At 41.1% G+C, this 57,671-nt stretch carries 50 protein-coding genes (2 of these 50 running past the window's edge); 24 read left to right on the plus strand and 26 right to left on the minus strand.

Annotated elements, in window-relative coordinates; genetic code table 11:
- The 3 genes from pdsS to QUE86_RS04135 all read left to right on the plus strand — a co-directional run.
- Positions 1 to 1,950, plus strand: partial view of a proteobacterial dedicated sortase system histidine kinase gene (pdsS, locus tag QUE86_RS04125; protein ID WP_178927347.1) — the 3' portion only. 177 nt of this gene lie to the left of the window's left edge; the window shows 1,950 of its 2,127 coding nt (coding positions 178-2,127); its start codon lies off the left edge, out of view; it ends in the stop codon at positions 1,948 to 1,950.
- A 111-nt stretch (positions 1,951 to 2,061) separates the two neighbouring features.
- Positions 2,062 to 2,232, plus strand: coding sequence for a hypothetical protein (locus QUE86_RS04130; protein WP_167658756.1), 171 nt, complete (start codon positions 2,062 to 2,064; stop codon positions 2,230 to 2,232).
- A 50-nt stretch (positions 2,233 to 2,282) separates the two neighbouring features.
- Positions 2,283 to 2,492 (plus strand): hypothetical protein, encoded by a 210-nt coding sequence (locus QUE86_RS04135; protein ID WP_054551195.1) that lies wholly within the window; start codon positions 2,283 to 2,285, stop codon positions 2,490 to 2,492.
- A 42-nt stretch (positions 2,493 to 2,534) separates the two neighbouring features.
- On the opposite strand, the gene QUE86_RS04140 is transcribed toward QUE86_RS04135, so the two are convergent.
- The 4 genes from QUE86_RS04140 to QUE86_RS04155 are packed head-to-tail and all read right to left on the minus strand — an operon-like array spanning position 2,535 to position 6,376.
- Positions 2,535 to 3,035, minus strand: coding sequence for a DUF1543 domain-containing protein (locus tag QUE86_RS04140; RefSeq protein WP_286259371.1), 501 nt, complete (start codon positions 3,033 to 3,035; stop codon positions 2,535 to 2,537).
- 8 nt (positions 3,036 to 3,043) lie between these two features.
- On the minus strand, positions 3,044 to 4,387 hold the full coding sequence (locus QUE86_RS04145) for a sigma 54-interacting transcriptional regulator (RefSeq protein ID WP_167658755.1): 1,344 nt from the start codon (positions 4,385 to 4,387) through the stop codon (positions 3,044 to 3,046).
- Positions 4,388 to 4,389: 2 nt separating this feature from the next.
- Complete coding sequence (locus QUE86_RS04150; protein WP_130050744.1) at positions 4,390 to 4,917, minus strand: hypothetical protein; 528 nt, start codon at positions 4,915 to 4,917, stop codon at positions 4,390 to 4,392.
- A gap of 1 nt (position 4,918) precedes the next feature.
- A complete protein-coding gene (locus QUE86_RS04155; RefSeq protein WP_250661169.1) occupies positions 4,919 to 6,376 on the minus strand; it encodes a HAMP domain-containing sensor histidine kinase in 1,458 nt (485 codons plus the stop codon).
- A 312-nt stretch (positions 6,377 to 6,688) separates the two neighbouring features.
- On the opposite strand from QUE86_RS04155, the gene QUE86_RS04160 reads away from it, so the two are divergent.
- From QUE86_RS04160 to QUE86_RS04180, 5 genes are all read left to right on the plus strand, one after another.
- On the plus strand, positions 6,689 to 6,916 hold the full coding sequence (locus QUE86_RS04160; protein ID WP_130050742.1) for an EF-hand domain-containing protein: 228 nt from the start codon (positions 6,689 to 6,691) through the stop codon (positions 6,914 to 6,916).
- A 9-nt stretch (positions 6,917 to 6,925) separates the two neighbouring features.
- Positions 6,926 to 7,153 (plus strand): PLC family EF-hand domain-containing protein, encoded by a 228-nt coding sequence (locus QUE86_RS04165; protein WP_130050741.1) that lies wholly within the window; start codon positions 6,926 to 6,928, stop codon positions 7,151 to 7,153.
- 103 nt (positions 7,154 to 7,256) lie between these two features.
- Entirely contained in the window at positions 7,257 to 7,490 is a 234-nt protein-coding gene (locus tag QUE86_RS04170; RefSeq protein ID WP_130050740.1) for an EF-hand domain-containing protein, read from the plus strand.
- Between the two features lie 4 nt (positions 7,491 to 7,494).
- Entirely contained in the window at positions 7,495 to 7,728 is a 234-nt protein-coding gene (locus QUE86_RS04175; protein ID WP_130050739.1) for an EF-hand domain-containing protein, read from the plus strand.
- A gap of 93 nt (positions 7,729 to 7,821) precedes the next feature.
- A complete protein-coding gene (locus QUE86_RS04180) occupies positions 7,822 to 9,462 on the plus strand; it encodes an amidohydrolase (protein ID WP_130050738.1) in 1,641 nt (546 codons plus the stop codon).
- A 12-nt stretch (positions 9,463 to 9,474) separates the two neighbouring features.
- Here QUE86_RS04180 and QUE86_RS04185 read toward each other — a convergent pair whose 3' ends face one another.
- The gene (locus QUE86_RS04185; RefSeq protein WP_286259379.1) at positions 9,475 to 9,705 is read right to left on the minus strand and encodes a YgjV family protein; all 231 of its coding nucleotides are present in this window, start codon (positions 9,703 to 9,705) and stop codon (positions 9,475 to 9,477) included.
- Between the two features lie 268 nt (positions 9,706 to 9,973).
- Between QUE86_RS04185 and QUE86_RS04190 the strand changes: the two genes are divergently transcribed.
- The gene (locus QUE86_RS04190) at positions 9,974 to 10,630 is read left to right on the plus strand and encodes a Crp/Fnr family transcriptional regulator (RefSeq protein ID WP_130050736.1); all 657 of its coding nucleotides are present in this window, start codon (positions 9,974 to 9,976) and stop codon (positions 10,628 to 10,630) included.
- A gap of 35 nt (positions 10,631 to 10,665) precedes the next feature.
- Here QUE86_RS04190 and QUE86_RS04195 read toward each other — a convergent pair whose 3' ends face one another.
- Entirely contained in the window at positions 10,666 to 11,232 is a 567-nt protein-coding gene (locus tag QUE86_RS04195; protein ID WP_130050735.1) for a phosphoribosyltransferase, read from the minus strand.
- Between the two features lie 197 nt (positions 11,233 to 11,429).
- Positions 11,430 to 12,725, minus strand: a complete 1,296-nt coding sequence (pepB, locus tag QUE86_RS04200) for an aminopeptidase PepB (protein ID WP_130050734.1) — start codon at positions 12,723 to 12,725, stop codon at positions 11,430 to 11,432.
- A gap of 149 nt (positions 12,726 to 12,874) precedes the next feature.
- Here pepB and sfsA point away from each other — a divergent pair, with 149 nt between their 5' ends.
- From sfsA to mdoH, 10 genes are all read left to right on the plus strand, one after another.
- Complete coding sequence (gene sfsA, locus QUE86_RS04205) at positions 12,875 to 13,594, plus strand: DNA/RNA nuclease SfsA (protein WP_130050733.1); 720 nt, start codon at positions 12,875 to 12,877, stop codon at positions 13,592 to 13,594.
- 254 nt (positions 13,595 to 13,848) lie between these two features.
- Positions 13,849 to 14,292, plus strand: coding sequence for an RNA polymerase-binding protein DksA (dksA, locus tag QUE86_RS04210; protein WP_130050732.1), 444 nt, complete (start codon positions 13,849 to 13,851; stop codon positions 14,290 to 14,292).
- Between the two features lie 17 nt (positions 14,293 to 14,309).
- On the plus strand, positions 14,310 to 15,254 hold the full coding sequence (gluQRS, locus tag QUE86_RS04215) for a tRNA glutamyl-Q(34) synthetase GluQRS (RefSeq protein ID WP_256854194.1): 945 nt from the start codon (positions 14,310 to 14,312) through the stop codon (positions 15,252 to 15,254).
- 292 nt (positions 15,255 to 15,546) lie between these two features.
- Positions 15,547 to 16,833 carry a polynucleotide adenylyltransferase PcnB gene (gene pcnB / locus QUE86_RS04220; RefSeq protein ID WP_233786756.1) on the plus strand — a complete coding sequence of 429 codons (1,287 nt, stop codon included), beginning with the start codon at positions 15,547 to 15,549 and terminating at the stop codon, positions 16,831 to 16,833.
- A gap of 2 nt (positions 16,834 to 16,835) precedes the next feature.
- Positions 16,836 to 17,324: a 2-amino-4-hydroxy-6-hydroxymethyldihydropteridine diphosphokinase gene (gene folK, locus QUE86_RS04225; RefSeq protein WP_130050729.1), complete on the plus strand. Its 489-nt coding sequence runs from the start codon at positions 16,836 to 16,838 to the stop codon at positions 17,322 to 17,324.
- A 29-nt stretch (positions 17,325 to 17,353) separates the two neighbouring features.
- Positions 17,354 to 18,148, plus strand: a complete 795-nt coding sequence (gene panB, locus QUE86_RS04230) for a 3-methyl-2-oxobutanoate hydroxymethyltransferase (RefSeq protein WP_130050728.1) — start codon at positions 17,354 to 17,356, stop codon at positions 18,146 to 18,148.
- Positions 18,149 to 19,000, plus strand: a complete 852-nt coding sequence (gene panC / locus QUE86_RS04235; RefSeq protein ID WP_167658748.1) for a pantoate--beta-alanine ligase — start codon at positions 18,149 to 18,151, stop codon at positions 18,998 to 19,000.
- A gap of 96 nt (positions 19,001 to 19,096) precedes the next feature.
- Positions 19,097 to 19,297 carry a hypothetical protein gene (locus tag QUE86_RS04240; RefSeq protein WP_372799652.1) on the plus strand — a complete coding sequence of 67 codons (201 nt, stop codon included), beginning with the start codon at positions 19,097 to 19,099 and terminating at the stop codon, positions 19,295 to 19,297.
- 359 nt (positions 19,298 to 19,656) lie between these two features.
- A complete protein-coding gene (locus QUE86_RS04245) occupies positions 19,657 to 21,375 on the plus strand; it encodes an OpgD/OpgG family glucan biosynthesis protein (protein WP_286259395.1) in 1,719 nt (572 codons plus the stop codon).
- Positions 21,347 to 23,329, plus strand: coding sequence for a glucans biosynthesis glucosyltransferase MdoH (mdoH, locus tag QUE86_RS04250; RefSeq protein WP_130050725.1), 1,983 nt, complete (start codon positions 21,347 to 21,349; stop codon positions 23,327 to 23,329). Before QUE86_RS04245 ends, mdoH begins: the two co-directional genes overlap by 29 nt.
- 49 nt (positions 23,330 to 23,378) lie before the next feature.
- On the opposite strand, the gene QUE86_RS04255 is transcribed toward mdoH, so the two are convergent.
- The 12 genes from QUE86_RS04255 to QUE86_RS04310 all read right to left on the minus strand — a co-directional run bounded on the left by QUE86_RS04255 (position 23,379) and on the right by QUE86_RS04310 (position 36,942).
- A complete protein-coding gene (locus tag QUE86_RS04255; RefSeq protein ID WP_130050724.1) occupies positions 23,379 to 24,347 on the minus strand; it encodes a PstS family phosphate ABC transporter substrate-binding protein in 969 nt (322 codons plus the stop codon).
- A 91-nt stretch (positions 24,348 to 24,438) separates the two neighbouring features.
- Positions 24,439 to 25,779 carry a phosphate regulon sensor histidine kinase PhoR gene (gene phoR, locus QUE86_RS04260; RefSeq protein WP_167658745.1) on the minus strand — a complete coding sequence of 447 codons (1,341 nt, stop codon included), beginning with the start codon at positions 25,777 to 25,779 and terminating at the stop codon, positions 24,439 to 24,441.
- A 56-nt stretch (positions 25,780 to 25,835) separates the two neighbouring features.
- A complete protein-coding gene (gene phoB, locus QUE86_RS04265) occupies positions 25,836 to 26,525 on the minus strand; it encodes a phosphate regulon transcriptional regulator PhoB (RefSeq protein WP_036970740.1) in 690 nt (229 codons plus the stop codon).
- Between the two features lie 146 nt (positions 26,526 to 26,671).
- Positions 26,672 to 27,622: a porin gene (locus tag QUE86_RS04270; RefSeq protein ID WP_130050722.1), complete on the minus strand. Its 951-nt coding sequence runs from the start codon at positions 27,620 to 27,622 to the stop codon at positions 26,672 to 26,674.
- A gap of 401 nt (positions 27,623 to 28,023) precedes the next feature.
- A complete protein-coding gene (fba, locus tag QUE86_RS04275; protein WP_063703260.1) occupies positions 28,024 to 29,088 on the minus strand; it encodes a class II fructose-bisphosphate aldolase in 1,065 nt (354 codons plus the stop codon).
- 195 nt (positions 29,089 to 29,283) lie between these two features.
- Positions 29,284 to 30,459 carry a phosphoglycerate kinase gene (locus QUE86_RS04280; RefSeq protein WP_130050721.1) on the minus strand — a complete coding sequence of 392 codons (1,176 nt, stop codon included), beginning with the start codon at positions 30,457 to 30,459 and terminating at the stop codon, positions 29,284 to 29,286.
- A 42-nt stretch (positions 30,460 to 30,501) separates the two neighbouring features.
- Complete coding sequence (gene epd, locus QUE86_RS04285; RefSeq protein WP_130050720.1) at positions 30,502 to 31,518, minus strand: erythrose-4-phosphate dehydrogenase; 1,017 nt, start codon at positions 31,516 to 31,518, stop codon at positions 30,502 to 30,504.
- 377 nt (positions 31,519 to 31,895) lie between these two features.
- Entirely contained in the window at positions 31,896 to 32,207 is a 312-nt protein-coding gene (locus QUE86_RS04290) for a methyltransferase family protein (RefSeq protein ID WP_286259414.1), read from the minus strand.
- 146 nt (positions 32,208 to 32,353) lie between these two features.
- Positions 32,354 to 32,977 (minus strand): 3'-5' exonuclease, encoded by a 624-nt coding sequence (locus tag QUE86_RS04295; RefSeq protein ID WP_130050718.1) that lies wholly within the window; start codon positions 32,975 to 32,977, stop codon positions 32,354 to 32,356.
- A gap of 8 nt (positions 32,978 to 32,985) precedes the next feature.
- Positions 32,986 to 34,824: a DUF294 nucleotidyltransferase-like domain-containing protein gene (locus QUE86_RS04300; protein ID WP_167658570.1), complete on the minus strand. Its 1,839-nt coding sequence runs from the start codon at positions 34,822 to 34,824 to the stop codon at positions 32,986 to 32,988.
- Between the two features lie 119 nt (positions 34,825 to 34,943).
- Positions 34,944 to 36,668 (minus strand): sodium:solute symporter family protein, encoded by a 1,725-nt coding sequence (locus tag QUE86_RS04305; RefSeq protein WP_130050716.1) that lies wholly within the window; start codon positions 36,666 to 36,668, stop codon positions 34,944 to 34,946.
- 10 nt (positions 36,669 to 36,678) lie between these two features.
- Positions 36,679 to 36,942: a DUF4212 domain-containing protein gene (locus QUE86_RS04310; protein ID WP_130050715.1), complete on the minus strand. Its 264-nt coding sequence runs from the start codon at positions 36,940 to 36,942 to the stop codon at positions 36,679 to 36,681.
- A gap of 387 nt (positions 36,943 to 37,329) precedes the next feature.
- Between QUE86_RS04310 and QUE86_RS04315 the strand changes: the two genes are divergently transcribed.
- The gene (locus QUE86_RS04315) at positions 37,330 to 40,770 is read left to right on the plus strand and encodes a PAS domain-containing hybrid sensor histidine kinase/response regulator (protein ID WP_167658568.1); all 3,441 of its coding nucleotides are present in this window, start codon (positions 37,330 to 37,332) and stop codon (positions 40,768 to 40,770) included.
- A 23-nt stretch (positions 40,771 to 40,793) separates the two neighbouring features.
- On the opposite strand, the gene QUE86_RS04320 is transcribed toward QUE86_RS04315, so the two are convergent.
- Positions 40,794 to 43,397, minus strand: coding sequence for a DUF2339 domain-containing protein (locus QUE86_RS04320; protein WP_286259422.1), 2,604 nt, complete (start codon positions 43,395 to 43,397; stop codon positions 40,794 to 40,796).
- A 105-nt stretch (positions 43,398 to 43,502) separates the two neighbouring features.
- Positions 43,503 to 44,864, minus strand: coding sequence for a hypothetical protein (locus tag QUE86_RS04325; protein ID WP_239976517.1), 1,362 nt, complete (start codon positions 44,862 to 44,864; stop codon positions 43,503 to 43,505).
- 340 nt (positions 44,865 to 45,204) lie between these two features.
- On the opposite strand from QUE86_RS04325, the gene purU reads away from it, so the two are divergent.
- The gene (purU, locus tag QUE86_RS04330) at positions 45,205 to 46,035 is read left to right on the plus strand and encodes a formyltetrahydrofolate deformylase (RefSeq protein ID WP_130050711.1); all 831 of its coding nucleotides are present in this window, start codon (positions 45,205 to 45,207) and stop codon (positions 46,033 to 46,035) included.
- Between the two features lie 55 nt (positions 46,036 to 46,090).
- Here the strand turns inward: purU and QUE86_RS04335 are convergent, their stop codons facing one another.
- Both QUE86_RS04335 and acs read right to left on the minus strand, forming a co-directional pair.
- Positions 46,091 to 46,741 (minus strand): response regulator transcription factor, encoded by a 651-nt coding sequence (locus tag QUE86_RS04335; RefSeq protein ID WP_130050710.1) that lies wholly within the window; start codon positions 46,739 to 46,741, stop codon positions 46,091 to 46,093.
- A gap of 96 nt (positions 46,742 to 46,837) precedes the next feature.
- Positions 46,838 to 48,778: an acetate--CoA ligase gene (acs, locus tag QUE86_RS04340; RefSeq protein WP_130050709.1), complete on the minus strand. Its 1,941-nt coding sequence runs from the start codon at positions 48,776 to 48,778 to the stop codon at positions 46,838 to 46,840.
- Between the two features lie 282 nt (positions 48,779 to 49,060).
- Here acs and QUE86_RS04345 point away from each other — a divergent pair, with 282 nt between their 5' ends.
- Together QUE86_RS04345 and QUE86_RS04350 are read left to right on the plus strand one after the other, a co-directional pair.
- The gene (locus QUE86_RS04345) at positions 49,061 to 50,227 is read left to right on the plus strand and encodes a DcaP family trimeric outer membrane transporter (RefSeq protein ID WP_130050708.1); all 1,167 of its coding nucleotides are present in this window, start codon (positions 49,061 to 49,063) and stop codon (positions 50,225 to 50,227) included.
- A gap of 191 nt (positions 50,228 to 50,418) precedes the next feature.
- Positions 50,419 to 52,542, plus strand: coding sequence for a TonB-dependent siderophore receptor (locus QUE86_RS04350; RefSeq protein WP_286259433.1), 2,124 nt, complete (start codon positions 50,419 to 50,421; stop codon positions 52,540 to 52,542).
- Between the two features lie 222 nt (positions 52,543 to 52,764).
- Here the strand turns inward: QUE86_RS04350 and recA are convergent, their stop codons facing one another.
- Together recA and QUE86_RS04360 are read right to left on the minus strand one after the other, a co-directional pair.
- Positions 52,765 to 53,811, minus strand: a complete 1,047-nt coding sequence (gene recA, locus QUE86_RS04355) for a recombinase RecA (RefSeq protein WP_130050706.1) — start codon at positions 53,809 to 53,811, stop codon at positions 52,765 to 52,767.
- Positions 53,812 to 53,869: 58 nt separating this feature from the next.
- Positions 53,870 to 54,367, minus strand: a complete 498-nt coding sequence (locus QUE86_RS04360) for a nicotinamide-nucleotide amidohydrolase family protein (protein ID WP_130050705.1) — start codon at positions 54,365 to 54,367, stop codon at positions 53,870 to 53,872.
- 21 nt (positions 54,368 to 54,388) lie between these two features.
- On the opposite strand from QUE86_RS04360, the gene mutS reads away from it, so the two are divergent.
- A complete protein-coding gene (gene mutS / locus QUE86_RS04365; protein WP_286259437.1) occupies positions 54,389 to 56,962 on the plus strand; it encodes a DNA mismatch repair protein MutS in 2,574 nt (857 codons plus the stop codon).
- Between the two features lie 101 nt (positions 56,963 to 57,063).
- On the opposite strand, the gene rpoS is transcribed toward mutS, so the two are convergent.
- On the minus strand, positions 57,064 to 57,671 hold the 3' portion of the coding sequence (gene rpoS, locus QUE86_RS04370) for an RNA polymerase sigma factor RpoS (RefSeq protein ID WP_130050703.1). The gene runs 376 nt beyond the window's last position; only the last 608 of its 984 coding nucleotides appear in the window; its start codon lies beyond the right edge, outside the window — the gene reads right to left on this strand; its stop codon occupies positions 57,064 to 57,066.

The raw sequence follows: 57,671 nt of genomic DNA on the forward strand, positions 1-57,671 counted from the left end.
TTATTTGACTCGCAAACCAATTTTTTAGATCAAGTTGTAAAAGGTCGAGATTTATATGCCTATAACCTAAATAACCCGATTCAACTTGATGGTAAATTGTCGGAGTGGCAACCTTATCAAAGTTTATTTTGGCATTATGACAAGCGCTACTTACAGGGGTTAAGTAACGATCATCAAGATAGTGATCTAAGTTTTGATCACATGGTAGGCAAATACGAAAACTTCCTTTATGCGGCTTTTAAAGTCACAGATAGTTCACTGGTGTATCGTGCTAAAAATGTGCTTAGTTTTACCCGTAATGATCACTTACAGATCATGTTAAAAACACCTGAAGGTAAATTTAATAGTTATGTGGTGGCCGCCCGCCAAGATGGTTGGGTTAATGCCTTTGATGCTACAACACAAGAGCCTGTCACGAAAATTCAAGGCTATTTCAAAAGCACCGACACGGGTTACAATATAGAGCTGCGTTTTCCGCTTGCGATGCTAGGTAATAAGCTTGGTTTTGCGATTGAAGATTGGGATGAAGACAAGGTTGAGCCTCAGCTTATGTCGACCTCAAACCTACAAAACCCCAATGATATCGGCTCTGTTTTAGTGCCTTCGCCAGAAATTAACCGTATTTTGAAAGGCATGGGCCACAGTGGCAGTCGAATTTGGGTGGTCGATAACCATCATCGTGTACTTGCACAATCAGGCTCAATTCACCATGCCGATGGTGTTTGGGCAGACGGCCTAAAAGAGGAGCCCGCAACAACCTGGTGGCAACGTTTTGAGCAAGATTACTTACACCCTCTGTACTATAAGATTCTGACGCGCCCAGAGAATGAATTCATTGATACCTTACATGACGTAGCAGCGATGCAAGGCACACATATTGCGAGTGCCTTAAAAGGAAAACCCGCATCATCATGGCGCTTAACCCCAGATAACAAAGCCGTTATTTTATCGGCGGCCTACCCTATTTGGATCCAAGATAAAGTAATTGGTGCAGTAATCGCAGAAGAAACTACCAACGGCGTGCGTACATTACGTAACAAGTCACTAGAAAAGCTATTTAATGTCATTTTAGCGGTGATGCTTGTTGGCACTGTGACCCTGTTCTTTTTTGCTTCAAGAATTTCCAGCCGTATCCGCCGCTTACGTGATAATGCTGAACAAGCCATTGATGCTCAAGGGCGGATCACTGGCAACATAACCTATGCCGACTCTAATGATGAAATTGGCGACCTTTCTCGCAGCTTTGCCAATATTGTTAGTCGCTTAAGTGGTTATACTGATTATTTAGAAAATATGTCATCACGGCTATCCCATGAGCTGCGTACACCTGTGGCTGTTGTTCGTTCATCTCTTGAAAATTTACAAATGCAGCCACAATCTGAGCTCAGCCAAAAATACTTAGACCGTGCCAGTGAAGGGGTTGAGCGATTAGGGAAAATTATTACCACCATGAGTGAAGCGACGCGTCTAGAACAAAGCATTCAAAACGCCGAAACAGAAGAGTTTGATCTCACCAAGGTGATCACTGGATGTATGCAAGGCTATCAAATAACCTATGGTGAAAGCCTATTTACTCTATCGCTTGATAAAGAACCATTGAATGTCAGTGGAGCACCAGAGTTTATTGCCCAATTACTCGATAAACTTATCAACAATGCACTTGAATTTAAAACCCCACAAAGCACAATTTCAGTTAGCTTAACCAAGCAAGATCAACATGCGCTATTAACGATTAGCAACCAAGGGCCTTTGTTACCCGATGGTTTAGTTGAACACATTTTTGACTCAATGGTATCTGTGAGGAGCCAACAACATCAGCAGCAGCCTCATTTAGGCTTAGGTCTTTACATTGTAAGGCTTATTTGCGATTACCATCACGGTAAGGTATTGGCAGAAAATTTAGATGATGGCACAGGTGTTGTGTTTACTGTGAAGCTGCCTATTAAATAAGCACATTTGCGTTACATATGATTACAGTTTAGAGACGTTATATTCACCAATAATTCAGATTACAGAACGTAATATTTGTATTACAAAAGGAAAATATTTTTGGAGAGCATCATGCGATCTGGATTACAACGTGAAGAGATTGAATTCATTATGGGGCTATTTAACCATAATGAAGTAACAGATAAACAAGCGGCTCCAAAAAAGCAGCCAGTAAAAACTGACACAAAAAAAGTTGATACAGCGCAATATAAAGCAAACTACAAAGCAACTTATTTGACCTGACTAAGCTGACATCATTACAATGGCGCACTTTCTAAAGATGGCATTCTGTAATGAAAAAACACTCACCTAAAAAAGAACTGATTTTACTGCCTGTTTTATTCGTGGCTATTCTGCTTTGTGTTGCAGGGCACTTCCTACTTCAGCCTAACTATCAAGACAGTCATACCGTTGAGTATTTACTTGCTGCACTTCCATTTGCCTTGTTTGGATTAGTAATTATCGCCTTTAAAGTTGCCAGCAAAAACGATAACCAAGAATAGTTAATACCAACTCGCTTAATTAAGTATTATTGAGCATAGATATCACAATACATGATAACCAAACCAGTCGGGCTTCATGGCTTGTGCCTGCCCACTTGGCGTTAATTTGATTGATAAGTTGCTATCAAGCAAATCAATCGCAAAACAATCGTCCACATCGTGTAAATCATCTTTATGAAGATGAGTCATTCCAGCTAATAAAGACTCTTTAGCGCGTTGCTTTGCTTCTTCACTGCTACTCGCAACGTACAAGGCAAAATCATGTTGCTCAGCAAGACTATCTGCTCGGTAGGCACCTAAATTCACAAAATACAGTTTTTCAGCTTGGCTATGTTGAGTATCAACTACTTCAACCTGATAGCCATCGATATGCTGAATTTGCATGTAGCTATCCATATGTACTTTGCTTTTATCACCCACCCACTGTGCTTTAAGCTTTGAATAGGTTTGTTCAATGTTATCGCCTACGACAAATCTAACATCGTGCATTTCAATGTGGCATCCTTGAATACGACCGCCCAAATAGACTAAAAAAAGTGCCATGTTTTTCCTTATATTAAGCTTTCAACATTAATATTGTGCTTTTTAATTAATTTATAAAAATCTGAGCGATTACGTTTCGCAAGCTTAGCGGCTTCGGCAACATTACCCGCTGACATTTTCAGCGTATTAATTAAATAATCTCGCTCAAATTCTTTTTTTGCATCATTTAAAGAAAGCGGCTCAGCAATACTAGCATTGCTGTTTAATGCACTTTCTACGAGCTGAGCTGCAATCACTTTACCGGGTGTTAGGGCTACTACCTGCTCTATCACATTCTGTAATTGACGAATATTACCCGGCCAGTCATAGCGAACCAAGGCATGCATCGCATCATTAGCAAATTGCTTTTGCTCTTGTCCCATACGTTTAGCAATTAAACCTGCAAAATGCTGTGCTAGCAAACTAATATCTTCTCTGCGCTCACAAAGCGGAGGGAGTTTTAAGTTCACCACATTTAATCGGTAATATAAATCTTCACGGAATTGCTGGTTGCTGATTGCCTCAGGGAGGTTCTTGTGAGTCGCTGACACCACCCTCACATCAATTGGGATTTCTTCTTGAAAGCCCACAGGGCGAATGGTTTTCTCTTGTAAAACCCTTAGCAGCTTTACTTGTAAATTTAGCGGCATATCACCTATTTCGTCTAGAAAAAGGGTACCACCTTGGGCTTGTTGAAACAAACCTTGGTGGTCTTTTACCGCGCCTGTAAACGCGCCTTTTTTATGACCAAACAATTCAGACTCTAAAAGCTCCCCCGGCACAGCGCCGCAGTTAATAGCAACAAATGGCCCTTCACTAACATGGCTATGTTGATGTATCGCTTGTGCTAGCAGCTCTTTACCTGTTCCGCTAGCACCGGAAATCAACACATTCACTTGCGTTGGGCCAAGCAATTTAACTTGCTCAAGTAAATGCAACATCGCGCCGCTGCGGGTGACAATATTTGTTTGTGTCGGTGTTTCATCACCATGTACACCATGGATCTCGATAGCTTTAGCAAGGCTGTCGAACAGCTCATCTTTATCAACCGGCTTGGTAATAAACGCAAATATACCTTGTTTAGTTGCTTCAACTGCATCAGGAATCGAACCATGCGCTGTCATCATAATCACCGGCATCGAAGGATAACGACTTTGCAGCTGGCGATGCAGGGCCATGCCGTCCATTTCATCCATTCTTAAGTCAGTGATCACCGCATCATAGGTTTGGCTTTTTAGCGCTTGTAATGCCTCAATGCCACTTTCAACAGTACTTACCAAGTAGCCTTTAGACTCAATTCTAATCGCCAATAACTTTAATAAACTAGCATCGTCATCAACTAATAGAACTCGTGGTTTTGTTACTTCATTCATGGTTACTGCTCCTTGGTTTCTTCACGTAGCAGAAGTTGTTGTTCGATAGTCGCAAGCGACGATAAGGTTTTTTCCATTTCATCACTCAGCGCTTGCTTTGCTTGTTTTGCCGCTAAACTTTGCTGTAAATATTGCTTTTGTAGCCAAAGATACTGCTTAATATCATCTGGCCAATAATAAGCACGGTCGCTTTTATCAAGCAGGTTAAGGGCCTTTTCAGGTTCTGAAGCAGCGAATAAACATATCGACTCAAAAAGACGTTTTAGTTCATTTTCACCAACATAATTTACTTTGTCAGATTTTGCTTTAAAGCCACCACACTTGGCAGCATGCCATGCAATAACGGTACTTGCGGACGGATACAAAGGCTCACTTTTTGGTCGAGGTTTAGGGTTAGGTTGCCCATCAGGTTTAACCTCTGCTTTCGGCTCTACTTGTTCTGGCTCAACATTCTTTTGCGTGAGCGTGCACCCAGTTATAAAAAACGTGCCTATAACAAGCATAAAACTGGCTTTATTAGCTAAGCCCATATCAGTTAACTCCTTGGGTTAATTGAATTGGTAAAATGGCTGTAAATACACACCCTTGAGGGTCATTATCAGTAATAGAGAGCTTACCGTTTAATTGCTCTACGGTTTCTTTGACTATGGTTAACCCCAGTCCGCTGCTCATTTCAGTATGTTGTTTTGCATTCTTGCCTTGGTAAAAAGCCCCGAACACAGCGGCTTTTTCAGTATCATCAATGCCTTCGCCTAAGTCGCTTACACTCAAAATTAATTGCCCCTGCTTTAAGCTTGCCTTGATTATCACTGACTCATGTTCTGGCGAAAACTTTAACGCATTTGAGGTCAGCTGAATAAGCACCATTTCAAGTAGTTCTATTGATATAAACAAGGCTTTATTTGGTAACTCGTTAACCCAAACAATGGATAAGTCACGCGCAGATAATCGGTGCTCAAAATGACGCTCAATTTTATTCATCATCACGTTAAAATTAAGCTCGCTCAGGCTTTGCTTACTAGTGCGGATAGCGTTGTAACTCAATAAGCTTTCAATCATGACTCTAAGTCGCACCATACTTTGTGTTATTAGCTCAAGGACTGCTTGTTGCTCGCTATTGATTGGGCCAACAATTTCATCTGCAAGTAAATCTGTGCCTTCAACCATAGAAGCTAGGGGGGTTTTCAACTCATGTGTCACATGACGCAAAAAAGTATCTTTTTGCTGCTCAAGCATATGTAACTGTGCTTGTACCCATTCAAGTTTATTGCCTAATTCAACTAACTCTGAAGAACCACGGACATGAATTTTTTGCTGCCAGTGCCCTTGCCCTAATTTATCAATAACATTGGTAAGCTCTCGTAGGCGTCCGCTGATCCGCCATAGAAATCCACCACCTACCAATAGCGTGAGTGGAATTAATGCTATTAACCAATTAATAAATGAAGCTTGTAATGCTTTTAATTGCTGTTGGTTTTTTGTGATCCGTAATTCATTTTGCTCTTTAAGCCAGTTTGTTTGTTCACTGATAAGCTTGCTAGCAGGAGCAAACAGCTCACCATCTTGCTTTTGTTCAACTAGCAAATGCTGCTCTGCAAATTGTAATACCTCAGCAAGCTGACGCCACTGCGACACATAATCAGCTGTAGGGCTCAAAAAAATAAGCTCATCAACACTTTGCAAAGAAGATTGCCACTTGTTAGCAATCAGGCTATCGAGAGATTCACTCTTAAGCACCCAATTTTGTCGAGTCGCCCTTTCTAAACTATTTAAGTCTTGTTTAAGGTTATTGAATGCTTTGGTAAGTTCGTAATTGTCACCGACGATTTCTTGGGTCAGCGCAAGCTGCTTATTAAGGGCATTTAAAAACAAAATCACCACTAAAGATAACGGCAGTAAAGACAGCAAAATACTACAAACGAACTGACCAATGAGACTAGGCCGCCAGTTGACTAACTGTTTCATTTTTATCGCTACTTTATTTTGCATATTCACTCTCAACATAATTGCTGATGCTGATTATTAGTGAATAAACTTAGACACTCGCTGAATCCGACCTTAAAAAGTACTGACTTTTACCCAAAAACTGATACATAGTTGCTATTTAGCAACACGCTAACTCATTGAAACAAGGTGAATAAAGCTTAGTCGCCTAAAAAGCGTTGCAAAAAAGACACAATACTCTGTAACTATTTCGCATTAAAAACCTCACAAAAGATATAACCCACTGATAATTAACACATTTAAAAACTGGCACCAATTTTGATAACTACAAAGTAAATTAGTCATTTAGGACACAAAATGAAGATTACGGCCATTTCAGCCGCAGTGTTGATAAACCTAGTTACGGTAGACTGTTATGCATTCGATCTGCAAACGACTTTTAACGAGCTAGATAAAGACAGTAACGGCTTTTTGAGTGAAGCAGAGGCATCTGAAGATGCATTATTACATAGCAACTTTACTCAAATAGATAGTAACCAAGATGGTCAAATTTCATTTTCTGAGTTTCAGTCGTTTATTCAATAGGAGATTGTAATGAAACAACTTTTAGCAGCGTTTTCACTCATGTTTTTGGTTATCAGCGCTACCGTTTTAGCATCACAAATGGATGTTCGATTTGCTAAATTTGATACAAACGCCGACGGTGAGATTTCTTTAGCTGAAGCGACTAAGCACGATAACTTACTTAAGCAATTTGCCGACCTAGATGAAAACGGCGATCAAGTTTTGTCTGAACAAGAGTTTGAAAAATTCAAACCTTAACGGCTTAAAGTGCTTGCCATAATCCCAGAGGGAATGTGTAAACGGATTTAAATTATGGGAGTTAAATTATGGCAAGCACTTTTATTTATAAAGGAGTGTAATTATGAGAATTTTCTGGCTTGCTTCATGTACCTTAATTACAATAAGCTTCAATAGCTTAGCATTGGATGTAAAACAAAGATTTGATCACCTAGATAAAGACAAAAATGGCTTTTTGTCTTTGCAAGAACTGTCATCCCAACCACACTTGCAAAAACGCATGGCAGAGTGGGATACAGATAAGGATCAACAAATTTCGCTCCTAGAATTTAAACACTATTTAACAAACAAGAGTTAAAGTAATGTCAAAATTAACCTTTGCCAGCCTAATTTTATGTTGTGGATTTAGCACATTGGGTTTTGCTGCAGATAGTATTGGTGAAAAATTTAAACAACTTGACCGTAATGACGATGGCTACCTTACTCGCTCAGAGTCTGCAAGAGATCCTGCTCTATGGTCACGTTTTAAAAATTACGACAGCGATAAAGATAATAAATTATCGCTGAGTGAATTTAAGGTCTACGCAAGTAAATAAAAATGTCTATTTGATTATTTAATTGCTGCTGAGTTGCAGTTTACTGCAACTCTGATAATGTTTTCATAATTCAATAAAAACTATTAGAAGATTATGAAACTCATCATCAGCTTACTGGCAACAGCTTCGATAAGTTGTTTTGCCAATACCACAGTAATTTACAATGTAAATGGTTACACACCAACCTACAAAGGTGAAACTCAACACTTTTCAACACTGGTTTTTAAAGACGGTAAAGTTGTAAAAACCGGTAATGATTCAATCAAAAAAAGCTTTCCTGATGCCACCACGATTGATGGCCAACAAGCCACGTTATTGCCTGGTTTGATTGATGCCCATGGCCATGTGATTGGTTTAGGTAATAACCTTTCACAACTTGATGTTAGAAGTACTCGCTCGGCAGATGAAGTTGGCAAAATGCTAGCTGAGTTTGCTAAAGATAAACAAGGCTGGATCATTGGTCGAGGTTGGAACCAAGAGCAGTGGCCTGGTGGACAGTTCCCAAATGCTGCTGATTTAGACAAGTATTTAAAAGATAAACCCGTAGTGCTTTCTCGAGTTGATGGCCATGCTGTGTGGGTAAATTCAAAAGCAATGGAGCTTGCAGGTATCACCAAAGAAACTCGCTCTCCTGCCGGTGGTGAAATTATAAAACTGGATTCTGGTTTACCTTCAGGGGTATTCATTGATAAAGCCGAAACGCTTATTACTCAGCATGTACCAAAAGCAAGCCATGCCAGCATTAATACTGCATTAGATAATGCAGGTAAACATCTACTTAGTTTAGGGATTACATCAACCCATGATGCCGGTATCGATTATGATACCTGGCAAGTGTATAAGCAGCGCTCTGAACAAAGCACCCTTCCCGTTAGAATAGTAGCCATGCTAAGTGCTGCTGATCCTCAGCTAGAAACAATGCTTAAAGCGGGCCGATATAAAGATATGAATGACATGCTGTCGATTCGTAGTGTCAAAGTGTATGCTGATGGTGCGCTAGGAAGTCGTGGTGCAGCCCTAATAGAGGAATACGCAGATCGAAAAAATCACCATGGCTTAATGCTTGAAACCCAAGAAAAGCTTGAGCAACTATTCAACTTAAGCTTTACCCATGGCTTTAGTGCTAACACCCATGCAATTGGTGATAAAGCCAATCACGTAGTGCTAGATGCCTATGAAAATGTGTTTAAAAAAACCGGTGGAATTTTACTTCGTAACCGAATTGAACATGCACAAATTGTTACTCCTGAAGACATTCCTCGTTTTAAAACGTTAAAAATCATTCCATCAATGCAGCCTGTTCATGCAACATCTGATATGCATATGGCAGAGCAACGTCTAACTGAAAAACAACTTGAAGGGGCTTACGCTTGGAAAACCTTTTTAGCGCAAGGCTCAGTGATTGCGGCGGGTTCTGATTTTCCAGTAGAGCTTGCTGATCCGTTTGACGGCTTATATTCAGCCATTACTCGCATGGATCATAATCAGCTGCCAGAAGGCGGCTGGCGACCACAAGAGCTACTATCGCGTGATGAAGCTTTACGTGCTTTTACTTTAGGTGGTGCATATGCTGCACATCAAGAGTTTAAACTTGGCAGTTTAGAGCAAGGAAAGTGGGCTGACTTTATCTTGATTGATAAAGACTATTACAAAGCGCCAGTCTCAGAGATCCACGATATAAACGTGACACAAACTTGGATTGCGGGCCAGCTTAAGTATAAAAAAGAAGATTAGTATTACTGAGTGTTACTTAGCGTCAGCTTTTTGCTGACGCTTTAATTTTATGATGTGGTAAATATTCACAAATGCTAGTAAAGCATTGGTAAAGGCCACAGGAACAGCACCAATTGCCAGCCCGTAGAAGGTAAATGCAATACATCCTGCTAGGTTAAGCCAACGTAGCTTAACAACATCGCTCATTGTCAAAGAAGCAACCAAAAGTGCTGACGCTAAATAGCCTAAATATTCCCAACTCAATTGTTCTCTCCTAGGCTTTAGGTTAGCATTGGAGCTTGTCATTTTTTTTGACGCACTCAGTGCTACTTTGACAATAAAATAAAAAAGCTAACTTACTAAAAACCTTGTAAAGCTGCAGAAAAATCTTGGCTTTAAAATCATTACACGGGAAATGAAGGTATCAGTAACGTGAAACACCTTACTAGCAAGTTAGCGTAAATTCTTAGAATCTTAATGCTAACGTCATTAAGATGTAATAAATAGGACAATTGTCCGAAGAGCGGCGTTAATGTTTCAATATCATTTTTCAAGCTATCTTGTTGACCAATTACTGACATTTGCTGGCAGCAGTTTTCAACAAGCTAAAAAAGAAGTGCTGATCCATCAGGATCAACCTTTATCAAAACTCGTATTAGTTAGAAGCGGCACGGTGTCATTCAGCTATGACGTGGGTAACGGCCGACGCCTTCTTTTAGGTCAACTTGACTGTAATAACACCCTGATTGGTGAGATTGAAGCACTGAATAATTATCCCTGTATTTACACAGTAACGTGCTTTAGTGATGTAAGTTATAACCTAATTGAGCTTAAACATTGGCGTGCACTACTATTAGAAAAACCAGAGCTAAGCTTATACACAGCGCAAACAATCGCTGCTAAATTCCAAGAAAACCAAAAAATAAATTTAGATAAGCTGCTATTACCACTTAGCTACAACATAGCTAAAGATTGCTTATTAAGAGCTGAGAATAATAACCCAACATTACTGCGTGCCTACCCTACCGTAAATGCAGAAGCTGAGCGCTTTGCCACCACCGAAAGAGCTTATAGACGCGTTGTAACAGAATTAGTTGAAAAAGGCTTAGTAAAGAGAAGTACTCAAGGCTTACAAGTGGTAGATATCGACAAGCTTAGTGACTACGTCGAAAGTTTTGCGCAGTTATGAGTGTAAGAACACTCATAACTTTGTAAAAATGATGCTTATTTTTCTAAAAGTATGTCGTGAATATTAGCTAAATCAGACTTTCCTTCGATGATTTCGTCTGGCGTTAAGCCTGAAAGCTCATGAGGGAATACTAACCACTCTTCAGACTCATGAATATAATAATCTGGCACCATGTCTACTTTTGAGTTCTTTGGCTTGTAGTATGGACATGCAACACGAATATCACGTGGTAAGTTCAAACGCATTAATTCAGAAAGCTTTTCTTTCAATGCAAAAATACTACGGCCAGAATCGAACACGTCATCAACGATTAATAATGAGTTATCTGCATTCGCATTTTCAATGATGTAATGCAAACCGTGAACTTTGATCTCTTTTGACTGCTGGTTAATACCGTAATACGATGAAGTACGCACTGCAATATGGTCAGTTTCGATACCTTTATAATCGTAATATTCTTGAACTGCGATACCAATTGGAGCACCACCACGCCAAATACCAATGATGAAATCAGGACGGAAACCATCTTCATAAACTTGTGCCGCAACACGAAATGAATCTTCAAGAAGCTGCTGCGCAGTGATATAGCACTTATCTGACATAAATAGAGACCCCAGTGTGAATGATCATTCAAGTGTAGCTAATTTAATAATAACTAACCACAGGATGAGAAAATGTGGGGCGGGATTTTATACTAATTTACTCAAAAAAGCTTGTATCAGTTTGTGAATTTACAAAAAAAGCGCCTTAACTTCATCTAAGTTAGGCGCTTTTTATTAATCACAGAAAAGTAAATTACTTATGCTTTTTCTAGTAAGGTTCTTGCAACTGTACGCATACCTTGTGTTGTCGCACCAGCAGCCCACTCACTTGTACTACCCATATTAAATGCTGCTGCCAGGTCAATGTGTACCCAGCCTTTACCTTCATTTGGCACAAAGCGAGATAAGAAACCAGCCGCATTAGATGCACCACCATAGCCACCGCCCTTTTGAGGACGGCTATTTGCGGTATCTGCATATGGTGATGGACAGTTTTGTTGATGCCATTTTTCAAGTGGTAATGGCCAAGCAGCTTCCATTTCCTGCTCTGCAAAGTCTTGTACGTCACGTACAAGCTCTTTATCAAGACCAAATAATGCGTTGTACTCTTGACCAACAGCTACCAGTGCAGCGCCTGTTAGTGTTGCCGCATCAATAATTAATGGCGCACCCGACTCACCTGCAGCCATTAAACCATCAGCAAGTACTAAACGGCCTTCAGCATCAGTATTAACGATTTCAACCGTTGTACCATTCTTATAGGTCAGGATATCGCCAAGTTTATATGCATGGCCTGAAATAAGGTTTTCTGCACAACATAAGAATAATTTAATGCGTTTGTTGATACCACGGTTAATAGCAAGTGCTAAGCCTGCAGTTACTGTAGCAGCACCACCCATATCGCACTTCATGCCTAGCATGCCTTCACTTGCTTTGATTGAGTAACCACCTGAATCAAAGGTAATGCCTTTACCAACCAAAGCGGCAGCAACAGGGGCATTTTCGTCACCAGTTGGGTTGTAATCTAATGCTAATAATACCGGTGGGCGTTCACTACCACGACCTACCGCATGGATACCAATCCATTGTTGCTCTAATAAAGCATCACCTTTAATGATTTGATAGCTTACGTGTTCAGGCGCTAATGACTGAATGAATTCTGCCGCTTTACCAGCTAGGCTCTCAGGGAAAATATCATCAGCTGTGCCATTGATCATTTGACGAGCCCAAGTCGCAGCTTGCTTTAAAGAAGCCAGTTCTTTGCCGTCTGTTTTTGCATTTTCAACAAACTCAATTGCATCTAAATTTTTTGGTGAAACAAAGCCTTGATAAAAAGCCCATTGTGTTTCTGTACACCAAACATCGCCCACTAAAGCAATATTTTTTAAGCCTTGATTAGCTAACGTACGTGCTGCTTTTTGTACGTTTTTAAGTGTATCTTGCTCAGTTAAATGAACAGTTGCGCCTTGTTCAGTAAAAGAAAGAGCGGCTTTTTCGCCCCAATGTGCGGCAGCGCCCTGCTCGCTAAGTTGAACTAAAAATTTTTCTGACATGTTAGAATACTCTTTGCGCTAAAAATGTTGCCTGAGTTTACTACAGCCAACGTAAGTTCCCAACAGCTTGCGATAAATAGCATTATGTTGAGTGGTTCAATCCTCGTAATGAATGACATACAATAAAGAAAAACGAAATTATTAGAGCCATGAAGTTCACTCCCGCATTACAATCAGCCACCTTAATAAAACGCTACAAACGCTTTTTAGCCGACTTAAAAACGGCTGAAGGCGAAGAGTTTACAGCGCATTGCGCCAATACAGGAAAGATGACGGGCTGTGCTGAGCCAGGGTTTAACGCTTTTTATTCAACCAGTGATAACACCAAACGCAAATACCCCCATTCACTACAACTAACAGAGAATCAATTTAATCATTTAATTTGTGTCAATACCGCTATTGCAAACAGAATTGTGCAAGAGGCTCTCAATGCTGGCACTATTGCTGAACTAACTGATTACCAAACAATTACAGCAGAAGTAAAATACGGCCAAGAAAATAGCCGTATCGATTTTTTATTAACAGATGAAAACAAGCCCCATTGTTATATTGAAGTAAAATCAGTAACTTTACTCTCGCAATTAGAGCCGCAGTCTGGGCAAGGTTATTTTCCAGATGCAAAAACTGAACGAGGTCAAAAGCACCTAAGGGAACTAGTAGAAATGGTGCAACAAGGGCATCGTGCAGTCTTACTGTTTGCAGTTTTACATGAAGGTATTAATCAAGTAAGTGCTGCAGCTCATATCGATCCCAAATATGCGCAACTTTTAGCTCATGCAATAGAGCAAGGAGTTGAAGTAATTGCTTATAAAGCAAAAATTTCAGCCAACGAGATTCAATTGCAGGAAAAGTGTAGTTTTCAGCCTTAAACAACTCTTTTCTTAAAACAGCAGTAAATAACACGATTTAAGTTGTATTATTTTTTTTCGCCCATATAACTATGCAAATTTTAAAAAATTAACGGATAGTTAAGGGCTTACAAAACCGCCCATAATTATTTGAGCAATCATCAGCTCGAGGCCTATAGGATTAATTAAAAATAAATTTGCCTCAACCTAATGATTCTGCTATTTATAGCCGCCGGCTAATGCTGGGCAAAATATTAAGGATTTAGGAGAAAGTTATGCCAGACCAAAAAAGACTAGGGTTATTGGCTCAAGCCGGGTTGGATCCATATCAAGAAAAACCAGGTGAAGAGTATATGAATGAAGCACAACGTGCTCATTTCAAAACAATTTTAGAAGCTTGGCGTAACGATTTACGTAACGAAGTAGACCGTACTAAATCGCATATGCAAGACGAAGCAGCTAACTTTCCAGATCCAGTAGACCGTGCAGCACAAGAAGAAGAATTCTCATTAGAACTTCGTACTCGTGACCGCGAGCGTAAACTGATCAAGAAAATAGAAAAAACGATTCAATTAATCAAAGAAGACGATTTTGGTTTCTGTGAATCATGTGGTATTGAAATTGGTATCCGCCGTTTAGAAGCGCGTCCTACAGCTGATTTATGTGTAGACTGCAAAACGCTTGCGGAAATTAAAGAAAAGCAATCTGGACGCGGTTAATATCCTTTAATTAGCCCATGTCTACCACAGCCGTTAACACGCCAATGCGTGAATATCGTGGCCGCTTTGCGCCATCCCCTTCAGGGCCATTACATTTTGGCTCACTTATAGCGGCTGTGGGTAGCTTCCTTGATGCAAAAGCCAATCAAGGAAAATGGTTAGTACGCATTGAAGATATCGACACAACGCGTGTTGTAAGCGGTGCTAGCGACGATATATTACATACCCTAGAGGCTTACGGCCTATACTGGGACGAGCCCGTCATTTACCAAACCCAGCGTCATGAGCAATACCAAGCAATTGTTGATGAGCTAATTTCACAAAACCTTGTTTATGCATGTCATTGCACCCGTAAAGAAATTAAAGCTATCGGGGGAATTTACCAAGGCCATTGCCGAGATAAAAACTACTCTTTAGCTGATTCAGCACTGCGTTTAACCCAGCAATATGCAACAAGTCACTATCATGATTTAATTCAAGGTGAGGTTAGTGTAAATAGCCAACTTGCCAAAGAAGACTACTTAATAAAGCGAAGTGATGGTTTATTTGCTTACCAACTGGTCGTGGTCGTTGATGATATTGCACAAGATATAACACGAGTAGTTCGTGGCGCTGATTTAATTGAGCCAACTGCACGACAACTCAGTTTGTTTAAGCAACTCAATAAACCTGCTCCACAATATGCACATCTACCGTTAGCGGTTGCTAAACCTGGTTTTAAGCTATCGAAACAGAATTACGCGCCAGCAATAGCGAAATCAGATCCAAAACCGGCCTTGTTCGATGCCTTTCGCTTTTTAGGTTTAAAGCCAGAAGTCTCTCTACTGTCATTAGATATAGAACAAATGCTAGCATGGGCAGTCGAAACTTACCGTCTTGAATACATTCCAAAGGTACAAGAAATACAAGTTAACGAGGATTCGAACTCTACTTTTTGTGACTTTGTTCCTATTGAAAAATAAATTGCCAATTTTAAAGGCCGAGTAACTTAATTTTTCAGCCCTGCTGGTATATGATAGCGACCCAAAGTGTGCGAATCATCAACACCTTAATTTAGCGTCATTTAAAACACATTGATTACACGTCAATCTCACATCGGCGAAGTAACAAACAAACGCTATACTTGATGAGTCGCAAAGTCCGCGTCGTAGGAGACAGATTATTATTTCCAAGCTTTTTCAATTTTGTCGGCAAATTATTGGCCCAAATGCCACGACATCAAGTGATGCTTTATCAACGAGCGAATTACCTTTGGTGATCGAGCGCAGTGAACATGGTATTTCACGCAAACAATTTAGCCCAAATGCAATCAAAGTATTATACCGCCTTAAAGAAGGTGGTTTTGATGCCTACCTTGTTGGTGGTTGTATTCGAGATATATTGTTAGGTCAACAACCTAAAGACTTCGATGTTGTAACAAACGCAACGCCTGAACAGATCAAAAAGCTATTTCGCAACTGTCGCCTAATCGGTCGTCGTTTTCGTTTAGCCCATATTGTATTTGGCCGAGAAGTGATTGAAGTGGCGACCATGCGAGGTCACCATGAAGCTGACGAAAGTAAAAATCAAATTAGCCAATCAAGCGAACACGGACAACTACTTCGCGATAATGTCTATGGCAGCATCGAAGAAGATGCCGAGCGACGCGATTTTTCTATTAATGCACTTTATTACTCAATTAACGATTTTTGTATCTATGACTATGCCAACGGTATTAGTGCTATAAAAGCAAAACAAATTGAGCTTATTGGCGACCCTGAAACACGCTACAGGGAAGACCCTGTGCGCATGCTGCGTGCTGTTCGTTTTGCAACAAAACTGGGCATGAGCATTGCACCAGGCACCGAAAAGCCAATTAAAGGCCTTGCTAATTTACTTGACCATATTCCGCCTGCTCGTTTATTTGAAGAATCACTTAAGTTGTTCTTAAACGGCAAAGCTGAAGAAAACTACTTAATGCTGCGCCAGTATGGGTTATTCAAAGCATTATTCCCAGCGCTTGATAAAATCTTAGATGCAAACCCTGATGGCCTAGAACATGCGTTTATCCTGCAAATGTTTAAAAACACCGATAAACGTATTAACGCAGATAAAAAAGTCACCCCAGCATTTATTTTTGCAGCCTTGTTGTGGTTCCCATTACTGAGTATTGCTAAGAAGTTACAACTACGTGATCAACTTTCAGAGTACGATGCATTTGCACAAGCGATGAATAAAGTACTGAGTGAAAACGCACAACATGTCGCAGTACCCAAACGCTTCACACTTGGTGCACGCGATATTTGGCATATTCAACAACGCCTTGATAAACGAGGTGGTCAGCGCGCTTACAGGCTCACTCAACAGCCTCGCTTCAAAGCCGCCTATGACTTCTTACTACTTCGTGTGCAGGCAGGTGAAGAACAGCTGAAAGAGCTAGCAGATTGGTGGACAGCCTACCTAAGCCAAGACATCAATGGCCAAAAAGAGATGGTTAAAAATTTAGGGCACCAAGGCGGTCCTAAACGCCGCCGTCGTCCGCGCAAGAAAAAAGTAGACTAAGCATGCATACCGTTTATTTAGGTTTAGGCGCTAATTTAAACGCGCCACGTAAACAAATTCATGCTGCTGTCGCTGCCCTAAAAGCATTAAAAGATGTTGAGTTTGTTTGTGTATCGCATGACTACGCAAGCAAACCTATGGGGCCTCAAGATCAACCCGATTATGTAAATGCGGTCGCTTGTGTTAAAACTGCACTTGAGCCAGAACAATTGCTTGATTTAACTCAAGCTATCGAACTTGAACATGGCCGTGTTAGAAAAGAAGAACGCTGGGGTCCTCGCACCCTTGATATAGATATTCTATTGTTTGGTAATGACGTGATAGACACCCCTCGCTTGACCGTGCCTCATTATGGCCTAACACAGCGAGAATTTGTTGTTTATCCATTGTTGGAAATTGCGCCAACTCTTGTCCTACCGAGTAATCAATCACTTGCTGATATAACAAAAACGTTACCTTTAAACGGTTTACAACAACTCCCTCAGCAGTAATCAACCAAGGCTAAGCCTTAGAGGAAATTATGTCTAAAATCACCGTTTCAACACTTAATAAAATGAAACATGAACAACAAAAAATCACCGCATTAACGGCCTACGATGCCAGTTTTGCTAAATTGTTTCATGATAATGGCGTCGAAGTGATTTTAGTGGGTGACTCGTTAGGTATGGTTTTGCAAGGTGCTGATGATACATTAGCGGTAACCAACACAGATATTGCTTATCATACGCGATGCGTACGAGCAGGTAGCCGTGAGTTATTTGTTATTGCAGACTTACCATTTATGACTTATGCCAACCCAACTGATGCTTGTAAAAATGCTGCTGAGCTTATGCGTGCAGGGGCAAACATGGTCAAGCTTGAAGGTGGTGAATGGCTTCACGACAGCATCCGTGCGATGACCCAGCAAGGTATTCCTGTTTGTGGTCACTTAGGCCTAACACCACAATCAGTACACGTATTTGGCGGTTTTAAAATTCAAGGCCGAGAGCAATCTCAAGCAGACAAAATGGTTAGCGATGCTAAAGCACTTGAGGCTGCTGGTGCACAATTACTTGTTTTAGAGTGTATTCCTAGTGAGCTTGCTAAGCGTATTACAGATGAGCTGAGCATTCCTACGATCGGTATTGGGGCAGGTAATCAGACCGATGGTCAAATCTTAGTAATGCACGACCTAGTAGGTATTTCTGCAGGCTATATTCCAAAGTTTTCAAAGAACTTTTTGTTAGAAACCGGCAATATGCCAGCTGCAGTGCAAAAGTATTGTGAAGATGTAAAAAGTGGTGCTTTCCCAAGTGCCGAACACGAGTTTAAATAAATGCAATCAATCACTGAAATAAAATCCTTACGCAGTCAAATCAAGGCTTGGCGTCAAGCAGGCTTAAGCATTGCGCTAGTGCCTACTATGGGCAATTTACATCAAGGCCACTTTTCACTTGTTGAAAAAGCCAAGACACTCGCTGATAAAGTAGTCGTGAGTATATTTGTTAACCCGATGCAGTTTGGGAAAAATGAAGATCTTGATAGCTATCCGCGTACATTAAACGAAGATAAACAAGGTTTAGCTGATCTTGGTACTGATATTGTATTTACACCATCCGTTGAGACCATTTATCCAAATGGTTTAGGCGAGCAAAGTTTTGTCGATGTACCAGGTGTCTCTATGGGTTACTGTGGTGGCTCACGTCCTGGTCACTTCAAAGGTGTCGCAACGGTTGTCACTAAGTTATTCAACCTAGTTCAACCTGATTTTGCCTGTTTTGGTGAAAAAGATTTTCAGCAGCTGCAAGTCATTAAAACCATGACGCGCGACTTATCTATCCCTGTTGAAATTGTTGGCGTTCCAACTTGCCGTGAAATATCAGGCCTAGCGATGAGCTCTCGTAATGGTTACTTATCTGACGAGCAAAAAGACACAGCAAAAGTTCTGTTTGCCACTCTAAACAATACTGCAGCGGCACTTAAAAAAGGTAACGATGACATTGCTGCACTCGAAGCTGCTGCAAAAGCACAGCTTGAAGCTGCAGGGCTAAAGCCTGACTACTACGCTATAGCAGATCGTTCAACACTAAAAGCTGCCACTGCGGCTGACAAACAACTTGTTATTTTAGCTGCCGCCTATTTAGGCTCAGTGCGTTTAATTGACAATTTACAAGTTGAGCTGGATTAAATAGCTGTAATCTGGGTAAGATGGATTGCAAAGAAAAGACATAAACTAGGGATAAGCATGAAAAAACTACCAGCAATTGCAGCTACATTGTTTGCAATGACATTACTGTCTGCCTGCTCAAACAAAATTGACAATCCAGAAATGCAGCAATGTGCTCAACAAAACTATCAATGTGAAGCAAGTTGTGAACAACAAAGTACCGCTGATGGCTTAGTTCATAAAGTCTGTAGCAATAAGTGCATTGAAGCTTACAATCAATGTAAAGCAAATGCAGAAAAATTAGGCGAAGTTAAATAATACCATTGATTCGTTTAGATTAATTTTGAGGCACTGAAAGCCTGTTCAGTGCCTATACTCCCCCCTTCCTCGATTACAATTTCGCTTTCATAATTAAGCCTCTGGTAATTTTGTTCATATTTTTATTTACCCATTAAGCCATTCATATTAGGGCAAGCTTTCGTTCATTAAACTTCTCCATATTGGTGACGAATAAACAACTGCAACCATGTAATTGTTTCTCACTAATTTCAAAATTTTACTCTTCGCATTTAGCTGTACCAACTCAAAGTCATTGAGAATATTATTTTTTATTTGGGTTCAGGAATTGCTAAGGGGTATGAATGAATTAACGTGATTTACGGCTAAAGGAAAATTGAATGAGACCAGAAACCCGAACTAAGCTCTTCAGCGCTGTCAAAAAGAAGACCTTCTTGGGCGTATTATTAGCCATGAGTGCAGGTCATAGTTACGCTGTTGAAGAACCAGACCAGCCAAAAGCGACTAAAACAGAACAAACAGCCGCAGAGGTTCAAGCTACCGAAAATGAAAAACAGCAAGTAAAGGATAATGCTGCTGTTGAGCTTAAGCCTGCAATGATCACTATACCTCAAGAAAAGTTATTTGAAGTTATCACCGCGCGTGCGAAAAAATTAGCATCTGAGCCGTATGTTGCGCCTAAAGAATTAGAACTTGAAGCATTAACTAGCATTGGTTATCAGGACTATCGTGCAATCCGTTTTCGTACTGAGCAAGCAATTTGGAAAGATCAAAGCCTTTATGAAGTGCAGTTATTCCACCCAGGTTTTTTATATCGCTCACCAGTTGCAATAAATACCCTTGAGCAAAATGCTGAAGTAAAAAGTTTACCGTTTAAAACCGATTACTATCGTTACGATGCAACCGCAGCCCCGTTAGAGCAAGAGATCAATACTGCCATTGCTAATACGCAACTGGGCCACGCGGGTTTTCGTTTGCATTTTCCACTGAATAACAACGAATATAAAGATGAAGTAGCTGTATTCCAAGGTGCTTCGTATTTTCGCTTAGTTGGCCCGCATCAAGTATATGGTCTGTCAGCTCGTGGTCTTGCAGTTGATACAGCACTCAGCTCAGGTGAAGAGTTTCCCGTTTTCAAAGAGTTCTGGTTAGTAAAACCGGCACCAGAAGACACAACTATCGTGCTCTATGCACTACTCGATAGCCCATCAGTTTCAGGCGCATATCGTTTTGAGTTAACACCTTCAACGAATACTGAAGTGAAAACACAGATGCAAATTTTTGCACGCAAAGACATCAAAAAGCTCGGTATTGCCCCGTTAACAAGCATGTTCTATCACGGCGAAAACAGTACCAAGTTCTTTGATGATTACCGTCCTGAAGTACATGACTCTGATGGCCTTTTAATGCAATCAGAACAAGGCCAATGGGTTTGGCGTGCATTGAATAATCCGAAGAAATTGAGCGTTACTTCGTTTAGCTACGACAACCCGAAAGGGTTTGGTCTAGCACAGCGAGATCGTGACTTTAATAACTACCTTGATACCGAAGCGCATTATCACAACCGTCCAAGCATGTGGATTGAGCCAGTGGGTAATTGGGGTAAAGGTCGTGTTGAGCTAGTAGAAATCCCTACAGATACAGAAACCAACGACAATATTGTTAGCTACTGGGTGCCAGATCAGCCAATGAAAGCTGGTGACAGCTTAAGTTTTAGTTACAATCTTTCGACTTTCAATGCCACGCTTGCAGCTCAAGATAAAGCGAGTGTTTTAAGAACCCGAATTGGCAGTGCAGCACTTCCGGGTGAGAAGAACCCACCACCTAAAAGCCATCGCCAATTTACCGTCGACTTTAGTGGGGAAACTATTAACAAATTATCTGCTAATTTCGCCATGCAAGCGGATCTTACACTCTCTGCAGGGCAAATAAGTGATAAAACGGTACAACAGTTACCAAACAAACAAGGATGGCGCGTAGCCTTTAAAGTGGCGCCAGAGGGAGATAAGCCTGTTGATATGCGCTTATCGTTAAAACTACGTGATAAAGAAATCAGCGAGGTATGGAGCTATGTCTGGTATCCAAACGACGTCCAATAGTAAAGAATTAAAGGCAACAGCAATGCCATTTAAGAAAACCCGCGCTTGGCTTTTTTCGAGCCTAGCGCTCACCATTACCGCTTACGGCGTGTGGATCATGTTCGATATTTTAAATTCTAACGGCATGACACCGCTTGAGTACGCTTTACTAGCATTATTTACAGTTACCTTCGCGTGGATCGTTACAGCTTTTTGTAGTGGCTGCATGGGCTTCATCCTGCAATTATTTCGTATTGACCCTTTAACCTTAAAACGTCAAAAGCCAATCGAAATTAATCAGCATGCCTTGAGCCAAACTAAAACAGCCATTGTTATGCCTATCTACAACGAGGATACAGAGCGTGTAATCGCAGGTTTTGAGGTAAGTTTACGCTCGCTGGCTAAAACAGGGCAAATGCCACATTATGATTTTTACTTGCTCAGTGACACCCAAAACCCTGAAATTGCACGTAATGAACTTAAAGCGTGGAATGCACTCACTGAGCGCTTAGGTGATTTAGCTAAACACACTTTTTATCGTCGCCGTGAAGACAATAAACACCGTAAAGTAGGTAATTTAACTGACTTTTGCGAACGTTGGGGCAGCCAATACGATCACATGATTGTACTTGATGCCGATAGCATTATGACGGGTCAATGTATGCTTGAGCTGACTTCTAGCATGATCAGTAATCCAAAATCAGGTTTGATCCAAACTATTCCCATCCCAGTTCGCCAAGACACTTTTTTTGGTCGCTTTTTACAGTTTGCATCAATTTTATATAGCCCAATGTTGGCAACAGGGTCTGCTTTTTGGCAAACAAACCAAGCAAATTACTGGGGCCACAATGCGATTATTCGCGTTGAAGCATTCACTAAATGCTGCGGTTTGCCTGTTCTAAAAGGCAATGCCCCATTTGGTGGTGAAATCTTAAGCCATGACTTCGTAGAAGCTTCACTTCTACATCGTAGTGGTTGGGATGTGTTACTGCTTAGTGATATTGAAGGTAGCTACGAAGAAGTACCAAGTAACATTCTCGATTACGCAATCCGTGATAGACGTTGGGTGCAAGGTAATATCCAGCATTTAGGTTTATTGCCTAAATCGGGTCTTAAGCTAATGAGTAAAATGCATTTTTTATTTGGTGCCACAGCATATATCTCATCGTTAATTTGGTTATCTATGCTGGCATTAAGCACATTAGATGCGGTGACTCGTGCACTTAATAGCGACGTGTACTTTAACCATGCTTATCAGCTTTTCCCAACTTGGCAAATTGCCAAAACTGACTTAATTGATTCGTTGTTATTTATTACTGCAGTGCTGTTATTACTACCTAAATTAATGGGTGTTATTGTGACTTTAGTTCACCGTAATAAGGCCTTTGGTGGCACTATGAAGCTAATTGCAGGTTCACTAATCGAAACGATTTTTGCGATAGTGATTGCACCGCTAATGATGGTATTTCATAGCTATTTTGTAGTGTGCGTATTTTTAGGTAAAAAAGTAAGTTGGGATGCACAGCCTCGGGAAGGCAGAATGGTGCCGTGGAAAGAAGCGATTGGTTATACATTATTTTCGACTATTACGGCGATTATTTGGGGCTCGGTTGCTTACTATTACACACCGACTTTCTTTTGGTGGTTATCACCGATTTTAGTGGGCCTTATTTTGGCAGCACCAATTGTGCGCTACTCAAGCAGCATCGGCTTAGGTGTTAAAATGCGTAAAATGGGTTTATTTTTATGCCCAAGCGAAGTTGAAAACGATGATACCTTAGCGGCACTTCGTGTACACCAACAAGAAATTGCTTTGCCTAAAGATGAACACGCTAACTTTAGTGTGCCTACATTACCCAATGAATACCCAACGGTAATGCCAATTCAAAGCTTTAAGGCACCATCAGGTAAAAAGCGTAAACAAGTACGCCTCGCTCAAAAGCGAATAAAAGCCAAGCTATTTGCCAAAAGCTAAACGAAAAAAACCGCTCAATGAGCGGTTTTCATCTATGTCTGTATGGTTGTTACAGAAGGCCTAGCTTTTTAAGTTCAGCCATTGCCATTTTGCCTGAAAGTGGCACATAACCATCTTTCTCAACAATTTTTTGACCGTCTACAGAAAGAACCATTTTTAAGAACTCTGCATCGATTGGTGAAAGCGGCTTGTTAGGGTGCTTGTTCACGTAAACGTATAAGAAACGAGATAGTGGGTATTTACCTTTTGCAACGTTTTCTAATGTTGCATCAACAAAGTTGTCGCCTTTCTTAGAAAGTGGAACTGTACGTACACCTGATGTTTTATAACCGATACCTGAGTAACCAATCGCATTTACTGAAGAAGAGATTGACTGTACTACAGATGCAGAACCTGGTTGTTCGTTTACGTTGTTACGGAAGTCACCTTTACACAGTGCTTTCTTCTTGAAGTAACCGTAAGTACCCGATACTGAGTTACGACCGTAAAGCTGGATATCTTTTGCAGCCCAATCACCCTCAAGACCTACTTCGCTCCAACGATTAACTTGTGCATCAGCACCACATTTACGTGTAGAAGAGAAAATCGCATCAACTTGGTCAATACGTAAACCTTTGATTGGGTTATCTTTGTGTACGAATACAGCTAGAGCATCGATTGCAACGCGTACTTCAGTTGGCTTGTAGCCGTAACGCTTTTCGAATGCTTCGATTTCTTTTGACTTCATACGACGGCTCATTGGGCCGAAGTTTGCTGTACCTTCAGTTAATGCTGGAGGAGCAGTTGAAGAACCCGCTGCTTGGATTTGAATGTTTACGTTTGGATAGAAGCGCTTGTACTCTTCTGCCCAGAACGTCATCATGTTAGCAAGAGTGTCAGAACCTACAGATGAGAAGTTACCAGAGATACCACTTGTTTTAGTGTACTCAGGCATATCTTTATCAACTGCAGCTGCTTGTGCTGATACAAATGTTGTTACAGCCACACCCATTGCGGCAACGAGATTTTTGAATTTCATAGGGGTTACTCCGATTTGTTCGTCCCATTTCCTAACTGCGGTCTACTCTAATGACACTAGATGACAGTTAGATTACCCTTAAATGACATTTTTATGACTTTGCTGTTTTTTCGGTTTTTTCCGTTTTATTAGCAATACGCACGACTTTATCGCTACCGAATGCGAACGCAAAGGTCGAGCCTTGTCCCAACTTACTGCTGATATCTAAGCGACTGTCATGTCTTGTAAGTACATGTTTAGTAATAGCTAAACCTAAACCAGAACCACCTGTAGTGCGGCTACGAGCCTTATCAACACGATAAAAGCGCTCGGTTAAACGATTAATATGCTCAGCGGCAATACCATCACCATTATCGGTCACACTAAACGCGGCTTGGTTATTTTTAAACTGCCAATCAACCACAATCTTGCCACCTGGCTTTGTGTAATGAATGGCATTAAATACTAAGTTAGAAAAGGCACTCCTTAATTCGTCTTCGGCCCCTTTAATATCTAAACTTGCATCAACATTAAAAATAAGCTCATGGCCTTTCTCTTGGTTTAATGACTTTGCTTCGGTTTGAATATAAGTAAGTAGCTGAGGCACATTTACTGGCTTGTCGTTATCTTGCCGACGCGCTCCTTCAATTCGCGATAACGACAGTAATTGATTAACCAAGCTATCCATACGCTGACATTGCTCAAGCATGGTTGTTTGTGCTTTTTGCCACATAGCAGGGGGAGGTAAGCTGTCTGAATCAAGCATTTCTAAGTAGCCTGTCACCACAGTAAGCGGTGTTCTCAGCTCATGAGAAACATTGGCCACAAAGTCTTTTCGCATCTGCTCAAGTTGCTTTAAACGTGTAACATCACGTACCACCATCATCAATTGTGAACTTGCATAGGGCATAACACGAAACTCTAACGTTTGATCGTAGCTATGGCCGCCATCAAGCTCAAGTGGTTCATCAAAACATGCTTTATGCATATACTTTGCAAATTTAGGATCGCGAATGAGATTATCTAAGCGTTGTCCATGATCAGTTGGCCACTGTAAACCTAAAACTTTTAAAGCCAGTTGGTTACACCAAATGATGCTTAGATCTTTTTGTAGTACTACAACCGCATCAGGTACGGCTTCTGCACCATCTCGAAAGCGGCGAATTAAATCTGCCAGCTCATTGCGCTTTTTACGGTTACGATGTTGTAAATGATAAATTCCTTCAAAGACCTGCTCCCAAGCCCCCTCCCCTTCAGGTGGGTTAAAGCTACGTTGATTTAGAAGCCAATCACTAAGGCGATATAATTGATGATAATGCCAAATTAAAAGTGCAAAAGAACCTAAAAATAAAAGCAAAAAAGGCGCACCTACAAGTACGCCAACTAATAACAAAGGTAAGAAATACATAAACAGACGTTTTGCTAACGCCTGTTTATTCACTACTCGATACATACACTCACTTTACCTTAAGTATGTAAATTAGCTTGTTAAGGTCATTCCTATGACACTTATAATTTACTTGAAAAACGATAGCCTGCACCGCGAACGGTTTGCACTAAACGGTCATGCCCCAATGGTGCAATAGCTTTACGTAGACGACGAATATGCACATCAACAGTACGGTCTTCTACGTATACATTTGTACCCCATACATGATCAAGTAATTGTTCACGGCTGTAAACACGTTCAGGATGAGTCATGAAAAAATGCAGTAGTCTAAATTCAGTAGGCCCCATATCTAATTCACTACCTTCTGATGTTACACGGTGTGAAATAGGGTCAAGACGTAAACCATGTACTTCAATGGCTTCTTCTAATGAGGTTGGTGAAACGCGTCGAATAACCGCTTTAATACGCGCCATTAATTCTTTTGGAGAAAATGGTTTTGTTACGTAGTCATCAGCGCCAACTTCAAGACCGCGTACTTTGTCTTCTTCTTCGCCGCGTGCTGTCAGCATAATGATAGGAATTTGACGAGTATATTCGCTTTGCTTAAATTTTTTCGCAATTTGAATACCGCTACCACCTGGTAACATCCAATCTAATAAAACCATATCTGGGTATGGCTCTACCATTGCTTCAATTGCAGAGTCATAATCTTCTGCTTCAATTGCTTGAAAACCATTTTGCTCTAAAACAAAAACCAGCATCTCTCTGATAGGTGCTTCGTCATCGACGACTAGTACTTTACGTGACATTCCAATTTATCTCTTTCGTTAGCGAACTGGTTTCATTATTATGACTAAGTATGACATTTTTATGAAAGTCTAACGAGTAATTGAAAAAGCGCAAAAGAATCAATGCAAAAATAGCCATTTTTTACGCTTAAAAGATGAATTCGAGATTAAAAGTCATACCTTAAAGTGACCGCCACATGATCTTCATCAGCATTATTATCTAGTGAGAATTGCGTATACCACATATACATACGTGCTTGTTTTGACAGGCTTCGTTCAACACCTACAGAGGTACCGCTACCCGAGTCTTTCAACTTTCCAAAGCTGCCATCAGTATCTTGATACTGCGCTAGTAACTTATATTTATCGATTTTGTAAGATGCGCTCACTAAAAAACCATCTTCTTTGTCAGAACCTGTTACTTTTTCACTTTGTTGATACATACCGCCTAAGGTTAAATCGCCTAATTTACCTTGCGCCGTAAACCGTGTTGTATCGTAGCCGGCTACTTTACTATCGTGGGCAACACTTACGAAGTAAGGCGCTTTTTTAAATTTACTATCGCCATACATAAATGCCGCAGAAACGCCGGTTTCTTCATCTTGTTTGGAATTATCTTCAGCAATATAAGTGACCACAAATTGCATATTGCCGACAACGGGCGAACTATAATGAACCACGTCGCCAAGACGATTTTCACCATTAAACAAGGCTTTAACATCTCCATTAAAGTCGTTCATTAAATCAATTTTACCCTGCGATACCTTTAACGCGGTATCGTGACGACCAAGCACTACCTGCCCATAACTGCCTTGAAGGCCAACATATTGATTACGAGCGGTAATATTCTCTTCAGTTTTACCATCACTATCTTGATCAGCCGCATTTACTGCAAATTCAAACTTATATACAGCTTTTAAACCATCACTTATTTCACCGCTACCCTTGATCCCCATACGTGAGTTATAGCTCTCAATGGAAGTTTCACTGCCATCGCCAGTATCGCTATTAGCAACCCCTAAATGGGCCCGACCATACACATCTACGGCTTCAGCAGCACTATGAAATGAAATAAAGCACATTGCAAAGCTCGACAACATCATGGCAGGTTTATTCATGGTAGCGATCCTTAATTTAAGCAGTAACTTAAAAATCGAACATAAAGGGCTTTTGGTCAAGGCAAGGGGGAAATATTTCGCCTAAAAATTACGGATCACTGATCTACTAACTTAACCAGATCAGGATCAGGTTTTTACTAAGTTGATCAATCTCAGATCAGTTTTTTACTTAGAGAATAAGATAACTTGTTGATTTAATGTTAAGGTGATCTGTAATTCGTTTAAAAGGTGAACAATAAAAAGTCATTGATCAGTATCCAACTAGTAAAATAATGATCTGTGAAAGCCAAGGTTAGTAAAACATTGATCCTGAAATGTACGAGTAAGTATATCGTTGATCCGGCTTGAGCAAGGCATAAAAAAACCGGCATCTGAAGCCGGTTTTTTCAATTTACTATCAATTATTTGATTTGTGGATCAAGTTCACCCGATAAGTATTTAAGGTGCATATCATCTAAAGAGATAGGCTTGATCTTAGCTGCTTGACCAGCAGTACCAAAGGCTTCGTAACGAGCAACACAGATCTCTGTCATTGCTTTCGTTGCTTCAGCTAGGTATTTACGTGGATCGAAGTTAGCTGGATTTAAAGCCAAGTGACGACGAATAGCACCTGTTGACGCTAAACGAAGATCAGTATCGATATTTACTTTACGAACACCGTATTTAATACCTTCGATGATCTGCTCTACTGGCACACCATAGGTCTCAGGGATTTCACCACCGTATTGGTTGATCACTTCTAACCACTCTTGTGGTACTGAAGACGACCCATGCATTACTAGGTGAGTGTTAGGGATACGTGCGTGGATCTCTTTGATGCGATCAATTGCTAAGATATCGTCTGTTGGTGGACGAGTGAATTTATACGCACCATGTGAAGTACCACAAGCGATAGCAAGTGCATCAACTTTAGTTTTACGAACAAAATCAGCTGCTTCTTCAGGATCTGTTAGCATTTGATCAGTAGAAAGTTTACCTTCTGCACCAACACCGTCTTCTTCACCTGCTTCTCCTGTTTCAAGTGAACCTAGAACACCTAGCTCGCCTTCAACAGATACACCACACGCATGGGCCATTTCAACGGTTTGACGAGTCACATCAACATTGTATTCGTAGCTTGAAGGGGTTTTACCATCAGACATTAATGAGCCATCCATCATAACTGATGAAAAGCCTAACTGGATTGAGCGCTGACATACACCTGGTGAAGTACCGTGGTCTTGGTGCATTACAACTGGAATATGAGGCCATTCTTCAACGGCTGCTAAAATCATATGACGAATAAAAGGGGCACCAGCATAGGCACGTGCGCCTGCTGAGCCTTGTACAATTACAGGGCTGTTTGTTTTATCAGCCGCTTCCATAATTGCACGCATTTGCTCTTGGTTATTAACGTTAAAAGCAGGTACGCCGTAACCATTTTCAGCTGCATGATCAAGAAGTTGTCGCATACTGATTAAAGCCATTTGGTATTCTCCAAATTGTATCGACAGTAGTTCCCTACTATCTAGTTTGAACGGATAAGTTATTTTTGATGCATCACTGCATCACGAAAAGCTTGCGCTAACCGTAACAGCTGTAAATAAAACGAGGGTGAGAGGTATTTTATAAACAGCTAAACCAGCGTAATTACTTAATAATTACGCTGGTTTACGCACTAATTACTTAGCGCGTTCTTCAAGCATAGCAACTGCTGGTAATTTTTTCCCTTCTAAAAATTCAAGGAAAGCACCACCACCGGTTGAAATGTAAGAAACTTTATCGGCAATGCCGTATTTATCAATCGCTGCAAGCGTATCACCGCCACCAGCAATCGAGAATGCATTTGAGTTAGCAATGGCATCAGCAATAGCACGAGTGCCGTTACCAAATTGATCAAATTCAAATACACCTACTGGACCATTCCATACAACGGTACCTGCATTAGCAATGATTTTTGCTAATTGGTTTGCTGTATCTGGACCAATATCGAAGATCATATCTTCGTCTGTTACTTCATTCACATCTTTTAATGTTGCCACTGCAGATTCAGAGAACTCATTACCTACGACAACATCAGTTGGTACCGGGATTTCACCGTTATTGGCTTTTGCCGCCGCACTTAATTTGTTTGCTTCATCAATTAAATCAGCTTCAAATAAAGACTTACCTACCGGGTGACCTGCCGCTGCAATGAAGGTATTAGCAATACCACCACCGGTTACAAGTTGATCAACCACTTTAGAAAGTGAATCAAGTACAGTTAACTTAGTCGATACTTTAGAGCCACCAACGATAGCGACTAAAGGACGAGCTGGTTTATCAAGTGCTTTACCTAGTGCGTCTAGCTCTGCTGCAAGTAGTGGGCCTGCACACGCAACGTCAGCAAATAAACCCACACCGTGAGTAGATGCTTGTGCACGGTGAGCCGTACCAAATGCGTCCATTACGTAAACATCACATAATGCAGCTAGTTTTTTAGACAAAGCTTCGTCGTTTTTCTTTTCGCCAGCGTTAAAACGGACGTTTTCGAAAACAACTACTTCGTTATCAGCAACGTCTACGCCCTCTAGGTAGTCTTTTTCAAGACGAACAGTTTGCTCAAGTGCGTCATTTAAATAATTAACTACAGGGGCAAGTGAAAAGGCTTCATCATATTCCCCTTCCGTAGGGCGGCCAAGGTGTGACATTACCATTACTTTAGCGCCTTTTTCTAACGCTAATTTGATTGTAGGTAATGCTGCACGAATACGTGCGTCAGAGGTCACTTTACCTTCTTTTACAGGCACATTTAAATCTTCACGAATTAACACGCGTTTGCCGTTTAAATCTAAATCTGCCATTTTAATGACCGACATGGACTTCTCCTTTGTTAACGATACTAATATTATATTTATAAATTATTGACTTACAGCCATCATCGCACGCGCGGTATCGAGCATACGATTCGCAAAGCCCCACTCATTATCACACCATACTAACAACTTTATCAGTCGTTTATGACTAACACGTGTCTGAGTGCCATCTATGATACAAGAATGTGGGTCATGATTAAAATCTACTGATACCAATGGCTCTTCTGTGTAGCTTAATATACCCTCAAGACGATCTTTGGCTGCTAACTTAAGTGCTTGATTGACAGTCGCTAAATTGACATCTGTATTCACTGTTACACTTAAATCCATCGCCGTAACATTGATAGTTGGTACACGAACAGCGATAGCTTCAAAGCGGCTATGAAACTTAGGTAAAATACGCTCAATACCTCGAGCAAGCTTAGTATCTACCGGAATGATAGACTGGCTTGCAGCACGAGTACGACGTAAATCATGATGATAGGCATCAATCACTTGCTGATCATGCATCGAGGCATGAATCGTCGTAATTGCTCCAGATTCAATCGAAAATGCGTCATCTAACACTTTAATCACTGGCACAATACAATTCGTGGTGCATGAGCCATTAGAAACAATGGTATGTTCTGCTTTTAATTCATCATCGTTAATACCATACACAATCGTGGCATCAACATCAGCATCTGCAGGCTGTGAAAACAATACTTTTTTTGCACCAGCAGTTATGTGTAGCTCTGCATGTTCACGAGAGTGATACACCCCAGTGCATTCAAGAACCACGTCAACATCAAGTGTTTCCCAAGGCAGTTCTACAGGGTTTTCTTCTGCAAACAAAGCAATAGAATCATTAGCAACCGTTAAAGTATCTTCACCAAGATTAACAGGGAAAGAAAAGCGGCCGTGAGATGTATCGTATTTAAGGAGATGGGCAATGCCCTTAGGGTCGGCTAATTCGTTAATAGCGACAATTTTGATTTGATCTTCAAGCCCAGATTCATACAGAGCACGGACGATATTGCGCCCGATTCGACCAAAACCATTAATTGCAAGTTTGATTGCCATGAAGAAGAAAATCCACTCTATTTGCTTGCAGATAAAGGCAGCTGCCTTTTAGATGGCGGTATTGTAATCGACCTTTGAAGTTTTTATAAGAGGTCAGGTGAAATAAAAGTTGCTTAGCATGTTTTAGATGGCGCAGTTTTGGTAATCGACCTTTGAAGTTTTTATAAGAGGTCAGGTGAAATAAAAGTTGCTTAGCATGTTTTAGATGGCGCAGTTTTGGTAATCGACCTTAGACATTTTTATAAGAGGTCAGGTGAAATAAAAGTTGCTTAGCATGTTTTAGATGGCGCAGTTTTGGTAATCGACCTTTGAAGTTTTTATAAGAGGTCAAGATAAGTCAAACTGCTTCAGCGACCTCATTCTCTTACTTTTTTCCTTTATAGCCAACGACGAACAGATTTTATGTATTGCTGATAAGCTAATCCAAACCTCTCTGCCATAAACGTTTCTTCTGGCATAATTTGAAATCGATTCATATAGAGAATAAATACCGGCAGCATTAAAAAACTCGCAATATTGCCAAGATAAATACCCCAACCAACTAGCATTAATAACATACCAACATACATTGGGTTACGGCTAAACTGATAAACACCACTTGTAACAAGACTCGCTGACTGTTCTGGAATTCGAGGATCAACGGTCGTGCCTTGCATGCGAAATTGATAAACACCTAATAAAGCAAACACCACACCTAAAAATGCAATGAGTAGTGCTACAAAAGATGATGCGAAAAACGAGAAGCTAAAACTTATAACCTAGTCTGCTATGCCCCACATCATCAACGCAATGATCAGCAGCAGCGCGACAGGAGGAATTTTTAATTCTAACTGATTCACACTAGCTCCCCTACTTTCAATGCCTTACCACGACTAATTTGATGACACTGGGCTAAGAATAACTCGGCCGTTGCCATGGCATCAGTGAGGGCGTGGTGCGAACTATAATGCGGTAAGCTGTATCGCTTGCGGCATTCACTAAGAGTTAAATCATCGTGGCCTATTTCGTGCCCTTGCTGGTGCAGGCGTTTTTTTTCTATAACAAAGGTATCAAGAATTAAACGCGCTTTAGCATCTAAGCCAAGCGTTCTGCATGCCTGTTTTAAAAATCCCCAGTCTAGCGCCGCGTTATGAAACACTAAAATACACTCATCAAAATGCTCATGCAGCTTGCCAAGGATCATTGCTAAGCTTTCGCCTGTATCTATGTCTTGTTTTGCAATACCGTGATAAATCGGGCTTTGCTCTAAACTTTGCACATCTTTATTTATTAAATGCTTTGCGCCGCTGAGCTTAATGCACTGATCTTCTATCATCACCCACGCCACCGAGACAATTTCGTGCTGGCGAGGGTCAAGGCCTGTTAATTCCATGTCTATCACTACATAGCGCTCTTTATAAGCATCGGCTGCCAAAAGTTGCTTGCGCGCTAAATACCGACTTAACCAGCGTTTAACCATAACGCCTCCTATAAACTACCGCGAGCAAACTTAAATGCGGCGGCTTGCTGCGCCTGTTTAACCAAATAAAATGCTTCTTTTAATTGATGTCGTTCCAATGAATTCAAAGCATTTGGGTTAATGCAGTTGCTAGGCAACCCCTCTTCGTTAATTTGTGTACCTAAACGCAACTGAGTTAAAAAGCGCCAACAATCTTTTAAGTTATAAAGGTCATCTTTATTAAGTAGTGAAAACTTCATTAATGCATCAATACGCTCTTGGGTATTAGCGCGCTGAATACCTGCTTTGAGAGAATATAAACGTACTATGTCGTTGATTATCACCACACCGCGTTTTTTTAAGTCGAGATACTTATGCTGCTTTTCGTCTTTCTCTAATTTAAATTGATTAAACAAACCAATAGGCACAGGGGTATTTTTAATGTCGCTCGCCATGGCCGCATAGAATAAGTCATTTTTAGAAATGCGCTTTAACTGCTCACAAAAGCGCTCATACAAAGTAGTTGAGCCTTCAATAAAACGTAAGTCAAAAAATATCTTACAATTAAGCATCGCCTCTGGAGTCGGTGAGGTGATCCACTTATAAAATTTATTGCTCCACGCGCTTATTCCCATTCGACACTCAGAGTTGCTCGCCATAATATTGCCAGGACAACGCTTTATACCGCACTCGATTAAATGCTCACAAACATATTCGCCCATGCGTTTAAAGTACGCTTGTTGCTCTTCAGTTAAATCATCTGGTAGCAACAGACCATTATCTTGGTCTGAATGGAGTGTCTGCTCTTCTCGTGCTTGAGAGCCAAAACAGATAAAGCTAAAGCTGGTTGGTGCAGCACCATTATCTTCTTGAAACAAACGAATCAAGCGCGAAGTCAGCGCATCGGTTAAGCCACTTAATAACTTACCAATTAAGGAGATGTCATCAATATTGTTCGAAAAGCCTTTTAATAAACCGGGTATCTCTTGCGAATAACGTTTTAAATCAACCACACTATGTGCTTTATAAATTCGCCCAATCAATTGCACTGGGTCGCTTTTTTGCTGCCGCAGCAAATCGGTACTGGTGAGCATACCAAGTGGTTTGTGATATTCATCAAGCACTGGTAGATGGTGAATATTGTGTTTAAGCATTAAGTGTAAAGCAGAAAACACGCGATTATTTTCAAAAATAAACTTGGGCTTACAAGTCATGATACTGCTAACAGGCTCTTGTGGGTCAACCTCATCTGCCAATACGCGGTTACGTAAGTCTCTGTCGGTGACAACCCCAACGAGGCGATCATGTTCAGTTAACATAATCGACGAAACCCCCTGTTGTTTCATTTTTTTAGCAGTTTGACGAATACTTGCATCTGGCGCCAAGGTAACGGCCTTACGATTCATCAATTCGCAGATTTTTTTCTCGGACCAACTTTCGTTTTGACTCTTATAATGGGACGACAATAAACGGTTTTTATGGGCGCGAACAAAGTACTGCTCAAATACCTTGTACTCACGGCGTAAATAATCAAATGCCGCTTGGTTTAACATGTAAACAATGCCTTCCTTTTGCACTGAAATGCTATTTTGAATCGCTTCGCCAGTTAACAGTGAAGGAAAACCAAAGTAATCGCCACTCGATAACTTAGTGATCACATCTCCTTTTGGGTCAACTAAATCGTAATCGCCAGAACGAATTAAAAATAATCTTAAGTTATCTGAACTTAACCACTGGTTTTGATTTTCTCGGGTCAGATAAATAATATCGAGATGGTTAACAAAGTACTCGCATGCAGCGCTATCAAGCTGATTAAATGGCGTTTGTTGCATCACAAATTGGGCGACTTCCTGTTGCTCGGTATTCATGGTCATTCTCGCTATAGAATAGAGACAATATCTACACTACCCCTGTTTGAAATAAATAAAAAGCCCGACTTAAGTCGGGCTTTTGAACTTCAAGAGTGTGTTCTCATAAAATGGTTTTATTAGTGCGCGTGTGCTGCGCTCGAACCTTTAGGGTTACGGATACCTTCGACCATTTCTTGGATTTCAACCGGTGTTTCAGCTGTTAGTTTAAGTACGATACCTGCAACTACAAAGTTAACAATCATACCAACTAGACCGATACCCTCAGGTGAGATACCAAATAACCAGTGTGCCGGTGCATTCAATTCAGGGCTTACGAACTTGAAGTAGATAATATAAGCCGCTGTGAATGTAATACCTGTCACCATACCCGCAATCGCACCTTCTTTATTCATCTTCTTAGAGAAGATACCCATAATGATTGCAGGGAAGAAGCTCGCCGCTGCTAAGCCGAAGGCAAAGGCAACAACCGAGGCCACGAACCCTGGCGGGTTAATACCAAAGTAAGCTGAAATAACAATCGCTATCATCGCTGCTAAGCGCGCAGCAAGTAGCTCTTGTTTGTCGCTAATATCTGGTTTTAAGGTACGTTTTAATAAATCGTGTGATACCGAGGTCGAGATTACCAATAGTAAGCCTGCGGTTGTTGATAGCGCTGCTGCGATACCGCCTGCTGCTACTAATGCAATCACCCATGCTGGTAAGTCTGCAATCTCAGGGTTTGCAAGTACCATGATGTCGCGGTCAACTTTAACTTCGTTTGCGCTGTTTGGATCCTCAATCTTACCTGCTGAGTAGAACATTTTGCCGTCACCATTTTTATCGTTAAAGGTGATTAAGCCTGTTCTTTCCCAATTTTTAACCCATGCTGGTGCTTCTGCGTACTCTGTACCGCTACCGTCTTTACCGTTAATTGTATCAATCATGTTTACACGAGCGAATGACGCTACAGCAGGTGCTGTTGTATAAACGATTGCAATGAAAACAAGTGTCCATGCAGCTGAGATACGCGTGTCTTTAACACGAGGAACAGTGAAGAAACGAACGATTACATGCGGTAAACCTGCAGTACCCACCATTAACGCGCCAGTGATTGCGAATACATCAATCATGCTCTTCGAGCCTTCAGTGTATTGCGCAAAGCCGAGCTCGGTACTGAGTCCATCTAGTTTATCGAGTACAAACTGTCCTGAGCCATCGCTAAGCGTTGCACCAAAACCTGTTTGTGGGAAGAAGTGACCTGTCATCATCATTGAAATGAAGATTGCTGGGACAAGGTAAGCAAATACTAATACACAGTACTGAGCTACTTGCGTATAAGTAATCCCCTTCATACCGCCTAATACAGCGTAGAAGAATACAATCACCATACCAATGTAAACACCGGTCTCAATATCTACTTCTAAGAAGCGAGAGAAAACCACACCTACACCACGCATTTGACCTGCGATGTATGTGAAACAAATAAAGATGGCACATAAAATTGCAACAACACGTGCAGCTTGTGAGTAGTAACGGTCACCAATGAAATCTGGTACCGTGAACTTACCAAACTTACGTAGGTAAGGAGCTAAACAAAGTGCAAGTAGTACATAACCACCTGTCCAACCCATTAGATATACACCACCGTCATAACCCGCAAACGAGATAATACCCGCCATTGAGATAAACGATGCCGCACTCATCCAGTCAGCAGCGGTTGCCATACCATTTGCCAGCGGCGGTACACCACCCCCTGCAACATAGAATTCATTTGTTGACCCAGCACGAGCCCAGATTGCGATGCCGATATAAAGCGCGAAGCTTAAACCGACGATAATAAACGTGAGTGTTTGAACATCCATTGCTTAGCTCCTATTCGTCTACGCCGTATTTTTTATCTAACGTATTCATTTTGAAAACGTAAACAAAAATCAAAGCAACAAAGGTGTAAATAGCGCCTTGCTGGGAGAACCAGAAGCCGAGTTTAAACCCAAAGAAACGTACCTCGTTAAGTACGTCTACCAGTAAAATGCCGAAGCCAAATGACACGACAAACCAAATTGCTAATAATTTAAATAGCAGTGCGAGGTTTTCCGCCCAATAAGCTTTTGCTTGTTCTTCATCTTTAAAAGCCATTTTTTATCCCCTTATGCATTACAAAAAAGTAATGAGTGGTATTAGTTGTCATTAACTAAGTTAGCAAGGGTTCTGATTTATGGAATTGAGACCATAGTCGTAACAGCTAGTTTACGTTTACGTAAACTGCAGAACACCATTTGTTAACAAACAGTAAAAAACAATATTTAACAATGACTTAACCTACAAAGATAAATTTACGAAATAGCGAAAATAGTAAAAACGAATGATCTGCGACATTAGTCTAATAACAACACAAAAAACAACACTATTTATTAAATATCAATAACTTGTATTTTATTAATAATTATTGCAAAAAATCTTGCCATCGAAATCGCTCATAATTCTGGTAAGGTAGTGTTATTACAATAATTACTGAATTTAAACATGACAGCTGCGCTTTTATTTGTTGCACTCGCCTATATTGGCGTGTTGTTTTGGTTGGCAAATTGGGGAGACAAAACCACTCCTCTTGCAAAAAGAATTAGTCACCACCCATTTGTTTATTCTTTTTCATTAGGAATTTACTGTACATCTTGGACTTATTACGGTTCGGTCGGAACAGCAGCCACCAGCAGTTGGAATTACTTACCTATATTAATTGGCCCTGCGCTGTTATTTTTCTTCGGCCAAGGATTTTTACGCAAATTAGTATTAGTAAGTAAAAAGCAAAATATCACCACCATCGCCGACTTTATTTCAGCTCGCTATGGTAAGCGGCAAACCACCGCCATTATGGTGACGATTATCGCTTTATTAGCGACGATTCCGTATATCGCACTCCAATTAAAAGCACTTAGCAGCAGCTTCTTGCTGTTACAAAACGACAATCGTATCTCCGGCTCTATGCTGGCACTTTCAGCAACACTCATCATGGCAATGTTTGCGATATTCTTTGGCACTCGTAAGGTGGATGTAACCGAATATCGCTCAGGGCTGATGCTTGCTGTTGCCTTTGAATCTATGATTAAACTACTGGCTTTAGTGGCCGTTGCTGGGCTTGCCTTATACACATTATTTAATTTAAGTACGGTGCAAACCGAGCAGCTAACGGGCTCTATTTGGCAGCACTGGCAGAACTTCGACTTTTTTAGTTTTAACTTTATTGGCCAATCACTAATGGCGGCAGCAGCGATTATCTGTTTACCAAGGCAATTCCACGTTACGGTGGTCGATAACCAAGATAAACGCCACCTTTATACTGCCCGCTGGGCATTCCCACTTTATTTGTTGCTTACAGCAGCAATGATTTTTCCTATTGCCACTGCAGCTATACACCCAGGCATTGGCAGTGGTTTTTCACCTGATAGCTTTGTGTTAGCACTGCCGCTAATGCACGAGAACGCTTTTTTAACGACCTTTGTATTTATTGGTGGTCTATCTGCGGCGACGGCGATGATTGTAGTAGCCACACTCACACTCAGCACCATGATCTCAAATGATGTGGTGTTGCCGTTAATGCTGCGTCGTAAGTTTAAACGTAACCTCATCACCAGCAGCTATAAGTCACAAATTCTCTTAGTAAGACGCTTCACAATTGCTGGTATTTTGATTTTGTCGTATTTCTACCAGCAATGGTTTGGCCATGGTAAAGCACTCGCTAGTATGGGTTTAGTCGCCTTTTCTTTGGTATCACAATTACTCCCAGCCATTGTTGGTGGCTTATATTGGCGAAAAGGTCATGCTTATGGAGTTTATGCCGGATTATTAGCAGGCTTCATTTGTTGGGTCTTGTTCTTAATGCTGCCTATTTTAGATGCGGGTAATAGCCTAAACGCAGAGCTGCAACAAACACTTATTACTCGTGGCACCCTAATCGCTTTATTTGCAAATATAGGTTGTTACATTAGTTTTTCGCTCGGAGCGGATGAACGTTTAATTGATAAAATTCAAGCAGCTGCTTTTGTTAATCCTAAAGAGCAAGCAGTATTCGCAAGACGCTTAAATAAAAACGTTAAAGCCACTGTTTATGACTTTAAAGTGCTGCTACAAACCTTCTTAGGTGTGCAGCGCTCACAACAAGTATTGGCTCACTTTGCGTTATCCAATAACTTAGATGATAACAACGCACACCCAGAGCCTGAGTTTATCGCTTATTGTGAACGTGCCTTAACCGGTGTGCTTGGTGCATCTTCAGCACAAGCGCTGATCCACACGGTTGCTTCTGGTAAACGCATGGCCTTTGAAGAAGTCGTTAACTTTTTTGATGAAACCACGCAAGCTCTGCAATTTAACCAAAACTTACTATTTACCTCTCTTGAAAACCTCAGTCATGGTATTTCGGTTGTTGATAAAGAACTGAATTTGGTGGCATGGAATAAACGCTACGCAGAGATGTTTGCCTACCCAGATGACTTTCTCGAAGTCGGCCAACCTATTGAAGACGTGCTCAGATACAATGCCGAGCGCGGCGAATGTGGCCCAGGTGAAGTTGAGCGTCATGTAGAAAAACGTGTACAGCACCTTAAAAATGGCACGCCCCATCACTTTATTCGCCATCGCCGCAATGGCCAAGTGTTCGAAATGATAGGTAACCCACTGCCAGATGGCGGCTTTGTAACAAGTTTCTCTGATATCACCACGCATATCGAAACACAAAATGCACTTGAAGAAGTAAACATGGATCTTGAAAACCGCATTGAAGCGCGTACTCAAGAAATTCGTACTATCAATAAAGATTTACAAGCACAAATCGATAGCCGGGTACAAACTGAGCAAGCACTTACTTTAGCTAAAAAAGAGGCAGAGCAAGCCAATGATAGTAAAACGCGCTTTCTGGCCTTAGCTAGCCACGATATTTTACAACCGCTGAATGCGGCGCGCCTGTACCTTGCCGCTATAGATGATAAAACCCTTTCGAGTAACAACCTAAACAACTTTGAAAAGCTTGGTGCTAGTTTAGATTCGACGGTGCATTTAATGTCGGCACTTTTAGAAATCGCTAAGCTAGAGCAAGGGGCAATGACCCCTACCCCGCGTCACTTTAGTATTGATGACATACTTGCCCCGCTGAAAAATGAATACGCTATTATGTCGAGCGAAAAAGGTTTAAAACTGACAATACGTTCACAGGGGATTATCGTTCACAGTGATATCACTTACCTACGCCGAATTATTCAAAACTTGGTTTCAAATGCAGTTAAATACACCGAGAGTGGTCGAGTTTTAATTGCTTGTCGCAAACGTAAACATCATTTACGCATTGAAGTATGGGATACAGGTCCTGGTATTAGTGAGGTAGAGCAAGCAAAAATCTTCAATGACTTTTATCGTATTGAAGCCGGTGATAACAAAGGAGTTGGTCTTGGCTTAGGGGTAGTAAAACGAATGGCTGACTTACTCTCTTTACGTTTAGATGTAAGCTCAACACCAGGAAAAGGTAGCCGCTTTAGTATTGAAGTGCCTTATGGTGAAAGCCAATTTATCCAACAAAAAGATACTCCTAAGAAAGGTGTTGAGAATCGCAGCGCAATGAACATTATTGCGGTTGATGATGACCCGGAAAACCTTAATGCTATGGCAAGCCTATTACAAAAATGGCAGGCAAATTATCAACTATTTGATCAAGTTGAGACCGTGATGGCCTATGCCAAAGAGCACCGTGCGCCAGATGTGATTTTAATGGATTATCAGCTTGGCCATGATTGCGATGGTATTACGCTTATTAAAACTCTAAGAGAAATCTGGCAAAGCCCAGTACCGGCAATTTTAATCACAGCAGTACGTGATGAAGCGCTAAAGCAGCAAACCAAAAAAGAGCAAATTCATTACCTTAGTAAGCCTGTTAAGCCCGCTAAACTAAAGGCACTGCTTAACCACAGTGCTTAACCAAAGTTTTTAACAACATCGATTTAAGGCAAAGCTGAGGGCTTTGCCTTAAATTTTTGGAACAACCAACTAAGTGCAACTAGCGATAAGCCTAAACCGATAAACGAAATAGCACGCAGTAACCCGGTTAAGTTTGCCATATCAACCAAGAACACTTTTAATACCACCAGCGCCAATATCCCTAGGCCGAACTTTTGTAATACCGTAATGGTTTTTAACTGCCCTACCACGACTACCAAAGCACCGATGATAAGCCAAGCTAAAGAATAACTGTAAAGCTCTGCATCTGAGGTCGGCAAAGCAAGATTTATAAATTCTCCTTGCCAGTTGTGGCGAATTTCCGCATTGATGTATAACACACTCAACACACCTGAAAATACTGTAAACAGCTTATGCAAATAGCGCTGAGATTTTGTCAGTTGGCTTGCCCAAATTGCAATACTAGCAGGAACTAACCAGAGTAAGAGTAACCAGTTAACAATCGGCCAACTGCCTATATTTATCGGCTCAAAAAACGGATTTACAGCGGTAAAGCTTTTCAGTACGAGCAAGCCACTCAATGTTAATAAAGCAAAACCTGCAACTTCATAAAGTTTACCTAATTGCTCAGTAAATCGTGAACGCATTAGGTAGACACATCCCAATATTCCCCAGTTACAAGTCAGCAAAATATATTCATACACAGACAATTCCGCAAAGTCAGGATAGTGCCCTACCAACTGATAGCTCGTCTCTGTGGTAATAAATAAAGCGATACAATGAAGCATGGCACCTTCTAGCCAAACGCGAACAGTTTGCTGCTGCCAGTGCCTTGCTGCCATGTAAAATAAGCCTGCACATACAGGGTACACAACTAAACTCCAATGCATCCCGAGCAACAGCGCATCACTGTAGTCAGCTGACCAAGGAGCAAAGCTTAACCTAACAAGTAAAGCGCCAACTAAGCCTTTAAGGGGCCAAGTAGGAATACTGAGTTTATGTTTATTGACATAAAAACTGACTAACAACACTTGCGCAGCAAGCGCTAAGCTTAAGCTGCTACCCTCTAATAGCATGGTTAACGCTAAACTAATGTTGGCATTACCACCAAGCCAGTAACTAAATACCTGCATTGGATTTGTACTATTGATTGATAACTTAAATAGCCAAGCAGATAGTGCCAATAATACAAAGCACCAAACCGGATACGCCGTCATCAAGGCATGATCGGGAGTAATGACATATAAGCAACTAATAATCACAAAGCCTGAAAGTGAAGCGAGTAAAGCAAAACCTAAGCGTTTAGGGTATTTTCGACCAAACAAAAACCCATAACCAGCAAACAAAGCAATAAAAAATAGCCCTGCTCCATAATTTTTTCTAAAAACAAAAAGCTGCTCAGAATAATCTACTGCATTGTATTGCCCTGTAAGCAAGCACACCACACTCACTACAGCTATTATCAGCCAGTGATCCCATACACTGTTTTTTAATACCAAAAACAACAGTAAAGCCACTAACGACAACATACTAAGCTGCCAGGTTAGTAGCTGGTTACTGCTTATGAGTAAAAGATAAAGTGGCATGACAACAGCTAATAACAGAAGGTTATCGGGCAGTTGTTTCAGTAGCGTTTTAAAGCGGTGTGGGCGGTATTCAACTTGTTTAATAGTCAGCCCTAAGCGTGGAATCGCAATTAACAATACAATGCTAAACAGCGCATAAAGATTAATAAACCAGTGCAGGTTTTTCGCTGCACTCATTGCAACCAAGCAATACCAGCCTAAATGCCCCGCCCATAACAGATACCACAACCAATGCCGTTTTACGTAATGTGCGACTAGCGAAGCTGATACACTGACAAAAGCAACATAAGTAAGGAGTGCAACAAAGTCATTACTCCCAGTATCTACCCATACAGGCACACTGTAAGCGCCAATAATACCAATTACAGCCAGCACGGGGCCAAAACGTAATGCCATCCAGCTTGCAGCCAAAGAGACCAAGGTTAAAATGCTAAATGCTGGTAAGGCTTGTAGTAAGCCATAATGGCTGTAGGCTAGTAAGGTCAATGCAAAACAACTAATAAAGCCGCCACTTGCCAGCGCCGCGGGAATATAGTTGCTAAACCCATCTAAGATAATACCTTTACGATGTAAAACCTCAGCCGCGACAATTAAGCTCAAACCAAAAATAGCGCCAAGTATGAGTCGCATGGTTTCGGATAATAAACCGGCTTCAAGTGAATAGCGGGCCAAAAAGATACCACCAAAGGCAAGAGCAACCGCTCCTACCCAAGTTAGCCAATTGGCTTTAATTTGTGTAACGAGTTGGCTAACTAGCGGATTAAAAGTTGCAGGCTTGGGTTTCGTTTGCTGTGGCTTTTTAGCCATTGCCTCACTTGGCTTATTAATGGCTTCAGGCTTTGGTTCTAGTTTTGAAGTGTCGGTCAGATCTTCGTTTAAACTATCAAACGAATTTACAGTATTTGCTTGTGAATTATGAATATATGGCGCGTTAAGTTTTATTCGAAGAGCAGCCACTTCTCGCTTCAAACTAGACAGTTGAAAAAAGGCAATAATGCCAGCAATTGAGCCACCTACAACAACTAATGCTAGTAATATTAGTAACGCAATACCGTCGTCCATACTCACTCCATGTGTACGCTTTAAACAAAAAAGCAAAAACCTTAATTGTTTATATAATAAACACTTAGCAAGAGTAAAGAAACAACGATATTGCGTTCAAGCCGGTTAAGACTGTTCAGTCACCGTACGCTCTAAGGTCATTTTATAACCTGAATAAGTAGTTTCATCGTGTTCAATCACCAAGATATAGTTACCTTCTTCAGTAAAATCCATATCGCTCTGTTGTAATAGCACAATCTGTTGGCCGTTATCTTCAAACACCACATAGGTTGTATAAACTTCGTTATCAACCACCTGCTCTTTTTGGTCGTATTGATCTAAACCTTCAACGACATTACTAGTATCATCAACGGTTTCACCATTGAGAGTGAAGTACACATCGACTTCATCAATCTGTTGCCCTACATAGTTATCAATTAAATTAACCACAGTAACTGTGTGGCTATAGCTGCTAGGTGTTAGGTTTTCTTCAATGGTCATCATACGAGGGCCGTAATCTTTGTCATTGTAGAATAGACCAACCGCACTTTGCTCACGCTCTAATGTCATTAAGAAGTTATCAACAATCTTGTCGCCAGCCTCATCTAACATGGCTACGCTATAACTATTTGGTGACATACTCATGTATTCAGAGTAATTATCGTTGCTTACAACTTCGGTATTGGTAGACGTTGTTCCTCTTGTTACTTTAAATTGGGTTTGTGTGTAATCATCAATAGTATTAATAAATCGCAACTGGCCTTGTGCGTCTTGGTGGTTTAGTTGTGTCACCGAGCTACTTGCCGTCACTACATCAAGGGTAATGCCGTCTTCTTCTGTTGCATAACTTGGGCGGATCATCGCCATGTAAGTTGCTTCATCATTAAAGTACAATTTTGGTGATTCAAAAATCACATCAGTGCTACCACTGGCAGTGACATAAATAGTGTAATAACCTTCCTCAAGCGTGGATAGTTCTGGCTCTACCAGGTACTGCGAAGTCATCAGTAACTCTGCGGTATCAAATAAACCGTCATCAGTGGCAATGTAAACATCGTAAATCTTGTCTTCGCCGACGATATTAAAAAAGCCAACATTAAACTCATCCTCTTCGCTTGAAGATGGCACACTGAGCTCAGTAAACGTTGGCTCAGCAAAATCACCATTCATTACTAGCAACTGGGTTTGATCGTCTTTAATTTTAATGGCTTCTTCATCAATAGTGATATAGCTATCGTTGACATCAACATACTTAAAACTTAGCTCATACTCACCCGAGCTGTAATTATGGCGGGTTGATACATCACCAAAATCTGCGCCCGAACGTTCAGTGTCATCAACAAATAAACGTGTATAGGGGCTATTATAAGAGCCATTGTACAGTTGCACATAGCCGCTGTTGCTATTGCTGCTGTCGTCACTAGAACAGGCAGCCAGCACCGAAAGCAAACTTGTGGCAACAATTGTTTTAAGCAGAGTACTTTTCATGGAGTTTATTCCTTATTGTTTGTAATAATCTACTTTGACTCAACTAAAGCAATAAAATTCTATATTTTACAAACGATTACCTTCACTTACAGTTACTTACGTTAAGGTTAAAAAGTGTAGAAAATGATGTAGAAAAGCACTTAATTAATCATAATTATGGACAAAAAATCACATTTATAATGAAAGAAGCCTACTTTTACACAAAAAGTAAATAATGGTTACATTTTAGGCGCCTAAGCAATCAAATAAGATAAATTATTAGATAGTTCAATTTGCGCTATGCAGCGCTAAAAAATTAGCAAATAATGAGGCTCACACAAACGGGATTAGAATGAGGACTATGAACACGATTTTAACCACACAATGCGATGATGATGTTGGTCTAATTGCCAAGATCACCGGTCTTTGTCATCAGCATAATTTAAACATTACACGTAATAACGAATTTGTAGATAAAGACGCTAAACGCTTTTTTATGCGTACAGAGTTAAGCGGCGTTATTTCAGATGATTTTTTACCAAGCCTTGCTGAGCTACTGCCTGATGGCGCAGAGCTTGCCCTGCATAGCAACGAAAAAACCAAAGTAGTATTGCTTGCCACCAAAGAAGCCCATTGTTTAGGCGGTGTATTACTTAAGCAATTCGAAAAAGCATTAAATATCGAAGTACTGGCTGTGATTGCCAACTATGCAGATTTAGCTCCGCTAGCTGCAGGCTTTGGCGTACCATTTCATGTGGTGTCGCACGAAGGTTTAAGCCGTGCAGAGCATGATCAACAAGTAGGTGATTTAATTGCCAGCTATCAGCCAGATATTATTGGCCTAGCTAAATATATGCGTATTTTAAGCCCCGAATTTGTGGCGCGCTTTGAAGGTAAAATTATTAATATCCACCATTCATTTTTACCCGCCTTTATTGGTGCAAAGCCTTACCATCAAGCATTTGAACGCGGCGTGAAAATTATCGGTGCGACCGCTCACTTTGTTAATAATGAGCTTGATGAAGGGCCTATTATTTTACAAGATGTGACGCATGTCAGTCATGCTGATACCGCAGAGATGATGGCAAAAATGGGTAAAGATGTAGAGAAAACGGTGTTCTGTAAAGCACTGCAACTAGCATCTGAGCATAAACTGTTTATTAATGGTAATCGAACAGTGGTGTTCGCTTAAGCTATAAAATGAAGAGGCTGTATGGCCTCTTTATTATTTTTGTTATCAGTAGTTTTTATGCCGACTCAATAGGCTCTAATTGTAATTTAGAAGCAATTAATACCGCTTGAGTACGATTATACACACCTAGCTTTCTAAAAATTGCTGTAATGTGTGCTTTAACTGTTGCTTCAGAAATATGTAATTCGTAAGCAATTTGTTTGTTTAACAAGCCTTCATGTAAGTATTGTAAAACCTTATATTGTTGTGGCGTAAGTGAGGCCACTTGCGCTGCAATTTCTTTGTCTTCGCCATCAACAGCAGCCACTTTGTCTTTAAGTTCAAGTGGAAGCCAAACATCGCCTTCAAGAATGTGGTTGATTGCCAATGCAATATCATCTGATGAAGATGACTTAGGAATAAATCCCATCGCACCATACCCCATTACTTTAGAAACTACATTGATGTCTTCGCTGCCAGAAACAACAGCTATTGGTAAGCTTGGATAGTCTTCGCGAATGCGAATAAGGCCGTATAAATCGCCATTGCCTGGCATGTGAAGGTCTAGTAGTAAGATATCAAGATCTTCTTGTTCGCTTAGCACCTGCAAAGTGGTCTCAAAGTTTTCCGATTCAAACACTTCTAAATCAGCGAACTTAGCACTCAATGCCCCTTTCAGCGCTTCACGAAATAACGGATGATCGTCCGCTATTAAAAACTGACTCATGGTTCACTCCTAATAAATTCGGCTGACACCTATTTCTAAGTGACAGCCGATATACTACGTTTAGAATCAACTTCTAATCAAGTTTTTAACGCGATTTTAACGATTTAATCGGTTTTCGATTAGCTCATCAACAACACTTGGATCGGCTAGTGTAGACGTATCACCAAGCTGTTGGTGCTCGTTTGCCGCAATTTTACGTAAAATTCGACGCATGATCTTACCAGAACGTGTTTTTGGTAGACCCGGAGACCATTGGATCATATCTGGTGAAGCGATTGGGCTTAATTCTTTACGAACCCAGTTACGTACCTCTTTCGTTAGTTCATCGCTCACTACAACACCTTCATTTGGTGTGATGTAAACATAGATGCCCTGACCTTTAATATCATGCGGGTAACCGACTACTGCAGCTTCTGCTACTGCTTCGTGAGCAACCAATGCACTTTCGATTTCTGCAGTACCTAGGCGGTGACCTGATACGTTAAGTACGTCATCTACACGGCCTGTGATCCAGTAGTAGCCATCTTCATCACGACGACAACCATCACCTGTGAAGTACACGCCTGGGTATGCTGAGAAATAGGTTTGTTCAAAGCGTTCATGGTCGCCATAAACTGTACGTGCTTGTGATGGCCAGCTATCTAAAATAACAAGGTTGCCGTCAACCGCGCCTTCTAGTGTATTCCCTTCAGCATCAAATAGTGCAGGGGCAATACCAAAGAACGGACGTGTTGCTGAGCCTGGTTTCATATCTGTCGCACCTGGTAATGGTGTGATCATGATGCCACCAGTCTCTGTTTGCCACCAAGTATCTACGATTGGGCAATTTTCGTTACCAATATGCTCGTAATACCACGCCCAAGCTTCTGGGTTAATTGGCTCACCCACTGACCCCATTACGCGCAAGCTTTTGCGTGTTGAGGTAGCTGTTGGTTCATCACCTTTTGCCATTAGAGCACGAATAGCCGTTGGTGCTGTATATAGGATAGTCACGTTGTGCTTATCAATCACTTCACCCATACGGCCCGCTGTTGGGTAGGTTGGTACACCTTCAAATACCACTTGCGTGCAGCCATTCACTAATGGGCCATAAGCAATGTAGCTGTGACCTGTGATCCAGCCCACATCAGCACTACACCAGAAAATATCATCTTCTTTTAGATCAAACACGTATTCATGTGTCATCGATGCATAAACGAGATAACCCCCGGTTGTATGAACTACACCTTTTGGTTGACCCGTTGAGCCTGAGGTATAAAGAATGAAAAGCGGATCTTCTGCATTCATTGGCTCTGGTTCACACTCAGCAGGTAAGTCAGCGACAAGTTCATGCCACCAAATATCATGGCTATTCCACTCAACTTCACCACCGGTTAACTGATGCACAATAACGTGCTCAACCGTGGTAACTGAATCTTGTGATACCGCTTCATCAACATTTGCCTTAAGTGGTACGCAATTGCCAGCACGACGACCTTCGTCTGAAGTAATTACCACTTTAGCGCCTGAATCATTAATTCGGTCAGCAATCGCTGATGGAGAGAAACCACCAAATACCACAGAGTGAATCGCACCAATACGTGCACAAGCTTGCATAGCGTAAATAGCCTGTGGTGTCATTGGCATGTAAATAGCGACACGGTCACCTTTTGATACGCCTAATTTTTTAAGGCCATTGGCTAGTTTAGCTACTTCGTCATGAAGCTGTTGGTAGCTAATATTTTCGTTGTGTTCAGGGTTGTCGCCTTCCCAAATGAGGGCTGTTTTATCGGCTTTAGTGGCAAGGTGGCGGTCAATACAGTTATAAGATGCGTTAAGTTGGCCGTCTTCATACCAGCGAATGCTGATGTGGCCTTTGTCGAATGAGGTGTTCTTTACTTTATTATAAGGAGTTGACCAATCAAGACGTTTACCGTGCTCTCGCCAAAATCCTTCAGGGTCATCAATAGATTGCTTGTACAGTGTATTATATTTATCGTTATCAACTAGTGCTGCATTCTTGATATGCGCTGGTACTGGATAGATACTTTCTGACATTGTTGTCGTCTCCATTTTAATTACTTGCCTACGGCCTGCTTCAAGGATCACTCAGCAAAGCCCCTGAAAGTATTAGACCTTAGTTGTATATCTTGCCATTTAACAAAAAACTTCGAAATTGCCTTCTATAATCTAGTCCAATGTTAGGTTGGATGCGATTTAACGACCCATTCCACCTTAGTCTAATAGACCAATAGATAATTGAGAGAAGTCATTTCTTAAACAACAGTGATACAACAACATTAATGCAATCAACAAGTAGCTTCGACAGGAATACACATTATGACAACAACAAAAGTAACCGCATTAAAAACACTCACAGCTTCAGCTGTTTTATGTGCACTTGCAGGTACCGCTAACGCCGCAACCATTGGCAACACTGACGTTTCTTATGGTGGCTATGTAAAACTTGATGCCATGTGGAGTGATTACTCTGCAGGCGTACCAGCTGGCGGCAGTATTGGCCGTGACTTTTACGTACCGGGTACAACACCGGTAGGCGCAGACAGCGACAGCGATGCTGTGTTTGACATGCATGCACGCCAATCTCGCTTTAACCTAGGCACAGCAACAAAGTTAGACGATGGTAAAACCATTAAAACTAAAATTGAAATCGACTTTATTGCTTCAGCGCCAGGCGGTAATGAACGTGTTAGTAACTCTTACGCGCCTCGTATTCGTCAAGCATTTGTGACTTATGATGGTTGGTTATTTGGTCAAGCTTGGTCAAACTTCCAAAACGTAGGCGCATTACCTGAAACGCTCGACTTCGTTGGTCCTGCTGAAGGTACTGTGTTCGTCCGTCAAGCACAGGCACGCTACACCACAGGTAATTGGTCATTCTCTATCGAAAACCCAGAGAGTACAGTCACTGTTGGCGGAGCACGCGTAGCTACCGATGATGCATCAATGCCAGACTTTACAGCACGTTACGCACATAAAGCTGATTGGGGTGAATTAGTATTTACCGGTCTTGCTCGCCAGTTAACTTATAAACAAAATGGTATTGATGCTGATACATCATCGTTTGGTATCAGTGCCTCAGGTAAAGTTAATTTTGGCCAAAATAACCTTAAATTTATGCTTACTCAGGGTTCAGGTTTAGGCCGCTACATTGGTCTAAATGTAGCTAATGGTGCTGTTCTTGACGGTGATGATCTAGATGCAATTGATTCAACATCAGGCTTTATTGCCTACCAACAACACTGGAACAGCCAATGGCGCTCAACTTTCCTTTACTCATTCTTCTCAGCAGATAACAACACAGATTTACTTGCTGTGACTGGCGATCCTACAGAAATGAGCCAAAGCTATAGTGCCAACCTTTTATATTCGCCTGTTAAAAAGCTTACATTTGGTGTTGAATTTAAACATGCTGAGCGTGAGTTAGAAAGCGGTGCAGACGGCGATATGGATCGTCTGCAATTCTCTGCAAAATATGTGTTTTAAGATTTAAACTCGTTTTACTTCCTGAAGCGGCTTCGGCCGCTTTTTTTATATCTCCTTTCTATATTTCTATGCCCTTTAAACTTTTTTACAAACAATTATTCACTAAAACAAAAACCCTAATTGCAAATTATTTTCATTTAGATTAAATTACGCATTAATTTCACTATTCATTGAACTAATTGGAACTTTGCATGTCATCAACAAAATTTTTGCGCTTATCTCAATTAAGCCTTGTGACCTCAGCACTTTTAAGTGGCCACGCTTTTGCAGAACAACAAAAAGAAGAACAAGCAATTGAAAAAATTGCCGTTTATGGCCAGCATCATAAAAACTACATCACTGAAGAAGCACAGTCGGCAACCAAATTAGGGCTAACAATTAAAGAAACACCGCAGTCAATCTCTGTTGTTTCACGTGCTTTAATGGATGACTTCTCACTTGATAACATCAATGCAGTGTTAGAAAGTACGCCAGGTGTGACTGTTGAGCAAATCGAAACTGACCGTACTTATTTTAAAGCCCGCGGTTTTGAGATCACCAACTTCCAAGTTAATGGCATGGGTATGCCACAAGACAACGGTTCAATCCAAGGTACTCTTGATACTTCTATTTTCGATAGTGTTGAAATTGTCCGTGGTGCCAATGGTTTAATGACAGGTGCTGGTAACCCATCGGCAACTGTGAACATGGTTCTAAAGCGCCCTACTTACCAAACACAAGTCAATGCGTCTGTATCCTATGGCTCTTGGGACAACAAACGTTTAGAGCTTGACGCCTCTACAGCTATCAACGAAAACCACGCTGTACGTGCAGTATTCACTAAGCATAAAACCGAGTCATACCTTGACCGTTACGAGCAAGATAAAACAATTTACTACCTAGCCTACGAAGGCCAGCTAACTGATAGCACAGTAGTAACTGCAAACTATGTAAATCAAAAGAAAGATGCCGACAGCCCACTGTGGGGAGCCTTACCGCTTTATTACAGCGATGGTTCAGCTACAAACTTTGATGCTTCAACCAGCACAGCGTCTGATTGGTCTTATTGGAATAATACAACTGAGCAGCTGTTCTTATCAATTGAGCAAGCAATCACCAATACTTGGTTCTTAAAAGCAAGCTACGCGCACTTAGAAAATGAGCAAGACTCGGAGCTTTTCTATGTTTACGGCACACCAGACAGAGAAACAGGTCTTGGCTTAACGGGTTATGCCAGTGAATATGACCACAAAGATAAGCACGACATTTTAGATATCTACGCAACAGGTAAATTTGATTTATTTGGTATGGAACATGATCTGTCGTTTGGTGTAAACCAAGCAGATATGGATAACAAAGATAAATCATTGTATGACTACACTACAGGCAATGGTTTCCCTGCAATGCCTGAGCTAGGTGGTTGGGATGGTGTTGCGCCAGTACCAACACTTACTGATGGTTTAACAGGTGCTGATATCACTAGCCGTCAACGCTCTGCATATATTTCAACACGCATTCGTGCCACTGACGCATTCAGCATTTTAGCAGGTGTGAGCCAAGTAAATTGGGAAACTGAAGGTGCCTCTTACGGCGTTGCAAAAGACAAAGATAGCGACCAAACTGTGCCTTACTTCGGTGCTGTGTATGATATCAACGAAAGCTTCTCAACTTATGCAAGCTACACAGAAACCTTCGTACCGCAAACAGAGCGTGACATCAATGGCGATTACTTAGATCCAATCACAGGTAAAAGCAGCGAAATAGGTGTAAAAGCTCAGCTACTTGATGACGACTTATTTGTAACAGTTGCTTACTTTGACGCTAAACAAGTTGGCCTTGCTGTTGCTATCCCTGATTCATTACCTGATGACACTCGCTACTATGGCGCAGATGGTATTAACAGCGATGGTATTGAAGTAGAACTTAGTGGTCAAATCAACGAAACACTAAGTGCAAGCTTTAGCTACAGCAACCTAAACATTGATGGTGATGAGTTAGTCAAAGACTACACACCTGAAAACCAATTCAAACTTGCTGTAACTCATAAAGTGCCTGAAGTTGATGGTTTAACCTTTGGCCTAAACTATCGCTGGCAAGACGATACAAAGCGCGTACAAGTGCGTGATGCGGCTACGAATGCTGCACTTATCACCACAACGCAAGATGCGTACGGCCTATTAAACCTAATGGCAACGTACGATATTAACGACAATATGAGTGTTAACTTGAACGTTAATAACGTGACCAACGAAAAGTACATCCACAGTCTTTTCTGGGCGCAAGGCTATTACGGTGCACCGCGTAACTACTCAGTGTCTTTCAACTGGCAGCTATAATTTTATAAAGCGACAAGTTTTAAGCTTTAAGTACATTAAAAGCCGCATCATATGCGGCTTTTCATGAAAGAGTTACAAGAGTAAAGTTAGAAAGGAGAAAGTGATTAAACGCGATATAAAATCGCTGCTACAAGCAACCATAAAAAAACCGCTAACAATGTAGCGGTCTTTTTGTGTTAAGTGCGGGTCAAATCACGCTTAATTGTACTTTTTTAGCGGTACTTATAGCTCGTCTTCAGCTATTAGGCCTGCATCTTCACCATCTTCAGGTTGCACAGTTGCTTGAAGTAATAGCATCTCACGTAACTTACCTTCGATCTCATCTGCGATCTCAGGGTTGTCTTTTAAGAACTTAATTGAGTTTGCTTTACCTTGACCAACTTTGTTGCCATTGTAGCTATACCAAGCACCTGATTTTTCAACAATCTTATGCTTAACACCTAGGTCTATTAACTCGCCTTGTTTAGAAATACCTTCACCATACATAATGATGAACTCAGCTTGTTTAAACGGCGGAGCAACCTTATTCTTAACTACTTTAACGCGGGTTTCATTACCTACAACCTCATCGCCTTCTTTCACTGAACCAATACGACGAATATCGATACGTACTGAAGCGTAGAACTTAAGTGCGTTACCACCCGTTGTTGTTTCAGGGTTACCAAACATAACACCAATTTTCATACGGATTTGGTTGATGAAAATACATAGCGTGTTTGAACGCTTGATGTTACCTGTAAGCTTACGTAATGCTTGTGACATTAAGCGAGCTTGAAGACCCATATGTGAGTCACCCATGTCGCCTTCGATTTCAGCTTTAGGTGTTAAAGCTGCTACCGAGTCAACAATCACAACATCAACAGCACTTGAACGAACTAACATGTCACAGATTTCTAATGCTTGCTCACCAGTATCTGGCTGAGAAACAAGTAAGTCATCGATGTTTACACCCAATTTTTGTGCGTATACAGGATCTAGAGCGTGCTCAGCATCTACGAATGCACAGGTTTTACCTTGCTTTTGAGCTTCAGCGATAACTTGTAAAGTAAGCGTTGTTTTACCTGATGATTCAGGACCATACACTTCAACAATACGACCCGTAGGTAAACCACCAATACCTAATGCGATATCGATACCCAGTGAACCTGTTGAGATTGCTTCAATATCTAGGGCTTTGTTGTCGCCCAGTTTCATAATTGAGCCTTTACCAAATTGACGCTCAATTTGTGATAAAGCAGCGTCTAAGGCTTTTTGTTTGTTATCGTTCATTCTGTTCTCCAAATCCGGCTAATGCAGACAGTATACTGTATGAAATCACAGTATCAAGCTAATTTTCAGATTTTATCAGTTCAATTATACTTTTTAGTGAATAAACAATAGCTTGCAGCCTAACTTCAGCTCTATCGCCAGAAAAAACCTGCTGGCTTGGGTAGTTTTTACCTGAAAAATGAATACAAAACCATACTAAGCCCACAGGCTTATCCAGTGTTCCACCACCGGGGCCTGCAATACCAGAAATAGCTATTGCGATATCTGCGTTTGCAGCTTTAGCAGCACCCGATGCCATTTCAACAACTGTTTGTTCACTAACTGCACCGAAACTGTTTAAAGTTTGCTCATTTACGCCAATTAGCTCTTGTTTTGCTTGATTACTATAAGTGACAAACGCTCGATCAATATAGTTAGAACTACCAGGGGTATCAGTTAAGGCATAACTAACGCCACCACCGGTGCATGATTCTGCGGTAGTGATCCATAAGCGTTTATCCGTTAAAATAGATCCTAATTTCGCAGCAAGTGTTTTAATCTCTTGATGTAATTTCATATTCAGCCTTTGGGTAAATACATGTCGTTTGATCTTTATGCACCGCACACTATAAAACAACAAACCCCTATGATGCAGCAGTATCTAAAAATAAAAGCCGAGCATCGGGACATTTTATTGTTTTATCGTATGGGCGACTTTTACGAACTTTTCTTTGATGATGCCAAGCGTGCAGCACAACTTCTTGATATTTCTCAAACACATCGTGGTAAAGCCGGTGGTGATCCAATACCAATGGCAGGCGTACCCTATCACGCAGTCGAAAACTACTTAGCTCGCCTTGTACAAATGGGTGAATCAGTGGCTATTTGTGAACAAGTTGGTGATCCTGCTACCAGCAAAGGCCCAGTTGAACGTAAAGTAGTACGTATTGTTACGCCGGGCACGATTTCTGACGAAGCGCTGTTACAAGAACGCCAAGACAACCTGCTAACCAGTGTTTGGCAAAATAAACAAGGCGCTTATGGTATTGCTTATTTAGATATTAACTCTGGCCGATTCAATGTATTAGAAGTTAATACGGATGAAGCGTTTAGTTCAACATTACAGCGTTTAGCCCCTGCTGAACTGCTTTATAGTGAAACATTTGCAAATGTTCACCTAATTGAGCATATCAAAGGGGCGCGTCGCCGCCCAGAATGGGAGTTTGATTTAGATACTGCTCAGCATTTACTATGCGACCAATTTGGCACCAAAGATTTAGTAGGTTTTGGTGTAGAAAAAGCACACGCGGCTTTAGTTGCTGCAGGCTGCTTAATGCAATACGTAAAAGATACTCAGCGCATTGCCTTACCGCATATTCGTGCTATTACCCTTGAGCAAAATGAACACGCGGTGATCTTAGATGCAGCGACCCGTAAAAACCTTGAACTAACAGTTAATTTATCGGGTGGTTACGAGAATACACTTGCACAAGTACTTGATAAAACAGCGACTGCAATGGGTTCTCGCTTATTAAAACGCCGTATTCATACCCCAGTGCGCAGCAAAACAGAGCTCAATTCGCGACTAAACGCTATCAGCGCAATTATCGATGCTCAATTATGTGGTGAGCTACAAGAATCGTTAAAGCAAATTGGCGATATTGAACGTGTTATTGCACGTTTAGCGCTTTGCACAGCAAGGCCGCGTGATTTAACGCGCCTTCGAAGTGCACTGCAGGCTCTAGCGCCACTACACGAATTACTTATGGATGCTAACGATCCGCGTATTAGCCAAATTATTGCAAAGTCGCAACAGTTACCTGAGCTACAAGATTTACTAGAACGTGCTGTAATCGAAACCCCACCGGTGCTTATCCGTGATGGCGGTGTAATTGCACCAGGTTATAACAGCGAACTTGATGAGTGGCGTGCGCTAAGCCAAGGTGCAACCGATATTCTTGAAAAGCTTGAAGAACGTGAGCGTGAGCGTACAGGCATTAGCACCTTAAAAATTGGCTATAACAAGGTCCACGGCTTTTTTATTGAAGTAAGCCGCGCTAATTCACATTTAGTTCCTGCGGATTATATTCGCCGCCAAACGCTAAAAAATAATGAGCGCTATATCATCCCTGAGCTTAAAGAGCACGAAGATAAAGTACTTGGTAGCCAATCAAAAGCCCTCGCGCTTGAAAAACAGCTATATGAGCAATTATTTGAGCTTATTGCTCCGCACATTGAGCAGCTACAAACAATGGCAGCAGTACTGGCAGACTTAGATGTACTGAACAATTTAGCAGAACGAGCGCAGGCGCTTAATTATGCTAAGCCAATACTGTGCGATAACGATAACATCAGTATTAAACAAGGTCGCCACCCGGTGGTAGAGCAGGTTATGAAAGACCCGTTTATTGCCAATCCAGTAGAGCTTAATAACGACCGTAAAATGTTGATTATCACAGGTCCAAATATGGGTGGTAAATCAACCTACATGCGTCAAACTGCGCTTATTGTTCTGATGGCCCACATTGGCTGTTACGTTCCTGCTGATAGTGCAGAAATCGGTAATATTGACCGTATCTTTACGCGTATTGGCGCAAGTGATGACTTAGCATCAGGGCGCTCAACCTTCATGGTTGAAATGACAGAAACTGCAACGATTTTAAATAATGCTACAGCACAATCACTGGTGCTGATGGATGAAATTGGTCGCGGCACCTCAACCTATGATGGGTTATCGCTTGCCTATGCAACAGCTGACTATTTAGCATCAAAAATTGCCGCCAAAACCTTATTTGCGACCCATTATTTTGAGTTGACAGAACTCGCCGAGCAAAAAACAGGACTGGTGAATGTGCACCTAGATGCCATTGAGCATAACGACACAATTGCCTTTATGCATACCGTTCTTGAAGGCGCTGCAAGCAAGAGCTTTGGCTTACAAGTTGCGGCCCTAGCAGGTGTGCCAAAGGCGGTAATCCAACAAGCAAAACAGAAACTTAAAATGCTCGAAAATCACCAACCTGTTACAGCCCCAATTGAGCAGCAACAACAAACATTAAGTTTTGATGATGAACCTTCCGAGCTTGAATTAACCTTAGAACAGCTTGACCCAGATAGCTTAACGCCAAGGCAAGCTCACCAACTACTGTATCAATTAAAAGATTTACTGTAGGTATAAAGTTGATATAAAAAAAGCTGACATTACGTCAGCTTTTTTGTGTGTTCTAGACCCAAAGGCCTAATACCCTTGATCAGGTATACATTGTTGTCAAATTAGGTGAATTGATCGAATAGGCTGTCTGTGCTTAAGCCTTCGTGTTGCAAAATATCTTTTAAGCGACGTAATGCTTCCACTTGAATTTGTCTAACTCGTTCACGTGTTAAACCAATTTCACGACCAACATCTTCAAGTGTTGATGGCTCGTAGCCTAGCAAACCAAAACGACGAGCAAGTACTTCACGTTGTTTTGGATTTAATTCCCCAAGCCAATCAACAATGTGTTTATTAATGTCGTTGTTTTGTACTTCGCCCTCAGGACCATAGTCTTTTTCATCGGCGATTATATCTAATAGCGCTTTGTCATTTTCACCACCAATAGGTGTGTCTACAGAGGTGATTTTTTCATTTAAACGCAGCATCTTAGTAACATCTTCAACCGGCTTATCTAAGCACTCTGCAATTTCTTCTGCGGTTGGTTCATGATCAAGTTTTTGCGTCAATTCACGGGCAGTTCTTAAATAAACATTAAGCTCTTTTACCACATGAATAGGTAATCGGATCGTACGTGTTTGGTTCATGATGGCACGTTCAATGGTTTGACGTATCCACCAAGTAGCGTAAGTTGAAAAACGGAATCCTCGTTCAGGGTCAAATTTCTCAA

Source organism: Pseudoalteromonas apostichopi (assembly GCF_030297135.1).
GTDB lineage: Bacteria > Pseudomonadota > Gammaproteobacteria > Enterobacterales > Alteromonadaceae > Pseudoalteromonas > Pseudoalteromonas apostichopi.

What these genes read in the sequence shown, in the direction of transcription:
- QUE86_RS04130 (WP_167658756.1), top strand. Translation starts at nt 2,062, where the DNA reads ATGCGATCTGGATTACAACGTGAAGAGATTGAATTCATTATGGGGCTA.
- QUE86_RS04135 (WP_054551195.1), top strand. Translation starts at nt 2,283, where the DNA reads ATGAAAAAACACTCACCTAAAAAAGAACTGATTTTACTGCCTGTTTTA.
- QUE86_RS04140 (WP_286259371.1), bottom strand. Translation starts at nt 3,035, where the DNA reads ATGGCACTTTTTTTAGTCTATTTGGGCGGTCGTATTCAAGGATGCCAC.
- QUE86_RS04145 (WP_167658755.1), bottom strand. Translation starts at nt 4,387, where the DNA reads ATGAATGAAGTAACAAAACCACGAGTTCTATTAGTTGATGACGATGCT.
- QUE86_RS04150 (WP_130050744.1), bottom strand. Translation starts at nt 4,917, where the DNA reads ATGGGCTTAGCTAATAAAGCCAGTTTTATGCTTGTTATAGGCACGTTT.
- QUE86_RS04155 (WP_250661169.1), bottom strand. Translation starts at nt 6,376, where the DNA reads ATGCAAAATAAAGTAGCGATAAAAATGAAACAGTTAGTCAACTGGCGG.
- QUE86_RS04160 (WP_130050742.1), top strand. Translation starts at nt 6,689, where the DNA reads ATGAAGATTACGGCCATTTCAGCCGCAGTGTTGATAAACCTAGTTACG.
- QUE86_RS04165 (WP_130050741.1), top strand. Translation starts at nt 6,926, where the DNA reads ATGAAACAACTTTTAGCAGCGTTTTCACTCATGTTTTTGGTTATCAGC.
- QUE86_RS04170 (WP_130050740.1), top strand. Translation starts at nt 7,257, where the DNA reads ATGAGAATTTTCTGGCTTGCTTCATGTACCTTAATTACAATAAGCTTC.
- QUE86_RS04175 (WP_130050739.1), top strand. Translation starts at nt 7,495, where the DNA reads ATGTCAAAATTAACCTTTGCCAGCCTAATTTTATGTTGTGGATTTAGC.
- QUE86_RS04180 (WP_130050738.1), top strand. Translation starts at nt 7,822, where the DNA reads ATGAAACTCATCATCAGCTTACTGGCAACAGCTTCGATAAGTTGTTTT.
- QUE86_RS04190 (WP_130050736.1), top strand. Translation starts at nt 9,974, where the DNA reads ATGTTTCAATATCATTTTTCAAGCTATCTTGTTGACCAATTACTGACA.
- QUE86_RS04195 (WP_130050735.1), bottom strand. Translation starts at nt 11,232, where the DNA reads ATGTCAGATAAGTGCTATATCACTGCGCAGCAGCTTCTTGAAGATTCA.
- pepB (WP_130050734.1), bottom strand. Translation starts at nt 12,725, where the DNA reads ATGTCAGAAAAATTTTTAGTTCAACTTAGCGAGCAGGGCGCTGCCGCA.
- sfsA (WP_130050733.1), top strand. Translation starts at nt 12,875, where the DNA reads ATGAAGTTCACTCCCGCATTACAATCAGCCACCTTAATAAAACGCTAC.
- dksA (WP_130050732.1), top strand. Translation starts at nt 13,849, where the DNA reads ATGCCAGACCAAAAAAGACTAGGGTTATTGGCTCAAGCCGGGTTGGAT.
- gluQRS (WP_256854194.1), top strand. Translation starts at nt 14,310, where the DNA reads ATGTCTACCACAGCCGTTAACACGCCAATGCGTGAATATCGTGGCCGC.
- folK (WP_130050729.1), top strand. Translation starts at nt 16,836, where the DNA reads ATGCATACCGTTTATTTAGGTTTAGGCGCTAATTTAAACGCGCCACGT.
- panB (WP_130050728.1), top strand. Translation starts at nt 17,354, where the DNA reads ATGTCTAAAATCACCGTTTCAACACTTAATAAAATGAAACATGAACAA.
- panC (WP_167658748.1), top strand. Translation starts at nt 18,149, where the DNA reads ATGCAATCAATCACTGAAATAAAATCCTTACGCAGTCAAATCAAGGCT.
- QUE86_RS04240 (WP_372799652.1), top strand. Translation starts at nt 19,097, where the DNA reads ATGACATTACTGTCTGCCTGCTCAAACAAAATTGACAATCCAGAAATG.
- QUE86_RS04245 (WP_286259395.1), top strand. Translation starts at nt 19,657, where the DNA reads ATGAGACCAGAAACCCGAACTAAGCTCTTCAGCGCTGTCAAAAAGAAG.
- mdoH (WP_130050725.1), top strand. Translation starts at nt 21,347, where the DNA reads ATGTCTGGTATCCAAACGACGTCCAATAGTAAAGAATTAAAGGCAACA.
- QUE86_RS04255 (WP_130050724.1), bottom strand. Translation starts at nt 24,347, where the DNA reads ATGAAATTCAAAAATCTCGTTGCCGCAATGGGTGTGGCTGTAACAACA.
- phoR (WP_167658745.1), bottom strand. Translation starts at nt 25,779, where the DNA reads ATGTATCGAGTAGTGAATAAACAGGCGTTAGCAAAACGTCTGTTTATG.
- phoB (WP_036970740.1), bottom strand. Translation starts at nt 26,525, where the DNA reads ATGTCACGTAAAGTACTAGTCGTCGATGACGAAGCACCTATCAGAGAG.
- QUE86_RS04270 (WP_130050722.1), bottom strand. Translation starts at nt 27,622, where the DNA reads ATGAATAAACCTGCCATGATGTTGTCGAGCTTTGCAATGTGCTTTATT.
- fba (WP_063703260.1), bottom strand. Translation starts at nt 29,088, where the DNA reads ATGGCTTTAATCAGTATGCGACAACTTCTTGATCATGCAGCTGAAAAT.
- QUE86_RS04280 (WP_130050721.1), bottom strand. Translation starts at nt 30,459, where the DNA reads ATGTCGGTCATTAAAATGGCAGATTTAGATTTAAACGGCAAACGCGTG.
- epd (WP_130050720.1), bottom strand. Translation starts at nt 31,518, where the DNA reads ATGGCAATCAAACTTGCAATTAATGGTTTTGGTCGAATCGGGCGCAAT.
- QUE86_RS04295 (WP_130050718.1), bottom strand. Translation starts at nt 32,977, where the DNA reads ATGGTTAAACGCTGGTTAAGTCGGTATTTAGCGCGCAAGCAACTTTTG.
- QUE86_RS04300 (WP_167658570.1), bottom strand. Translation starts at nt 34,824, where the DNA reads ATGAATACCGAGCAACAGGAAGTCGCCCAATTTGTGATGCAACAAACG.
- QUE86_RS04305 (WP_130050716.1), bottom strand. Translation starts at nt 36,668, where the DNA reads ATGGATGTTCAAACACTCACGTTTATTATCGTCGGTTTAAGCTTCGCG.
- QUE86_RS04310 (WP_130050715.1), bottom strand. Translation starts at nt 36,942, where the DNA reads ATGGCTTTTAAAGATGAAGAACAAGCAAAAGCTTATTGGGCGGAAAAC.
- QUE86_RS04315 (WP_167658568.1), top strand. Translation starts at nt 37,330, where the DNA reads ATGACAGCTGCGCTTTTATTTGTTGCACTCGCCTATATTGGCGTGTTG.
- QUE86_RS04320 (WP_286259422.1), bottom strand. Translation starts at nt 43,397, where the DNA reads ATGGACGACGGTATTGCGTTACTAATATTACTAGCATTAGTTGTTGTA.
- QUE86_RS04325 (WP_239976517.1), bottom strand. Translation starts at nt 44,864, where the DNA reads ATGAAAAGTACTCTGCTTAAAACAATTGTTGCCACAAGTTTGCTTTCG.
- purU (WP_130050711.1), top strand. Translation starts at nt 45,205, where the DNA reads ATGAACACGATTTTAACCACACAATGCGATGATGATGTTGGTCTAATT.
- QUE86_RS04335 (WP_130050710.1), bottom strand. Translation starts at nt 46,741, where the DNA reads ATGAGTCAGTTTTTAATAGCGGACGATCATCCGTTATTTCGTGAAGCG.
- acs (WP_130050709.1), bottom strand. Translation starts at nt 48,778, where the DNA reads ATGTCAGAAAGTATCTATCCAGTACCAGCGCATATCAAGAATGCAGCA.
- QUE86_RS04345 (WP_130050708.1), top strand. Translation starts at nt 49,061, where the DNA reads ATGACAACAACAAAAGTAACCGCATTAAAAACACTCACAGCTTCAGCT.
- QUE86_RS04350 (WP_286259433.1), top strand. Translation starts at nt 50,419, where the DNA reads ATGTCATCAACAAAATTTTTGCGCTTATCTCAATTAAGCCTTGTGACC.
- recA (WP_130050706.1), bottom strand. Translation starts at nt 53,811, where the DNA reads ATGAACGATAACAAACAAAAAGCCTTAGACGCTGCTTTATCACAAATT.
- QUE86_RS04360 (WP_130050705.1), bottom strand. Translation starts at nt 54,367, where the DNA reads ATGAAATTACATCAAGAGATTAAAACACTTGCTGCGAAATTAGGATCT.
- mutS (WP_286259437.1), top strand. Translation starts at nt 54,389, where the DNA reads ATGTCGTTTGATCTTTATGCACCGCACACTATAAAACAACAAACCCCT.